This window comes from Mycobacterium sp. WMMD1722 (assembly GCF_049315205.1).
Taxonomy (GTDB): domain Bacteria; phylum Actinomycetota; class Actinomycetes; order Mycobacteriales; family Mycobacteriaceae; genus Mycobacterium.
The window spans coordinates 3,762,911-3,820,581 of sequence record NZ_CP186056.1 but is presented as its reverse complement, the minus strand read 5'-3'; the positions used below and the strand labels follow the sequence as shown (position 1 = coordinate 3,820,581).

Sequence of the window (57,671 nt, the reverse complement as noted above, 5' to 3'; positions counted from 1 at the left end):
TTGCCGTTGCGGTCCAGCCCGGCCTGGTCCAGCAGCCAGGTCTCCGGAGCGATCCGGTCGAGCCGGTCGGCCGGAACTCCGTGGGTGTACTGCCACTTGGTGGTGGCCAGGGTGAAGTACTCCCGCACCCCGTCCTCGTTGGCGGCGCGATCCTTGGCGTGCGCGAACAGGATGTCCCAGAACGGGGTGAACCCCTCGAGGTAGGCGTTGCCGCTCTGACTGATGATCGCGGTGACGCGGTCCGGTTGACTACTCGCGATCCGCAACCCGATGGGGGCGCCATAGTCGTGGATGTAAATGGCGAAGCGGTCCAGCCCCAAGTGGTCGACCAGTTTCTCGGTGATCTCGGTCAGCCGGTCGAAACTGTAGGTGAACTGGTTGACCGACGGCATGGCCGAGCGGCCGAACCCGATGTGGTCCGGCGCCACCAGGTGATAATCGTCGGCCAGCGCGGCCATGAGGTTGCGGAACATGTGCGAGCTGGACGGGAAACCGTGCAGGAGAAGAACAGTCGGCCGTGACAGGTCACCGGCCTCCCGGTAGAAGACGTCGAGGCCGTCGATCTGGACGGTGTGGAATCGGGTGCTGAACGCAGTCACGCATCAAGACTGCGGGCGATCGGGGCGGAGAAAAAGTGGCGATTGCGGAGTGCATTGATCGGCAGAGCCGATCAATCTAGAGCCGGACCCAGCCGTCGGGCACCGATGCGGTACGGGCCAGCCGGACGAAGCGCGCGACGGCGGGATTCGGCACCGTGCCCGGCACCCAGTGCACCATGAAGCGGATCAACCGGGGCGGCGCGATCGGCCGCAGCACCGCATGCATATCGGGCGCGGCCACCGAGGCAGTGGTCATGATCCAGTCGACGTCGGCCTGCTCGGCCCACCGGCGCGAGGTCAGATCGGTGTCGGCGAGTTCGACGACGGGCGGGGTCACCCCCGCCTCCCGCAACGCATCCTGGTGGGCGATCGCCCACGCCGGGAAGAGCGCCTCGCTGGGCATGCCGAAGGTATCGCCGGCCAGCTCGGTCAACGACACCGCCTCACGACCGGCCAGGGAGTGATCGGGCCGCAGCCCGACGAGCAGCTGCTCGCCGCAGAGCAGTTCGCTGACCGCGCCGTGCGATCCCGGCACCGGACTGCAGGTGATCGCCACGTCGACCTCGGAGTCCAGCAGGGCACGCTCGAGGTCGCGTAACCACATCCGGCTGACGGTGATTTCCACATCTGGGGTTTCCGCGCGTAGAGCGGCCGCGAGGTGCGGCGCGAGCACCGGAGCGACCGGCGGTGTGACGCCGACGCGGACGGTTCCCGCCTCGCCGGCGGCCGCGCGCTGCACGGCGGCGGCGGCATCGGTCACCTCCGCGAGGATGGCATCGGCGCGCCGCCGCATCTCGATCCCGGCCGGCGTCAGGGCAACCCGCCGGGTGGTGCGGGTGAACAGCAGAGTGCCGAGTTCCCGCTCCAGCCGGCGGATCAGATCGCTGAGGGTGGGTTGGCTGAGGTGCAGTTGCTCGGCGGCGCGCCCGAAATGCAACTCGGTGGCGACGGCGACGAACGCCTCCAACTGGCGCAGCTCCACGCGGATCAATCTACGGTGTGGAGCCTAGGAGATTCGAACTCCTGACATCTGCCTTGCAAAGGCAGCGCTCTACCAACTGAGCTAAGGCCCCTCGGTGGTCAGGCTGACTGCTCGTCGAGCTCGTGCCACACTTCGGGCCCGCGCCGTGACCGCCACACCAGCACCGACGCTCCCGCCGCGGCGAGCACCACGAGCCATTTCATGGTGCCCCCTTCGTCGGGCCGGCCGGTGTGACCAGCCTGTCCAGTGGGCCTAGGAGGACTCGAACCTCCGACCTCTTCGTTATCAGCGAAGCGCTCTAACCGCCTGAGCTATAGGCCCGTGTTCGGCACACGGCCGAGCGACGAGATTACCGTAACCGCCCCTGTAGCCCCAAATTCCGTGGGTTCAGTCCCGGTCTGCCAGCGTCACCTCGACGCCGCCGACGAGGTCGGTGGTGAGGTTGTAGATGAACGCGCCGGCGGTGGCCATCGCCGTCATGATCACGATGTTGACCAACCCGATCAGGGCGGCGCCCCCGAAGATCGTTCCGCTGGACACCAATTCGCCGCCGCTCGCCCCGCTGGTGCTGGTCAGCAGATCACCGACATTGCTGTTGAGCTTGTCCCACACGCCCATCCCACCCAGCACCAGGTAGAGGAACGCGACGGCGATCATCCAGACGAAGAACAGCGCCACCGACAGCACCAGCGACACCTTCAGCGTGCTCCACGGGTCGACCCGGCGGATCTGCATGCTGGCGCGCACCGGTCCGCGCGGCGCCCGGCTGCTCACCTGAGTCCGGGGTGCCGGCCGGGCCGGCGGGTCGTTCGCCGGGCGGTCACTTCCGGTCTTGCGCTGCGGCGGCCTCGGCACCGGACCGGAGAGGTCCGGCAACTCGCTGGCGTAGGCCTCCGGTCGGTTCTCCGGCCGATTCTCTGGCCGGCTTTCCGGCCGGTTCTCCGGACGCGGGCTGTCGACACGTTCGGTGGTTCGCACCGGGGCGTGGATCTCCTCGGTCGACCCGGAACCGCCGGTCGCGAAGCGGGTGGTGGCACGGGCCTCCGCACCGGGCGTGTGCTGCGCAGTGCCGCCGCCACCGGCGGGGCGGTTCACGTCCTGACGGGCCGCATCCGGTCGGGTCGCATCCTGTCGGGTTGCGGTCTCCTGCGGACGGGCCGCACCCTGCGGCGGGCGGCTGGGGCGCCCCCGCTGCCAGGGCGGTACATCGGCGCCCTCGGAGGCGTGGCCGGTGGCCGACGAGGAACGCCCGGGAGAACCGTTTCCGCCTCCCGAGCTCTCGCCCGAGCGCGGGTATCCCGGCTCGTTGGGTGCACTCACCTACGGCTCCTCACTGATCAGGGCGCTTCCGGGTCGGTGTTGACCTCGTCTGTGCTGTCGCCCGCCTCAGCGTTGCGCGCGATGGCAATCAGTGTGTCGCCCTCACCCAGGTTCATCAACCGAACGCCCTTGGTCTGCCGTCCGGCCCGACGGACCTGACGGGCCGCGGTCCGGATGACACCGCCGCCGGAGGTGATGGCGTACAGCTCTGTGTCGTCATCGACGATCAACGCTCCGACAAGATTGCCACGGCGGCGGTCGTACTGAATCGTCAGGATGCCCTTGCCGCCGCGACCCTGTGCGGTGTACTCGTCGATCGGGGTGCGCTTGGCATAGCCGCCGGCCGTCGCCACCAGCAGGTAGGTGTCCGGCCGGACCACGTTCAACGACAGCAGCTGGTCGTCGGTGTTGAACCGCATACCCTGCACACCCGAGGTGGCCCGCCCCATCGGCCGCAACGCCTCGTCGGTTGCCGAGAACCGGATCGACTGGCCGTTGGCCGACACCAGCAGCAGGTCGTCGTCCGAGGAGCACAGCACCGCGCCCACCAGTTCGTCACCGTCGCGCAGGTTCACCGCGACGATGCCGCCGGAGCGGTTGGAGTCGAACTCCACCAGACGCGACTTCTTCACCAGACCGTTGCGGGTGGCCAACACCAGATACGGCGCATCCTCGTAGCCCTTGATCTGGATGACCTGGGCGATGCGCTCGTTGGGCTGGAAGGCGAGGAGGTTGGCCACATGCTGGCCGCGTGCCGTGCGAGACGCCTCGGGCAGTTCGTAGGCCTTCGCCCGGTACACCCGGCCCTGCGTGGTGAAGAACAGGATCCAGTCGTGGGTGGAGCAGACGAAGAAGTGGTTGACGATGTCGTCCTGTTTGAGACCGGCGCCCTGGACGCCCTTGCCGCCGCGCTTCTGGCTGCGGTACAGGTCGGTCTTGGTCCGCTTGGCGTAGCCGGTCTCGGTGATGGTGACCACCACGTCCTCGCGGGCGATCAGATCCTCGTCGCTGACCTCGCCGTCGGCCGGCACGATTCGGGTGCGCCGGTCGTCACCGTGCTTGTCGGCGATCTCCTTGAGCTCGTCGCGCACGATGGCGCGCTGGCGCTCCGGCTTGGCCAAGATGTCTTCGAGGTCGGCGATCTCGGCTTCGATCTTGGCCAGATCGTCGACGATCCGCTGACGCTCCAGGGCGGCCAGGCGGCGCAGCTGCATGTCCAGGATCGCCTGGGCCTGGATCTCGTCGACGTCGAGGAGTTCCATCAACCCGCTGCGCGCCACGTCAGCATTGGCTGACGCACGGATCAACGCGATGACCTCGTCGAGCGCATCGAGTGCCTTGACCAGACCGCGCAGGATGTGGGCCCGTTCGTTGGCTTTGCGCAGCCGGTACCGGGTCCGCCGGACGATGACGTCGAGTTGGTGGTCGACGTACAGCCGGATCAGCTGGTCCAGGCGCAGGGTGCGCGGCACCCCGTCGACGATCGAGAGCATGTTGGCGCCGAAGCTGGTCTGCAGCTGGGTGTGCTTGTAGAGGTTGTTGAGCACCACCTTGGCCACGGCGTCGCGTTTGAGCTCCACGACGATGCGCAGGCCGACCCGGTCGCTGGACTGGTCCTCGATGTTGGAGATGCCGGCCAGCTTGCCGTCGCGCACCTGCTCGGCGATCGAGGTGATGAAGTTGTCGTGGTTGACCTGGTAGGGCAGCTCGGTGATGACGATGCCGGTGCGGCCGCGGCTGTCCTCTTCGATCTCCACGACGCCACGCATCCGGATCGATCCGCGGCCGGTCTTGTAGGTGTCCTCGATGCCCTGGCTACCGACGATCAAGCCGTGGGTGGGGAAGTCGGGACCCTTCACCCGCTCCATCACCGCGGCGCACGTCGACTCTTCGTCGGCCTCGAAGTTGTCCAGGCACCAGTAGACGGCTTCGGCGAGCTCGCGCAGGTTGTGCGGCGGGATGTTGGTCGCCATCCCGACCGCGATACCGCCCGAACCGTTGGCCAGCAGATTCGGGAACCGGCTGGGCAGTACCGTCGGCTCCTGCACCCGGCCGTCGTAGTTCGGGATGAAATCGACTGTCTCCTCGTCGATTTCGCGCAGCATCTCCATCGCCAGGGGAGTGAGCCGCGCCTCGGTGTACCGCATGGCGGCCGGCGGGTCGTTACCCGGCGAACCGAAGTTGCCCTGTCCGTCGACCAGCGGGTAGCGCAGCGACCACGGCTGGGCCATGCGCACCAGGGTGTCGTAGATCGACGCGTCGCCGTGCGGGTGATAGTTACCCATCGTCTCGGCCACCGAGCGGGCGGATTTGGCGTGTCCGCGGTCCGGGCGGAATCCGGAGTCGTACATCGCGTAGAGCACGCGGCGGTGTACCGGCTTGAGGCCGTCACGCACCTCGGGCAGAGCGCGGCCGACGATCACGCTCATCGCGTAGTCGATGTAGCTGCGCTGCATCTCCTGCTGAATGTCGACCGGTTCGATCCGGTCGCCGGCGTCGTCGCCGGTCGGGGGCAGGGTGGTGTCAGTCATGGGTGATCAGCCTTCGCTCGAATCAGACGTCGCCGGGTTAAACATCAAGGAAGCGAACGTCTTTGGCGTTGCGGGTGATGAAGCTGCGGCGGGCCTCGACGTCTTCGCCCATCAGGATGGAGAACAACTCGTCGGCCGCGGCGGCGTCGTCGAGGGTGATCTGGCGCAGCACCCGCACCGACGGATCCATCGTGGTCTCCCACAATTCCTTGGCGTCCATCTCACCGAGGCCTTTGTACCGCTGGATGCCGTCCTCGGCGTTGATCCGCTTACCGGCCGCGCGCCCGGCTTCCAGCAGACCGTCGCGTTCCCGGTCGGAGTAGGCGAATTCCGGTTCGCTGCGTTGCCATTTCAGCTTGTACAGCGGGGGCTGGGCGAGGAAGACGTGTCCGTTCTCGATCAGCGGCTTCATGAAGCGGAACAGCAGCGTCAGCAACAGCGTGGAGATGTGCTGACCGTCGACGTCGGCGTCGGCCATCAACACGATCTTGTGATAACGCAGCTTGGAGATGTCGAATTCGTCGTGGATACCGGTGCCCAGCGCGGTGATGATGGCCTGCACTTCGGTGTTCTTCAGGACGCGGTCGATGCGGGCCTTCTCGACGTTGATGATCTTGCCGCGCAGCGGCAGGATCGCCTGGAACATCGAGTCACGGCCGCTCTTGGCCGAGCCGCCGGCCGAATCACCCTCCACCACATACAGTTCGGACTTGCTGGGGTCGGTCGAGCGGCAGTCGGCGAGCTTGCCGGGTAGACCGCCGATGTCGGTCGCGCTCTTGCGCCGCACCAGCTCTCGCGCCTTGCGGGCGGCCAGCCGGGCCTGCGCCGAGGACACCGCCTTGTTGACCACCGTCTTGGCTTCGGCCGGGTTGGCCTCGAACCAGTGGGTCAGCTGTTCGTTGCAGACCCGCTGCACGAACGACTTCACCTCGGTATTGCCGAGTTTGGTCTTGGTCTGCCCCTCGAACTGCGGCTGCCGGACCTTGACGGAGATGACCGCGGCCAGCCCCTCGCGGATGTCGTCGCCGGTGAGGTTCGGGTCCTTGTCCTTGAGCAGCTTCTTGTCTTTGGCGTATTTGTTCACCACCGAGGTGAGCGCCGCGCGGAAACCCTCTTCGTGGGTGCCGCCCTCGTGGGTGTTGATGGTGTTGGCGAAGGTGTGCACCGATTCGGAATAGCCGGCGTTCCACTGCATCGCGATCTCGAGCTCGGCGCCCTCACCTTTGCCGCCGAAGTCCACGATGCTCGGGTGGATCGCGGTCTTGGTGCGGTTGATGTGCTTGATGTAGTCGACCAGGCCCTGCGGATAGTGGAAGGTGCGGTGCTTGACCTTCTGGGTCTGGGCTTTCTCCGCCGCCTTCTCCTCGGCACTCTTGGGCGCCTCGGCCGTCTCGCTGACCACCTCGTCGACGATCTCGTCGGCGCTGACCCGCTCGTCGGTGAGCTCGATGGTCAGACCCTTGTTCAGGAACGCCATCTCCTGCAGGCGACGCGCGATGGTCTCGAAGTCGTAGACCGTGGTCTCGAAGATGTTCGGATCGGCCCAGAACCGGATCGTCGTGCCGGTCTTCTTGGTCTTCTCACCCTGCTTCAGGGTGCCCGGCACCGACCGGTCATATGTCTGGAACCACTCGTAGCCGTCCTTGCGGACATCGGCCTCCAGCCGGGTGGACAGCGCGTTGACCACCGAGACGCCGACCCCGTGCAGACCGCCGGACACCTGATAGGCGCCCTCTTCGAACTTGCCGCCGGCGTGCAGCACCGTCATGACCACATCGATGGTGGGGATGCCGGTGGCATGCATCGCCACCGGGATGCCGCGGCCGTCGTCGGTGACCTGGACACCGCCGTCCTCGAGGATGCGCACGTCGACCTTGGTGGCGAAGCCGGCCATCGCCTCGTCGACCGCGTTGTCGACCACCTCCCAGATCAGGTGGTGCAGGCCGCGCTCACCGGTGGAACCGATGTACATACCGGGACGCTTGCGCACCGCTTCGAGGCCTTCGAGAACCTTGATGGCGTCGGCACCGTACTCGCTCGGCGCAGACTTCTTCTGGGCAGCCACGTTGAGGGCGTCTCCTTGATCTTTGGCAGTGATGCCGGCCGGGGGTGAGCCCCCGCACAGGTCTTCGTCCCAGTCTACCGCCAACGGCCGACTGGACCGACTCTGTGACGGCGTTTCCACCTATCTGAATGCGCCGTGCGCGGAATTTCTCGATCCTCGGTGCGTGGCGACGCTACAGACCGGCGAATCCGACCCTGAGACGGCTCTCAGGCAATCACCCGTAGGTATCGCGCGGCCCGCGGCCCGGAACGTGGTAGCGGCCTTTGCGCCAGGACGGCGCGGTCGGCCCGGTGATCTTCAAGGTGCTGACGACCCCATCGCCGACGGCCGCGGCAATCTTGGCCAGCAGCTGTGCCTGCACCATCCGCAGCTGAGTGGCCCACGCGGTGGATTCCGCCGCCACGGTCAGCACACCCTCGCGCAGCACCACCGGGGTGGCGTGCGCGGCGATCTGCTCGCCGACCACCGTCTCCCACTGGCCGAACACCGCACCCTCGGCGACCCGCGGTGACCAGCCGCGCCGCTGGGTGAGATCGCGGGCCGCCGCGCCGAAGGGCTGGGGATCCCGCGAGTCCGGGCCGGGACCCGACCAGGTGCGGCGACGGCCGCTGCCCGCCACCCGCCGGGTCGGGGCCATCCGCCCACGACCGACGTCCTTACCCTGGCTGCGGGCGGCACCGCGAGCCTCCTCGAGCGTGCGGCGCACCAGATCCATCCCGGACAGGCCGGCCAGCCGGTCCGGCGGTCCGCCGGGGGTGTCCTCGTCGTCGGTCACTGCACCACCACCGATATCCGTGCGCCGTCGTCGGCATCCTCCATCCGGATGCCGACGCGCTGAGCATCCCATCCGGTGGGGACATCTTCGCCCACCGCCGCGGTCACCAACACCTGTTCGGCGTCGGCAGCCACCGCGGCCAACGCAGTGCGCCGGGCGGTGTCGAGTTCGGCGAACACGTCGTCGAGCAGCAGAACCGGGTCGCTGCCCTCGGTGCGGAGCAACTCATAGGAGGCCAGTCGCAGCGACAGCGCCATCGACCATGACTCACCGTGGCTGGCATAGCCTTTCGCCAACTGGTCGCCGAGTCGCAATTCGAGGTCATCGCGGTGCGGTCCGACCAGACACACGCCGCGATCCAGCTCGGCGTCCCGGCGGCGCGACATCGCGTCGAGCAGCGCAGCCTCGTAGTACTCCACCGTGTCGTCCTCATCGACGTCGACACTGGTGCGATATCGGATGGCCGCCGGACGCGAACCGGGTGCCAGCAGTTGGTAGGCCTTTTCCACCTCCGGCGCCAGCAGGTCGACCAGCGCCGCCCGCGCCGCCATCAGCTGGGCACCGTGCCTGGCCAGGTGACCATCCCAGACGTCCAGGGTCTCCAGCGCCCCGCGGTCCCCACGGTAACGAGCGCCCGCCGCGGTCTTGAGGAGCGCGGTGCGCTGGCGCACGACCTTGTCGTAGTCCGCCCGCACCCCCGCCAGGCTGGGCCGGCGCGTGGTTGCGAGTTCGTCCAGAAAGCGACGGCGCTCGCCGGGATCCCCGCGCACCAGCGCGAGATCCTCGGGGGCGAACAGAACCGCCCGCAGCACACCGAGCACCTCACGCGGACTCCGGACGGGGGAGCGGTTCAGCCGCGCCTTGTTGGCCCGGCCGGCGGTGATCTCGAGGTCGACGGCCAGTTCGCGGCCGTCGTTGACGACGATGGTGGACACCACCGCGCGCGTCGCACCCGCGCGGATCAGCGGGGCATCCGAGGCCACCCGGTGCGAGCCCAGCGTCGCCGAATACCACAGCGCCTCAACGAGATTGGTTTTACCGAAGCCGTTGGACCCGACGAACACCGTCCGGCCCGGTCCCAGCTCGAGGTCCGCGCGGGCCCAGGAACGGAAATCGGTCAGCGTCACGTGCCGGACATACACCTGTTCAACCGGATTCGCTGATCCTCTTGACGGCATGGCCGCCGAACTGGTTGCGCAGCGCGGAGACCGCCTTCATGGTGGGGGAGTCCTCCTGGCGCGAGAGGAATCGCGCGAACAGCGACGCCGCAATCCCCGGCACCGGCACCCGCAGTCGGATCGCTTCTTCGACGGTCCACCGGCCCTCACCGGAATCCTCGGTGTAGCCCGAGATCTCGGCGAGCTCCGGATCCTCCTTGAGCGCTTTGGCCAGCAGCTGCTGCAGCCACGACCGCACCACGGTGCCGTTGCTCCAGGCCTGGTACACCGCCTGTGGGTTGGTGATCAGGTCCTCGGCGGCGAGCATCTCGTATCCCTCGCCGTAGGCCGTCATCAGCGCGTATTCCACGCCGTTGTGCACCATTTTCGCGAAGTGCCCGGCCCCGACCGGGCCGGCGTGGACGAATCCGTCGGCCAACTCACCCGGCGGCCGGAGGGTGTCGAAGATCGGCATGACCCGTTCCACGTCGGCGTCCGACCCACCCACCATCAGTCCGTATCCCTCACGCAGCCCCCAGACACCACCGGACACGCCCGCGTCGATGAAGCCGATTCCCTTGGCGTGCAACAGTTCTGCGTGTGGACCATCTTCGGTGTAACGGGAATTGCCGCCGTCGATGACCAGGTCGCCCTCGCTGAGCACCTCGGCCAGCGACACGATCGTGTCGTGGGTGACCGGGCCGGACGGCACCATCACCCAGACCACCCGGGGGGTCGGTAGCGCCTCGGCGAGCGCGGCCAACGACGGCACATCGCTGACCTCGGGCCGCGGGTCGTAGCCGGTCACCTCGTGGCCGCCCTCGCGCAGGCGCTCACGCATGTTGAAGCCCATCTTGCCCAGGCCGATCAAACCGAGTTGCATTGCGCCTCTCTTCGTCGCTAGGTCGGTTAGCCCGGGAGGCGCACCGGCATCAACAGATACACATAGTCGGTCTGCAGCGCCGGGAACGGCCCGGCCGACCCGACACCTTGGTCATCATCGCCCGCCGGGCGCAACACCGCCGGTCTGCTGGGTGTCGTGAATCCGAACGTGACCCGATCGGAGTGCAGCGATCCGAGGCCGTCGGTGAGATAGGTCGGGTTGAAGGCGATGGTCAGAGGCTCCCCGGAGAACGCCACGGGAAGGTCCTCCTCGGCCCGGCCCACGTCGTCGGCGCCGGCCGACAGCCGCAGCGCGTCCTCGGAGAACTCCATCCGCACCTGTGCGCCGCGGTCGGCCACCAGGGCGACGCGTTTGATCGCCTCGGTGAGTTCGGCCACGCCGATGGTGGCCACCGCGGTGTGTTCACTGGGCAGCAACTGCCGAAATTTCGGGAATTCGGCGTCGAGCAGGCGCGTCGTACTGCGCTTGCCGGCGCTGCGGATGCCCAGCAGACCCTCTTTGCCCACCGAGGCGCCGGCACCGAGGGCCAGATGCACGTCGGTACCGTCGGTGCCCGCCTTGGCGGCCTCGGCCAGTGTCTTGGCCGGAACGAGGACGGCGGCCTCGATATCGGGCGTCGCGGTGGACCAGGTCAGTTCCCGCACGGCCAGCCGGAAGCGGTCGGTGGCCGCCAAAACGACACTCTCTCCGGTGATCTCGACCCTGATGCCGGTGAGCATCGGCAAGGTGTCGTCCCGGCCGGCCGCCACCGCGACCTGGCCGATCGCCTCGGCGAACACGTCGGCGCCCACCACACCGGTCTCGTCCGGGAGGGCCGGGAGCGTCGGGTAGTCCTCGACGGCCATGGTCGGCAGCGAGAATCGGGCGCTACCGCAGGTCAGCGACACACGGGTGCCTTCGACGCTGACGTCGACGGGTTTGGCGGGGAGGGCGCGGGTGATGTCGCTCAACAGCCGGCCCGATACCAAAACGCTTCCCGGAGAGGCGATTTCGGCAGAGACTCGAACCTCGGCCGACACCTCGTAGTCGAATCCCGAGATGGTCAGCCCGTCGTCGTCACCGGTCAGCAGCACGCCGGCCAGGACGGGGACGGTCGGGCGAGAGGGCAGGCTTCGGGCCACCCAGGCCACTGCGTCAGCGAAGTCCTCCCGCACCAGGCGGAACTTCAGGTCGTTCAGACCCGTCGTCGTCGTCGCCACGTCCATAGCGTCCCTTCGAATAACACCACAATGAGTTCTACCAGCGGTTGTCTCGGTGTCCGAAGAACGCCTAGTCCAGCTGCGCCTCGACGACCATAACGGCTGCCGATGAACCACCGTAGAGCTTTCCGCCCGAACTTGAAAGCTAATCGATCGGGGTGACATGGGCACTGGATCGCGTGTCCGGGCCCGGTCGATCCGGTGTTGTGAATGGGGTGTCCCCAGCGCGCTTCTTCTAGAAGAAATCTAGAGAGATAGATGAGTAACAGTAATAGGGGCTGTGGAGACTGGGGATGCACGCGCGACGGTGCAGGTCGGCCCGCGTGTCGGCGTGTGGGTGCCGTGGGGACGCAGCCGACCCGGGGCAGCGCAGGGTGTGGACCGCCGAAAGCGTTGTGTAACACGGGCGCTCTTGTGCCGGGTTCGATCACCAGGTTGTGCACACGGTATCCACAGTGCAGCTGTGTGACGTCTGTGACGAGCGGTACGGAAGTTTTTCGGCCGCAGCGGCGATCCGGCGTGATTCGACACGTGACGAATTGAAGGGCGTGCGGTTCACCCGGTGCAAAAAGCGAAGAAAAAGGTCAGCGCTTGGAGCGCTGACGGATTCTGGTGGTGAGTTCCTTGACGTGATCGAACACCTCGCGACGTTCCGCCATCTCGCCACGGATCTTCTTCTCGGCGTACATCACCGTGGTGTGGTCGCGACCGAAGGCCTGTCCGATCTTCGGCAGCGACAGATCCGTCAGCTCGCGGCACAGGTACATGGCGATCTGCCGGGATTGGGCCAACGCGCGGGTCTTCCCCGGGCCCCGGAGTTCTTCGATGGTGGTCTCGAAGTACTCGGCGGTGGCCGCCATGATCGCTGCGGTCGAGATCTGCATGGTGTTGGCATCGGAGATCAGGTCCCGCAGGACGATCTCGGCCAGGGACTTGTCGATCGCGGTCTTGTTCAGCGATGCGAACGCGGTCACCCGGATCAGCGCACCCTCGAGTTCGCGAATGTTGCGCTCGATGCTGCCGGCGATGAGCTCGAGGACGTCGTCAGGGACGTCGAGGCGGTCCATCTGGGCCTTCTTGCGCAGGATCGCGATCCGGGTCTCCAACTCGGGAGGTTGGACATCGGTGATCAGACCCCATTCGAACCGGGTCCGCAGCCGGTCCTCCAGGGTGGCCAGCTGTTTGGGCGGCCGGTCGGAGGAGATGACGATCTGCTTGTTGGCGTTGTGCAGCGTGTTGAAGGTGTGGAAGAACTCCTCCTGGATGCCTTCCTTGCCCTCGATGAACTGGATGTCGTCCACCAGCAAGACGTCGATGTCGCGGTAACTGCGTTTGAACGAGGCCTTGCGATCGTCGCGCAGCGAGTTGATGAAATCGTTGGTGAATTCCTCGGTCGAGACGTACTTGACCCGCATCCCGGGGAAGAGGCGCTGGGCGTAGTTGCCCGCGGCATGCAACAGATGGGTCTTGCCCAGACCGGATTCACCCCAGATGAACAGCGGGTTGTAGGCGCGGGCCGGGGCCTCGGCGATCGCGAGCGTCGCCGCGTGGGCGAATCGGTTGGAGGCGCCGATGACGAACGTGTCGAAGGTGTAGCGGCGGTTGAGGCTGACCTCGTTGGGATCCTCGGGCACCGGAGGCTGGGGGGTCCGGCTGAAGTACCTCGGCCAGGTCTCGGCCGCGCTGGCGCGTGCCTCGGTGTCCTCGTCGACCTCGTCGTGATCCAGCGGGGCCGGGGTGTCGTCGTCCTCGTCCGAGGCGGGGGTCGCGATCCGCACGCCGAGCTCGACGCGGTGACCGAGGTGCCGGCTGAGCGCGGTGATGATCGGCTCGCGCAGGTGTCGCTCGATCTCGTTCTGCACGAAGGGGGTGGGTACCGAGAGCAGAGCAAACCCCTCGGTGATCACCAATGGTTTGACGAGCCGAAGCCAGGCCCTTTGCTGGGCGGTCAGGGCGGGTCCGGCATCGGTCCCATTGCGCCCGGCGGATGCCGCGTCGCCATTGAGCTCGCCGAGCACGGTGTTCCACACCGCTACGAAAGGGGGGTCGGGGTCAGCTGTCAATGACGAGCACCCCCTTGCGTGGACGTCGGAGCGACGACCAATGGAACGAAGACCAACTGTCCACAAAGTTATCCACAGGTTGTGGAGTATGGGCAGGTCGTCGCTTAAGTTGTCTACCGGTGTGGGAACGCCGCGGAACGGGGCTCGGCACAGCTGTTCGAAGCAGCTGTGGGCTCGCGGTCGGACGTCCTCATTTCGTTGTCGGCGGCCGTTCCAGTCGAAACGGCATTGCCAGAAGCTAACAGTTTTCTCTCGGAGTGCCAACCGTTCGACAACATTGCGCGGCTACTTCTTCGGGTCGCCCGACCGATGGTGAATGATGTGACGGATGTCAACGATTCGAGCCGGTGACTAGCGAGGTTTGACCCAGGGAAATCTCGTCAGTACCCTCGAACAGTCGCCCGCACGTGGCGATACGGCTGCGATCCGGGCCACTGGAGTCAGCGCCGGCTAGCAAGCAAGATGCATGAGCTTAACAACGGCGAGCGCGTCCACCCATGAACGACATGTGTGTGGCATGCGGGCGCCACACAACGAGGAGAGATTGCCGTGGCCAAGGGCAAGCGGACGTTCCAGCCCAACAACCGCCGTCGTGCGCGCGTGCACGGTTTCCGGTTGCGTATGCGGACCCGCGCCGGTCGCGCGATCGTGTCGGCTCGCCGTAGCAAGGGCCGTCGTTCCCTCACCGCCTGACGCGACGCGGGAACGCGCGCGGTGCTTCCGGCCCGGTACCGGATGAGCCGGTCGGCAGAATTCAGTGCCACGGTTGGTCGGGGCGTGCGGTGCGCGCAGCCCGATCTCGTCGTCCACCTGGGGTGTGACCGCGAGGATGCGTCCGGGCCGAGAGTCGGGTTGGTGGTGGCCAGATCAGTGGGCAATGCCGTCGTGAGACATCGCGTCTCCCGGCGGCTGCGTCATGTCGCCGTCGCCTTCGTCGATCAGCTCGATCCGCACCAGCGGCTCGTCATCCGCGCCCTACCCGGTGCTGCCACGGCGTCTTCGGCCCGGCTGCAGGATCAGCTCGGTCGCGCCGTGCAGCGCGCGCAGTCGAGGGCCGGAGTGTGTCCATGACCCGGCGGTGGGGAAGGCATACCCCGGCGCGCGCGGTGATCTTCGCCATCGATCTCTACCGGAACATGGTGTCGCCGTTGCGGCTGCCGTCCTGCCGGTTCACTCCCACCTGCAGTCAGTACGCGGTGGATGCGCTGACCGAATACGGGCTGATCCGCGGAAGCTGGCTCGCCCTGGTACGGCTCGCCAAATGTGGCCCGTGGCACCCGGGTGGCTGGGATCCGATCCCGGACCGGCATGGTGGGGCCGAGGAGTCATCCTCAGACCGAAGCGGTGCAGCATCGTCGGCCGCCGATCTCGTCAGGAGCACAACGAGTGTTTAACTGGTTCAGCCTCGACATCATCTACTACCCGGTGTCGGCGATCATGTGGGTCTGGTTCAAGGCCTTCAGCTTCCTGCTGGGACCGGACAACTTCTTCGCATGGGCGTTGTCGGTGATGTTCCTGGTGTTCACTCTGCGCGCGATCCTCTACAAGCCGTTCGTCCGGCAGATCCGCACCACCCGCCAGATGCAGGAACTGCAGCCCCAGATCAAGGCGCTGCAGAAGAAGTACGGCAAAGACCGCCAGCGGATGGCGCTGGAGATGCAGAAGCTGCAGAAGGAGCACGGGTTCAACCCGATTCTCGGCTGTCTGCCGATGCTCGCGCAGATCCCGGTGTTCCTGGGTCTCTATCACGTGCTGATGTCCTTCAACCGGACCCAGACCGGCATCGGCCGGTTGGGGCTGTCGGTGGAGGAGAACCGCAGTCTGCCCAACTACGTGTTCAGCGCGACCGATGTCGGGCACTTCCTGGACGCGAATCTGTTCGGCGCACCACTGGGCGCCACCATGATCCAGCAGCACGGCCTCGAGGCCTTCACCGAATTCCACCGGGTCGCGGTGATCGCTGTCGGCGTGCCGATCATGATCCTGGCCGGCATCGCGACGCACTTCAACAGCCGCGCGTCGGTGGCTCGTCAGACCCCGGAGGCGGCAGCCAATCCGCAGACCGCGCTGATGAACAAGCTGGCCTTGTACGTCTTCCCCCTGGGTGTGGTGGTCGGCGGTCCGTTCCTGCCGCTGGCGGTGATCATGTACTGGCTGGCCAACAACATCTGGACCTACGGCCAGCAGCACTATGTGTTCGGCAAGATCGAAAAAGAGGAAGAGGCCAAGAAGGTCGCTGCGCAGGAGCGCCGATCGGCCAACGCCCCGGCCCCGGGTAAGAAGCCCAACCGTGCGCGCAAGGCGGCTGCCGGCAACGGGTTGGAGGACGGGTCCGACGAGGCCGTCGACCCGGTGGTCGAGTCCGTCCCGGAGGGCTCGACCGATGCTGCCGGGACATCGAATGGGTCGACCGGCGGGAACGCCCCGAAGCCTGGCGGTGCGTCGGCCAAGGCTGCGGGGAACAGGCCGCCGGGCAATCGATCGCCGCGGCCGGGAGCCCGGCCCAAGAAGCGCAAGCGTTGACCAGTCCTGCACTGGTGGAGGAGAGAGGGACGACTATGACGGATGCGGACACCACAGAGCGCACCGAAGAGACCGAGGAGACGACCGCAGCGACGACGTCGGGCACCGAGGACGATCTCGAGGAGCGTCTGGTCGCCGAGGGGGAGATCGCCGGGGACTACCTGGAGGAGCTGCTCGATCTGCTGGACTTCGACGGCGATATCGATCTGGACGTCGAAGGCGACCGCGCAGTGGTCAGCATCGACGGCGGCACCGACCTGAACAAGTTGGTCGGCCGTAAAGGCGAGGTGCTCGACGCGCTCCAGGAACTGACCCGGCTGGCCGTGCATCAGAAGACCGGCGAGCGCAGCCGGCTGATGCTCGACATCGCGCGCTGGCGCCGTCGTCGTCGCGACGAGCTGGCAGCGCTGGGCGACCAGGTGGCTCAGCGTGTGCTCGAGAGCGGTGAACGGGAATCGCTGGCGCCGATGACGCCGTTCGAACGCAAGATCGTGCACGACGCGGTGGCCGCGGTGTCTGGCGTCCACAGCGAGAGCGAGGGCGCGGAGCCGTCCCGGCGGGTCGTCGTCCTTCCGGACTGACCTTGCTCTACCCCTTACTTACACGGATGTAGTTCACTCGACGGCGCGGCGGGGGCGGAGAATGTTTCACGTGAAACCCGATTCTCCGGAGGCGGCGGCGGCCGTGTTCGGCGATCGACTGGAGACCGCCCGCCGGTACGCCGAATTACTGTGCACCGCGGGGGTGGAGCGCGGCCTGATCGGACCGCGCGAGACCGAGCGGATCTGGGACCGGCACATCCTCAACAGCGCGGCGATCGGCGAGCTGGTCGAACCGGGGGAGCGCGTTGTCGACATCGGAAGCGGCGCCGGTTTGCCGGGCATACCGCTGGCGCTGGCTCGCTCCGACGTGGCCGTCGTTCTGGTCGAGCCGCTGTTGCGCCGCAGTGACTTCCTCGCCGAGGTGGTGGCGACCCTCGGCCTGGACGTCGAGGTGCTTCGCGGCCGCGCCGAAGAGCCGGGGGTGCGTGACACGCTCGGCGAGGTCGACGTGGTGACCTCGCGTGCGGTGGCCTCCCTGGACAAGTTGAGCCGCTGGAGCCTGCCGTTGTTGCGGCCCGGCGGCCGAATGCTCGCGCTCAAGGGTGAACGGGCGGACAGTGAAGTCGACGAACACCGGCGGGCGATGGAACGGGCTGGCGCCGACGAGGTTCGGGTGGTGAGATGTGGCGCGGGGTTCTTGAATCCTCCTGCCACCGTGGTCGTCGCAAGGCGTCGGGCGCAGGCACGCGGATCGGGCCGATCGCAACGAGCGGGCAGGAGATGAGCATGGATCGAGTGCCGGACGGCACCGGCGGCGCGTCGGTTTCACGTGAAACATGGGGCGACGCCATCGCTGCGGATACGCCGATCGGCGCCGAGGCGGAGCGCGCCGTGCGCCTGCTGCACTCCGCGACACAGGGCGGTCTGCCCCGCCCGAGCCGGCAGCGGGTGTTCACGATTGCCAACCAGAAGGGCGGCGTGGGCAAGACGACGACCGCGGTGAACATCGCAGCGGCCCTGTCCCTGCAGGGCCTGAAGGTGTTGGTCATCGACCTCGACCCGCAGGGCAATGCGAGCACCGCGCTCGGTATCGAGCACCGGCCCGGAACCCCGTCGTCCTACGAGGTGCTCATCGGCGATATCCCGGTGAACGAGGCTCTGCAACAGAGCCCGCACAACGAGCGCCTGTTCTGCGTGCCGGCGACCATTGACCTGGCCGGCGCGGAGATCGAGTTGGTGAGCATGGTCGCCCGCGAAGGGCGGTTGCGCACCGCCCTGGCCGAACTCAAACACCACGACTTCGACTACGTCTTCATCGACTGCCCGCCGTCGCTGGGGCTGTTGACCATCAACGCATTGGTTGCCGCACCCGAGGTCCTGATACCGATTCAGTGTGAGTACTACGCACTCGAAGGTGTGGGGCAGCTGTTGCGGAACATCGAGATGGTCAAAGCCCACCTCAATCCGGAACTCACCGTGTCCACGGTCATCCTCACCATGTACGACGGCCGCACGAAACTCGCCGACCAGGTGGCATCCGATGTGCGGGAGCATTTCGGCGACATCGTGTTGCGCACGGTCATCCCACGCAGCGTGAAGGTGTCCGAGGCGCCCGGATACGGAATGACGATCCTGGGCTACGACCCCGGGTCGAGGGGTGCGATGAGCTATCTCGATGCCAGCCGGGAACTGGCGCAGCGCGGGGCACCCAACGACGGTGCCCGGCAATGACGGCGTGTGCGCGATTGAAGGAGACGACACGATGACCCAGCCCACCCGCAAGCGCAGCGGACTCGGCCGCGGATTGGCCTCGCTGATCCCCACCGGACCCGGTGAGGACGGTAGCGCTGCCGGCCTCGGCGGCCCACGCATGGGGTCCGCCGCGGCCGATGTGGTCATCGGCGGCGGTCCCGCGGCGATTCCGCCCGCGGCCGAAGTGGGTGCGGTCTACCGGGAGATCGACCCGGCCGCGATCGAACCGAATCCCCGACAGCCGCGCCAGGTGTTCGACGACGAGGCGCTGTCCGAACTGGTGCATTCGATCCGCGAATTCGGGCTCATGCAGCCGATCGTCGTGCGGGCGCTCGGGGACGACGGTGGATCGGCGCGCTACCAACTGGTGATGGGGGAGCGACGTTGGCGGGCGGCCCAGGAGGCCGGCCTCGCGGCCATCCCCGCGATCGTCCGTGAGACGGCCGACGACAATCTTCTTCGCGACGCTCTCCTCGAGAACATCCACCGCGTGCAGTTGAATCCACTGGAAGAGGCGGCGGCCTATCAACAGCTGCTCGACGAGTTCGGGGTCACCCACGATGAACTCGCCAGCCGGATCGGCCGGTCGCGCCCACTCATCACGAACATGATCCGACTGTTGCGCCTGCCGATCGCCGTCCAGCGGCGGGTCGCCGCCGGTGTGCTGTCCGCCGGCCACGCTCGCGCACTGCTGGCACTCGAAGGCGGACCGGAGCGGCAGGAGGAACTCGCCGCCCGCATCGTCGCCGAGGGTCTGTCGGTGCGGGCGACCGAGGAGGCGGTGACGCTGGCCAACCGCAACGAGCCGGCGGCCCCCACCGCTCCACGTCGCAAGCCGATTCATATGCCGGGCCTGCAGGACGTTGCTGAACAGCTCTCCACAGCATTCGACACCCGCGTCACCGTCAGTCTCGGCAAACGCAAGGGCAAGATCGTGGTCGAATTCGGGTCGGTCGACGATCTGCAACGCATCGTCGACCTGATGAACTCGACGAACCACTGACCAACCACCCATGGTCGTTACGTCACTGTGACAGCATCAGTCTCCGGTCAGCTCGGCGCCGCGCCCGCGAGCACCGGATGCGTTGCGGCGCAAACCCTTACGGATTCGCAACCGGCGCCGGCCGGTATTGCTCCTATTGTGGAGAGTCGGGCGCAGCTGCGCACCGCGGACGGGAACCGGGGAACCTGAGTGTCGGCACGTATTTCACCCTTACGGCTCGAAGGATTCGACCAGCTGCCCAAGCACGCACGGCGCTGTGTGTTCTGGGAGGTCGACCCCGCCACCCTGAACCGCGACGACCACCTCTCGGATCCGGAGTTCGAGAAGGAAGCCTGGTTGTCGATGGTGATGCTGGAGTGGGGATCCTGCGGCCAGGTTGCCGTGCGGAGCCGCGCCCGGCGCGGCGACGAGTCCGATGCTGATGGGGGCCTGGGGGAGGAACCGTGTCTGGGCTACGCCTTCTATGCGCCGCCGCGCGCGGTGCCGCGGGCCCGGCTGTTCCCCAGCGGCCCGGTCAGCGCCGACGCCATACTGCTCACGTCGGTGGGTGTGGAACCGGGACCGGACAGCGATGCGCTACCGCAAGGGCTGCTGACGTCGGTGGTCAGCGATCTGGTCCGGCGTGGTGTGCGGGCGCTCGAGGCGTTCGGCCGTACCGAGGCGACCGAGCACCTCAGCGATCCGCGCGTCGTTCCCGGCGACTGCCACGCCGCGGTCACGGTATTGGGGGATTGCTCGGTACAGCGCTGCATCGTCGGCGCCGACGTGCTCGAAGCGGTCGGGTTCACCGTGGTGTCACCGCATCCGTACTTTCCCCGGCTGCGCCTGGAGTTGGAGCAGGGTCTGGGGTGGAAGGCCGACGTGGAGGCGGCGCTGGAACGGTTGCTGGAGTCGGCGCAGCTGCAGCAGCCCGTCGGGGCGGGCGCCGGCCGCTACGCGCAGGCTAGGGGCTGAGCCGACCGGCCTGTTCGACCGACAGTTCGTGGGCCAGTAGCTCGGCGAAGGTGAAGGTGCCTGTGGGCCGGTCGTTCTTGCCGAGAAGGTAGAGGCGCTTGACGGCGGCCAGGATGCCTTCGGCCAGTGCGTCGCGAGTATGACTCTGCACCAACAGATCCCGATCGTGCGGGTTGGTGATGTAGCCCGCGTCGACCTGCACGGTGGGCATCCGCGTCAGCCGCAACAGATCCCACGTGCGGCCGTGCGTGCGGCAGTCACGTAACCCCGTGCGCGCCACCACCTCTCGCTGGATGAAGTCGGCGAGATTGCGGCCGATCGTGGAGACGGAACCGTGCGAATTACCGAAATAGAACGATGCGACGCCGTTGGCGGCGGGGGTGGGCTGAGCGGCGCAGCGCAGGCTGATCATCAGATCGGCGCCAACCGTGTTGGCCGTCGCGGCCCGCTCGGCGTCGGACGGGCTGCGGTCGGCGGGGCGGGACAGGAACGTCTCCATGCCGATCGCGGTCATCCGACCCTCGAGGCGGCTGGCCAGATCCCACAGCATGTCGGCCTCGCTGATCGGGCCGTCGGGACCGTTGACGATCGGGCCCCGGTCGCTGCCGCCGCGGCCCGGATCGATGATGACGCGCTTACCCGACAGCCGCGGTCCGGACCGACGGACGAGTTCCTCTTCACGGATCGCATGCGGGGAGCCGCCGGTGACGCGGGAACCGAGAAAATACAGGGAGCGCAACGTCTCCGGGCCGCAGATGCCGTCCGGATACAGACCGTACTCACGCTGATAGGACGACAGGCTGTGGTGGGTCTGCAGACCGAAGTGACCGTCCACCAGTCCGGTGTAAAAGCCCAGATCCTGCAGACGCGCCTGCAGCGTCGCCACGTCGTCGCCGTACATCGGGGCACCGAACTGGTGCATGAGCGTGCGAGCGCCGAGGCGGTAGGACGCCTCCTTCAGGGCGCGGTAGGTCGCTTCTCCCACCACGCCGTCGACGAGCAGCCCACGATTCTGCTGGAACGCCCGCACGGCATGGTCCAACTCGGCGTCGAACACGTCGGCCGCTACATGCCGGCCGGTACTCAAATCCTCATCGGGGCTGTCGAGCAGGCCGAGAGCGGCCAGCGCTCCGCGGATCTCGGCGACCGCGGCGTCGCGGTCACCTCGACGCAGAATCGACATATTCGCCCCTTCAGGCCGGCCTGGGAATTCGGCTGTGGGTAGCCCCCGGCGCGGGCCGAAATCGGCTGCGCCTCGGCGGCAATTGTCTCAGACGCCTCCCAATATCGGGAAAACGCCAGGCGGACGCCGCCGGGACCGAATTCGGCTAGAGGTGCTCGGCCAGCTCGCGCAGCAGGGCGGCCTTCCCTTTCGCACCGACAATCCGCTTGACCGGTTCACCGCCCTTGAACAGGATCATCGTGGGAATCGACACCACCTGGAAGTCGCGGGCGGTCGTCGGATTCTCGTCGACGTCGAGTTTGGCGACGGTGAGATCGCCGGCCTTCTCGCTGGCGATCTCCTCGAGCACCGGGGCGACCATCTTGCACGGCCCGCACCAGGTGGCCCAGAAGTCGACCAGGACGGGGGTGTCACTGGCCAGCACATCGTTGGAGAACGTGTCGTCGGTGACGGCGACGGTGGCATGTCCGGCAGCCATGTCAGCTCCTATCGGGAAGTAGTTGGGTACAGGCCCGGCGACCCGCCTAGATGGGGGCCGAGATCTCTTCGTCGCTGGGCGCGGCGCCGATCTCGGCGAGCCACCGCTCGGCGTCGATGGCGGCGGCACACCCGCTGCCCGCGGCGGTGATCGCCTGCCGGTAGGTCCGGTCGACGAGATCACCCGCGGCGAAGACGCCTTCGACCGAGGTGTTGGTGGTCCGGCCCTCGACCAGGACGTAGCCGTCCTCGTCGACGTCGACGTGACCGCGCACGATGTCCGATCGCGGCACGTGGCCGATCGCGACGAACACCCCGGTCACCGCGAGCTTGGACTCCTCACCGGTGTTCACATCGCGCAGCCGCACACCGGTGACCTTGGGGCTGCCCTCGATCTCGGTGACCGCAGTGTCGGTCAGGAAGGTGATCTTCTCGTTCGCGCGGGCCCGCTCGAGCATGATGCGCGAGGCGCGGAACTCCGAGCGACGGTGGATGACGGTCACACTGCGCGCGAAACGGGTGAGGAACGTCGCCTCCTCCATGGCCGAGTCGCCACCGCCGACCACGGCGATGTCCTGATCGCGGAAGAAGAACCCGTCACAGGTCGCACAGGTGCTCACGCCCATGCCGAGCAGCGTGTCCTCACCGGGAACGCCCAGATGCCGCGCGGCCGCGCCCATCGCGAGGATCACCGCCCGGGCCCGGAACGTCTCGTCCCCGACGATGACGGTCTTCACCGGCCCGTCCAGGGACACCTCGTCGACGTCCTCCATGCGCAGGTCGGCGCCGAACCGCAACGCCTGTTCGCGCATCTCGTCCATCAGTTCGGGTCCGGTGATGCCGTTGCGGAATCCGGGATAGTTCTCCACCTCGGTGGTGGTCATCAGCGCACCGCCGAACTGTGATCCCTCGAACACCAGCGGCTCGAGCTGGGCGCGGGCGGCGTACACGGCCGCGGTGTAACCCGCCGGGCCGGAGCCGATGATGATCACGTCGTGAACCGTGGAAGAGGTGGTCATATGTGCCTTTCTGCCGTGTCACGCCGGCACGGGTTTCAACACCAGCCTAAGTCGGGGTGTTCCCCGGCGTGGGCAGGGGCATGCGCGCCGGGGTCACGCGCGATCGATCACATGACTGGCCGACGGTACGCCGCAGACCTGCTCCGCCGGCGCGGCGCTGCCGGGGTGTGCCGCCGGTGTCGCTCAGCGCGACGGCCAGCTTCGCCCGGCCCCGGCTGCACCGGCTTTTCACCGTGCCCTCGGCGATGCCCAGCAGGGCGGCGGTCTCGGCCACGGTGTAGCCCTGCATGTCGACCGCGACCACGGCCGCGCGCTGCTCGACCGGCAGGCGCATCAGCGCCTGCCGGACCGCGAGGCTGGCGTCGACGTGCCCGGTGGGGTCGCCAGCGGGGTGGTCCCGATCGAGCAGCGGCGTCGTCGGCTGCGTCTTCGCGCGGCGCATGCGGTCGAGGCAGGCGTTGACCACGATGCGGTACAGCCAGCTACCGACGGCGCAGTCGTAGCGGAAGGTCGCTGCACAGCGGTGCGCCGAGAGCATCGCTTCCTGCACCGCCTCCTCGGCATCCTCGGGGTGGCGGGTCATCGTCTGGGCCAGCCGGGCAAGCTGGGCGCGGTGCCGCCGGTAGAGCTCGTCGAAGGCGTAGCGTTCCCCGGCGACATGCGCGGCGAGCAGCTGGGCATCGGAGCGGGCGATCGCGTCGAAGGTCCCCACAGATGAACACTAAGCGCGCGGGCGGGTGCCGGCCGACACGAGTTGCGGGCCTGTGGACAGCCGCTAGCTGGAACCCCGCAGGGTGATCTCCGCGATGTCGGTGCGGCTCTCACCGTTCACCGAGCCCAGCGTGTCGATCCACACCAGCACGTTCGAGGTGGGGGAGGCGTCGCTGATGTCGATGGTGTTGTTACCGGGCTTGAGCGGGGTGGAGGGGGTCAGCTCGGTGGTGGCCGACAGCGTCGACGGTGTGGGCGTCTGAGCCGAGCGGATCTGCACCGACGTCCCGGTGCTGTCGAGATTGATGTCGACCGAATCCAGCGTCGTGGGCTGGGGCAGCTCGAGGATCAGCCCGACGCCGCTCTTGAAGTTCGGGAACGGGGTCGGGTCGGAATAGATGTCGGTCGGCCACACCGTCGACGGATTGCCGTCGATCGCCTTCCCGGCATCCGCGGGGTTGTCGGCGCCGCCGTCCGGGGAGAACACGGTGGCCCGGACGGGGCGGATCACATTGCCCGCGCCCGGTGAGGCACTGTCCTCGGTCGAACTCGACGGCGCGTTCAGGCCGAGGTCGTCGCCGTTGAAGCCGCCGCCCACGTCGCCGAAGATGCGGCTGAGCACCGTCGCCAGCACGACCAGCGCCACCACGACGATGACCCCACCGACGGTCAGCCCGACCATCAACCCCTTGCGTCGGCGCACCTGGGCCTCGGGGTCGTCGCCGTCGCGGACCGGCCGGCGGGGTGGCGGGGCATCCGGCCGGTCGACCGGAGAGATCAGCTCGGTACGGTCGGCGATCGCGGTGGCCTGCTGAAGCAGGTTGAGCAGTGTGGGCGCGCTGCGGATGCCGCCGTCGGCCTGAACGGCGCGGGCCGCCGCCGCGGAGATCTGGAACGGGACGTCGCGGTCCACGGCCTTGGGCTCGACCGGCTGACCGGCGGCGTCCAGATCGGCGGCCGCCAGACCGCTCGGTACGCCCTTCTCGGGCAGCGGCCACCGGTTGACCAGCAACGCGTACAGCGCTGCGCCGATACCGCGGATGTCGTCTTCGGGGGTGGCGTCGGGCAGCGTCGCCGGGAAGGCGAGCGCCACGTCGCCATCGATGCTGACCCGCACGCGGCTCGGATGGTCGATGGACAGCGCCACCCCGGCGCGGTGGGCCGCCTCGGCGGCCGCGGCCAGCGACTGCATCGCCCTGGCGCCGCCGATCGCCGACGGGGCGGTCTGGGCCACTTCGGTCAGCGACCCGCCCCGGATCCACTCCGAGACGATCAGGCCGCCCGAGCCGGTGTTCGCGACATCGAGCACCCGCGCGACGCCGGGCATGTCGATGCGGCTCAGTTTGAGAGTGCGCGACAGGATCTCCTGGAGCTGCTGGTCGGGCAGCTCGTTGTCCGGATCGACGAAGGTCAGCGCCACCTGCCGGTCCAGCGCGGTGTCGAGGGCCTGCCAGAACTGCAGATGGGGCGGACCGCCGTGGAAGACGAGCAGCCGGTAGCGGCCGGCGCCGATGGTCGCTCCGGGGATGAGGTGGACGTCCTCGTCGGCCGTGGCGGCCTCGATCGCCGGCTCCCGGGGGGCGTCGAACGGCAGCGATTCGCGGGTCGGGTCGCCGCCGTAGTCCGCCGGTGGCCGGCCGGACACCGCGAATTCGGTCGTCTCGCCGGCTCGGGTGTCCTGGTCGTCGTCAGGGACGTCGGGCTGGAAGTCGTCGGCGGTGGGCCTGCTGATCCGCGTGGTCACCGAACTGTCGCGGCCGGTGCTGTCGCGCCCAGTACTGTCGGGCCCGGTCTTCTCGCGCGGCGCGCCGTCGGGCACCCCCGCAGAATTGTCCGCGGAGTCGTCGGTCACCGCTGGTCCTTTCCACATCCCCACCTCGGCGCCGCGCGCCGAAGCCCCGCTCCCACCGATGACGGGGCCCCGACTCCGCCGCACCGCAGGTGCATTCCTGTGCTCAGGGTACGGGACAGCGGCGGTGGGGCGCCGTTGGTCGGGCGGACTTATTGACGGGGTGGACGTGGCCCGGCGGCTGCCGAGCCGGCGGCGCACGACAGCCAGCGCGGCGCCGGCCTCGGGCACCTTGGCCGCCAGCAGCACCCCGATGACCACCGGACCCATGATCAGCCCCAGGACTGCGAGGCGGATCAGCGAACCGCCCGCTCCGAAGCGCTCGGTCAGGGTCTCCAGACCGAGCACCTGATCGGCGATCTGCGCGAGCAACGCGGCCAACAGCGAGGCGGTCAGGGTGACCAGGATGGTGCGGACGACGGTGACGTCGAGCATTCGGCCGCGCCGGGGGGTGAGATTGGACCGCAACAGGATGTGTCCCACGACGGCGCCGGCGACGAATCCGATTCCGTTGGCGGTGCCGAGCAGCCCGGCGACAAGATCCGGGTCGTCGGTCAGCGCCGGTGCGGCCAGCGAGGCGATCACCTTGACGGTGGTGACCACGACGATGACGGCGATCGGGGTCCACGGCTGCTCGCGGGCGTAGAACACGCGCAGCTGCAGCAACACCAGCGCATAGGGGATCAGGGTGAACGCCGAGAGCGTGATCGCGAGGCCGAGGTAGCCGGCGTCGGTCTCGCCGAAGTTCCCGTAGGCGAACAAGGCGCTGCCGATCGCGGGACCGCCGACGGTCATGATCGCCACGATCGGGATGAGGGTGACCATGGTCAGGCGGGTGGCCAGCGAGAGGTCGCCGAGCACGGCGGGGATGTCGTCGGCGGCGGCGTTGCGCGACAACCGTGGCATGACGACCGTCAGCACCGTCACGCCGATGATGCCGAACGGCAATTGCAGCACCAGCCAGGTGTAGGTGTAGATCGCGGGCCCGGACGCCGCGGCGGTGCTGGCGATCTGGTTGGTGACCACCAGTCCGGCCTGGCTGATCAGCACGTAGAGCACCATCGCCGCGGCCATCGCACCGAACTTCTTGAGCCGGTCGTCGAGCCCCCACAGCGGCCGCAGACTGATCCGCTCGCGGCGGATCGCGACGAGCAGCACCGCGGCTTGGGCGACCACCCCCAGGGTGGTGCCGATACCCAGGACGAGCAGTTTGGCGTTGCCCATCTCGACGGGGTCGAGCGAGAGCTCGCCGGGCACCAGCACGTAGACGCCCAGGGTGGCGATGGCCACCACGTTGTTGACCACCGGCGCCCAGGCCGGTGGCCCGAACACGTTGCGGGTGTTCAGGATGGCCATGAACACCGACGTCAACCCGTAGAACACCACCTGGGGTAGCAGCAGATAGGCGAACGCGGTGGTGAGTGGTTGGTCGACCTGCGGAGCGTCGCCGAGCATCAGACGAACCAGCAGCGGTGCGGCCGCGACGGACAGCACGGTGGCGATCAGCAGCAGGGTGGTGGCGAGGGTGACCAGGCGGCGAACGAATGCCGTCCCGCCGTCCGGATCATCGCGTTCGGCGCGGGCGAGCACCGGGACGAAGATCGCCGTGAATGTCGCTTCGAGGACGAGCGCCGCCACCAGGTTGGGCAGCTGGTTGGCCACGGTGAACGAACTCGACAGCGCGGCGCCGAGGATCGCGGCGAGCAACACGATGCGCAGGAATCCGGTGATCCGGCTGACCAGCGTGGCCACCGCCATCCCCCAGGATCGTTTGACCACCGCGGCGTCGGACAGTTCCGGCCGGCCGGCGCGGCGCCGAGGAGCGGGACCGCGCGGGATGCGCTGCCGCGGCGGGGCGGGTGGCATCCGGCGCTGCGGCGCGGCGGGTCCGGACGGTGCGTCGCGGTCCGGTGGAATCCGGCGGGGCGGGGGATAGGCCGACGGCTGCGGATCGGTGGGCGGGCCCGGCCACTGCCCGGTGGTGCTCACCGGTGGCCGCCAGTGCTGTGCGGTCTGTCGGAGGGGGCGTGGCGGATCGCGGTCTCCAGCGGATCGGAGCGCAGATGCGTCTCGGCGTAGGCCCGCGTGGGGCGGTCGAGGTCCGCACGGTCCGGCTGGCCGCGGAAGCGGTGCCACAGCCGTCGGCCCACCAGCAGGACCAGCACGGCGCCACCGGTGAGCGTGATGATGAACAGCACCTTGCCGTAGGCGTTGGAGTGCACCGAGAGCCGCACCGGTTCGCCCAGGGGCAGACCGTCCGCGGTGCGCAGTGAGACGTCGACGGCCACGCGCTGGGTGAAGTGCACCTCGATGGGCACCCGCAGCGGCAGGAAACCGGGCGGCAGGACGATCTCGCCCATGTCGTCGACGGTCATACCCGGTGGCGCGTCGACGTGCAGCCGGACCCGGATGGGGACGGGCAGGTCGTTGCGCAACGCCAACGGCAGCGGGCTGCGTTCGGTGGCCAGCGTGTAGGCCCCACCCGGATTGACGATGGTGACCGCGCCGAACAGATCGTCGACGGTGCCGGCGACGACCGACAGCCGCTGCTGCGCGAGCCCGTTACGGGCGTCCGGCGGGACCGACTGGCTCAGTGCGCGCAGCATGTCCTCGCGCAGCGGAGCCGTGTACTGGGTGCCGGTGAGCCCGGTGCGTTCGTCGACGCCCAGCGCCGCAGTCAGTTCCCAGAGCCGCCTGGAGGTGGCGGCGACGCCGGCGGTGACCGCGTCGTCGAATCGACCGCGGGGGTTTCCCGCCGCGGCCGGCGGCCAGGCGACCCCGGGGGTGGGCGCCAGGGTGGCGTTCTCGGCCACGACCGCGGGCAGGGGTCGGGGCACCGCCAGACCCGCGCGGATCGCCGAGCCCACCGCGGTGAGCATCGCCTGGGCGTCGTCGGGTCCGGGGTTCCACGCCAGCGGCGGAACCACGATCTCGGTGCGCGGCTGTGCGTCGGGCTGTAGACCACGCCACAGCAGGGAACCCAGCGCGTCCTGCCGGCGGGCCACGGCGGAGTCGTGGCTCAGCGGGAACGCCAACGACGGGTCCAGATAGCTCGGGGTGGCCGGATCGGTGCCGCTGGCGGCGAGTGCGGCGCCGACCGTCGGATCGAAGGGCACCGACACCACCTGCGGGGTGTAGCGCACCGGAAGCAGTTCGGCCGATGCGCCGAGCCCGGTCGCCGCGTCCTGCGCCACCAGTGGTGCGGCGCCGATGGCGACCGTCGGCGCCTGGGCCGAGAGCAGTTGCAGGGCGGGTCCGGTGAGCGGGCCGTCGCCGAGCAGGGTGACGCCGCGGACCGCGGGCACCCCGAGGATGCGGTCGATGATGTCGGCGGTGGCGGTGGTCGCGATCGCGCTCAGACCCGGGTCGCCGATGCGTTGCAGTGCGTCGAGGTCGGCCTGCGCGTAGGTCGTCGGCGTCACGCACATGCGCGGGGCGAGCGCCTTGAGCCGGCTCAGCCAGGCGATCGCGGCGTCGCGTCCGGTACCGGGCCGGGTCGGCGTGGTCGGCCCGGCATCGGGTCCGTCGTTGACCACGTAGCCGGCCGTCATCGCGTTGACGGTGACCAGCAGGTCGGGATCCACGGCCAAGCAGAGGGTGCGGGTGACCTCACCCATCGGGTCGACGGTGGGGCTGGTGGCGAAGTCGACCGCACCGAGCAGTGTGTCGAGCCGGCCACCCGGGGCCAGCGACTGGGCGAGTTCGTCGTCGATCAGCCGTACCGGCGTCGTACCGCCCGGCAGACCGGAGGCCAACCGGGGACGGTCGGCCAGGGGCCAGAACATCGTCAGACCGACCGGATTGGACGTATCCGGAGGCACCGCGGAGCCGAGCGCCTCCGGGGCGGGCGCGGCTCCGTTCTCGGGGGGCACGCCGAGCACCGGGAGGAGGAAGCGTGCATCGTCGAGCCGCGCGGGCGCTCCGTAGTCGGGGGTGCCGTTGACGTTGACCAGGAGGGGATAGACGCCGGGCTGCCGGATGTCCAGCGATGGCCCGGCCGGCGCGCGCAGCGGATAGGTGAACGAGAAGGGCACCTGGGCACCGCGCTCGAGTTGCGTTGCGGCCGTCACGAATTCGGCGGCCGGGCGGAACTGATCGATGTTGCCGGTGAGATTGGTCCGCAATCCGGAAGAGGTGTCGACCGCGGGGGCGTGTTCCAGCCGGAGCACCACGTCGCGCACAGTCCGGTCGCCGACGTTACGGACCACCCCGGCGACGGTGACCGTCGGCTCGCTGGTGGTGGTGACGATCTCGGGCGTCACCTGGTCGACGCGCAACTGCAGGAACACGGCGTCGCCGGCCTCGCCCGCGGCGGCTTGGGGGAGGGCGGCGGGGACGGCGAAGAGGACCAGCAGGACGATGGCGGCGCACAGGCGCGGGAGCACCGACGGCGAATGCGCGCCGGCGGCCGCCACGGCCCTCACGGGCCTTGTCCGCATCCGTTCGTCCGCCGGCCCTGAGAACTCTGGCCCGACTCGTCACGACGCCGGTTGCGGGTGTGCGAGTGAGTCTGGGGGCGCCGCCGTGGTGCGGTGCGCGGCAGCGGCGGCAGGGCGGCGGGCCCGTCGGCGTGCAATTTGTCGATCAGCTCGTCGGCGACTTCGGCCAAGCGGCGTTCGTCGGCGTAGGCCAGGCGTTTGGGCAGCTCGGTCAGCGGTACCCAGGCCACCTCGGTGACCTCGACGTCCTCGTCGGACAGCTCGCCGCCCAGAAAACGCATCAGATAGTGATGCACGGTCTTGTGTACTCGGCGGCCCTCGGTGACGAACCAGTAGTCGATGCTGCCGAGCGCGGCGAGTACGTCGCCGCGCACCCCGGTCTCCTCGGCGACCTCGCGGACGGCGGTCTGCTCGGCGGTCTCACCCATCTCGATGTGGCCTTTGGGCAGCGACCACAGCATGCGTCCGCGCCGGTCGATGCGGCCGATCAGCGCGGCGACCTGGTTGTCCTTCGGCCCGTCGAGGCCGTCGATGACCAGACCGCCCGCGGAGGTCTCGTGGACGGTGCGCAGCCGTTCCGGCGGTCGGCGGGGACGGTCCTTGCGGAGCCGGTCGGAGGGTTTGGCGCGCTGGCGGGGACGTTCGCCCTCGTCGGGCGGTGCCGGGCCCGGTGCGGGAGTGTCGGCGGTACCCTGCGGGGGTCCGGCCGCGCGTCGGCCACGACGTCGCCCGCGGCGGCGTCGTGGTTTGGGCTGATCGCCTTCCGACACCCAAGCGATAGTAGCTGCCACGTGGTTACCCTCCGGCGGCACTCGCCGGTCGCCACCGGACCGTTACCCTCTACGAACGTGCCTGACGAGATCGCCGACGATGAGCTGCTCGCCCGTGCCGCGGTGGCGCTGAACCGGCACGGCGACATCCTGCGGGATCTGGGTTCGGTGTTCGCGGCGGCGGGTCACGAGCTGTATCTGGTCGGCGGCAGCGTCCGCGATGCGTTGCTGGGCCGGCTGGGCACCGACCTCGACTTCACCACCGACGCGCGGCCCGAACAGATGCAGAGGTTCCTGCGCTCGTGGGCCGATGCGATGTGGGACACCGGCATCGAGTTCGGCACGGTGGGGGTCGCCAAGGGCTCCCCGGGCCATCAGGACCGGCTGGAGATCACCACCTTCCGCGCCGACACCTACGACCAGGTCTCGCGAAATCCGCAGGTACGTTTCGGTGACCGACTCGACGACGATCTGGTGCGGCGCGATTTCACCGTCAACGCCATGGCCGTGCGGGTGGACCCCGAGAAGCCGGGTGGGCTGGGCGATTTCCACGACCCGCTCGGTGGGCTGACCGCGCTGGGAGACCGGCTGCTGGACACGCCGGCGGCGCCCGAGGTGTCGTTCGGTGACGACCCGCTGCGGATGCTGCGCGCCGCACGCTTCGCCTCGCAGCTGCGCTTCACCGTCGCGCCCCGGGTCCGGACCGCGATGACGGAGATGGCACCGCAGCTGGGCCGGATCACCGCCGAACGGGTGGCCGCCGAACTGGACAAGATGCTGCTGGGCGCCGATCCGGTCGCCGGGATCGAGCTGTTGGTCGAGACCGGGCTCGGCGACGTGGTGCTGCCCGAGGTGGGGGCGATGCGGATGGCGATCGACGAGCACCACCAGCACAAGGACGTCTACCAGCATTCACTGACGGTGTTGCAGCAGGCCATGGACCTGGAAGGGGCACCTCGGGGGGACTCGGGGGAAGACCGGGGCGGGCCCGATCTGGTGCTGCGCTGGGCTGCGCTGCTGCACGACATCGGCAAGCCCCCGACCCGGCGGCATGAGCCCGACGGCGGGGTGAGTTTCCACCACCACGAGGTGGTGGGAGCGAAGATGACGCGCAAACGGCTGCGGGCGCTGAAGTACTCCAAACAGATGGTCGACGACGTCTCGCAGCTGGTGTATCTGCATCTGCGCTTCCACGGCTACGGGGACGGCAAGTGGACCGACTCGGCGGTGCGCCGGTACGTGACCGACGCCGGACCGCTGCTGGGCCGGCTGCACAAGCTGGTGCGCGCGGACTGCACCACCCGCAACAAGCGGCGGGCCGCGCGGCTGCAGGCCAATTACGACGATCTCGAACAGCGCATCGCCGATCTGGCCGCCAAGGAGGATCTGCAGCGGGTCCGGCCCGATCTCGACGGCAACGAGATCATGCAGATCCTGGGCATCCCGGCCGGTCCGCAGGTGGGCCAGGCCTGGCAATACCTCAAAGAGCTGCGCCTGGACCGTGGACCGCTGTCACACGATGAGGCGGTCGCCGAATTGCTGGCGTGGTGGAACGCGAGAGGGTAGCGCCGCGTCTGATCGGCTATGGAGTACTGCCTGGGCGACGGTGACGGTTCGGCAACCCTGTGGCCGGCCGAGCCGGATGTGGACATCGACGGTGACGGCGTATTCGACGCGGTCGGACTCGATGTCGACGGTGACGGCCGCATCGACGACGCGTTGGCCGATCTCGACGGCGACGGGCTGGCCGACCACGCCGTCCTCGACCTGGACGACGACGACGTCGCGGAGGCCTATTTCACCGACGACGGCGCGGGCACCTGGCTGGTGCGCGCCGATCACGGCGGTCAGCTGCGCTGGTTCGGGCTCGACGGTGCCGAACAGACCGGCACCTCACCGGTCGACTTCGACGCCGACGGGCAGGTCGCCGAGCAGCTGGTGGACACCGACGATGACGGGGTGGCCGACCGGGTGGACGGCGAGGACACCGTGTGGGTGGACACCGATGGCGACGGGCACTGGGACGTGCGCCTGTCCGATGCCGACGGCGACGGTCGCGCCGATGCGGCTGCGGGGCTGTAGCGCGTTCGGCCGACCGTCAGTCGCGTCCGGCGCCGGGCGGCCCGGCGAACGCCTGGGCGATCGTCAGCCACTTCTCGGCGTCCGCGCCGTCGGCGGTCACGTCGAGCTCTGCACGCGGCCGCCGCTGGGTCACCAGGTAGCAGAAGTCCTCAGCCGATCCGGTGACCCGCTGCCCGGCATCCTCAGGGCCCCACGACCAGGTCGAACCGTCCGGAGCGGACAGTTCCACGTGAAACGGCTCCGCCGGCGGGGTCAGTCCGTGTACCGCGAAGGCGAAGTCGCGGGTGCGCACCCCGATGTGGGCGATCGACTTCAGCCGGGCGGTCGCGGGGCGGCGCACCGCCAGCGCGTCGGCGACGTCGAGCCCGTGCGCCCAGGTCTCCATCAGGCGTGCGGTGGCCATCGACGCCGCGCTCATCGGCGGTCCGAACCACGGCAGTTTGCGGCCGTCGGGCACGTCGAGCAGGGCGTCGTGCAACCGGGTCCGGGTGCGGCGCCAGTCCTCGAGCAGCTCGGCGGGTGGGGTGGTCGCCAGGTCGTCCGCCGCGCGGTCGACGAATCCGGCGGGGTCCTGCGCGGCCTCGCCGAGCACCAGATTGAATCCATCCGCATCGGTCGCCGACAGCACCGCAACCCGATCGGTCCACAGCAGGTGCGCGATCTGGTGGGCGATCGTCCAACCCGGCGCCGGGGTGGGGATCGACCATTGCGCGGCGTCGAGACCGGCGACCAGTGCGTCGAGGTCGTCGCTCTCGGCCTTGAGGTCGGCGACCAGATGCTCGGCTGCGGCCATGGCCGACAGATTAACCCTGCCGCTGGGCGCGGCGGCCGATCGTGCCCGCCCCCAGCAGGCCGAGCAGGTAGACGACCGCGCCTGCGGCGGCGAGCGCAGGCGCGTGTCCGTCGGCGGGGATGACGCTGGCCGCCACCGCGATCGCCCCGATGAACGTGATCCAGAACAGTGAATCCTGCACGGTGAAGACATGACCGCGCAGCGCGTCGTCGACGTCGATCTGCATGGCGGTGTCGGCGCAGAGCTTGACGATCTGACCCGCGGCGCCCAGCAGGAAGCCGCACACCATCAGCACCGGCAGGTGCAGCCCGAGCCCGGCGAGCTGGAACACCACCGCGGCCCCGAGCGCCCCGCTCACGGTGCGGTAGCGGCCCCAGCGGGCGATCACCGCCGGGGTCGCGATGGTCGCCAGGAATGATCCGGTACCGGTCGCGGCGACGAACAGCACCGCGGTGCCGAGTCCGGCGACGGCCTGCGTGTCGCTGTGCCGCACCATCACCAGCACCAGCAGGGTGTTGATGCCGAAGGCGATACGGTGCGCCGCCAGACCGGACAGGGTGGCCGCGACGGTCGGCACCGAACGCACCGTCCGGGCACCGTGCACCCAGCCGGTCGCCACGGCGTAGGCGACCGAACCGTGGATCGCGCGAACGCTGTCGTCGGGTCCGAGTACGTGCCGTCCGAAGCGGATCGCCAGCCACAGCGCCAGCGCGACCGGCAGCGCGGCGATCAGGATGATCGCCGAGGCGCCGGCGTCGTCGGCACCGAACAGCCAGCGGGGTAGCAGCATGAAGTTCGCCCCGAGGAAGGTGGCGGCCGCACCGGTGGCCGTCGCCACCGAGTTCATGGCGACCACCTGCTCGCGGGGCACGACGTGCGGCAGCGCCGCGGACAGTCCGGAGGACACGAAGCGGGTGAACCCGTTGACGATCAGCGCGCCCGACAACAGCAGCAGATCGCCCGCGCGCAGCGCGAGCAGCCCGGCCACCGCGAGTACCAGCAGGAGCCGGCCGAGGTTGGCGCCGACCAGAACCAGCCGCCGGTCCCAGCGGTCCAGCAGCGCGCCGGCGAACGGCCCCAGCAGCGAGTACGGCAGGAACAGGACGGCGAACGCACCCGCGATGGCCCACGGTTCGGCCGCGCGGTCGGGATTGAACAGGATCGCCCCGGCCAGGCCGCCCTGGAACAGGCCATCCCCGAACTGGCTGACGGCCCGCAGTTCGAGCAGGCGGCGGAATTCGGGCAGGCTACGCACCGATCGCCACAGGGCGCGGGAAGCGGAGGCGTCAGGCACCGGAAATCACCCGGTCCACAGTACAAATATCGAATCGGCGCCCGCCTGTTCGCTACGCCTGCGGTGCGCTGGTGACATGATGGTCGCTGTGGCGCAGTCAGAGGATCCGGAGGATTTCATCGCCCCCGCGGCCCACCGCGTACGGGCGGGGACGCTGCTGCTGGCCAACACCGATCTGATGGAGCCGACGTTCCGGCGCAGCGTCATCTACGTCGTCGAGCACAACGACGGCGGCACTCTCGGGGTGGTGCTCAACCGGCCGAGCGAAACGGCCGTGTACAACGTGCTGCCGCAGTGGGCGAAGCTGACCACGAAACCCAAGACCATGTTCGTCGGCGGTCCGGTCAAACGCGACGCGGCGCTGTGTCTGGCGACGCTGCGCGTCGGCATGGAGGCCACCGGCGTGCCGGGGCTGCGCCACGTCGCAGGACGGATGGCGATGGTCGATCTCGACGCCGATCCGGATTCGCTGGCCCCGGTGGTCGAGGGGATCCGCATCTTCGCCGGTTACAGCGGCTGGACCATCGGGCAGCTGGAGGGCGAGATCGAACGCGACGACTGGATCGTGCTGTCGGCGCTGCCGTCGGATGTGCTGGTCGAGCCGAGGGTCGATCTGTGGGCGCGGATCCTGCGCCGCCAGCCGTTGCCGCTGTCGTTGCTCGCGACACATCCGATCGACGTCAGCCGCAACTAGTTCACCGGCAGGACAGCACGCAGCTGGCGCAGCTGCCCGCGCAGCCCTCGGCGTCCGCGGCGTCGGCCGCGTCGGCGAGCTGGCCGGCCCGGGTGATGGCCTTGGCGCTCTGCCAGCAGCCGGCCGCGACGGTGCCCACCGCGCCGATCACGCAGGCGATCACGGCGAGCATCCCCGTCACCGGGGGCGCCGCCAGCCCGACGATCCCGCCGGCGGCCAGCATCACCGCGGCGGCGAATTGGGTCGGGGCCACCGCGCGCAGACTCAGCCGGAGCGGGTCGCCGCCGTGCGGGCGGGTCAGCAGCCACCCGCCGGTGCCACCGATCGCGAGGGCCGCGATCAGACACAGCGCAGCGGCGATCACCATGCCGATCAGGATACGAGGGGCGGCGCGCCCGGTGTCAGGGCATCCCCAGCGGGGTCGGCAGCGCGGCGACGCCCGGTGCGGTGGGAAGCGCCGGCACGGCGGCCGGCGGTGCCGCAGCCGGTGGTGCCGCAGCCGGGGGCGCCGCGGTCGGCGAGCTCACCTTGAACCCGTTCGCGATGGCGTCGGTGGCGTCGGCCGCGGCGACCGCCTGCTCGACGGTGGTCGTCACCCCGAGCGATACCAGATATCGGTCCGCGCCCGAGGTGGCGATGACGTGGCGACGGGAGGTGTTCAGCGTCATGTTGTTCTCGCGGTAGGTGCCCTCGATCAGCGACGACGGCATGCCGTTGAACTGCGCCAGCGAGGCCCTGGTGGTGCGCCAGGCCGGCAGCATCTGGCTGTCGATGAAGCCGTGTCCGATCGCCTCGTCCGGATTGAACTCGCCGACCAGCTTGTAGACCCGGATCTGGGCGTTGGACGAGTACAGCCCGTCACCGCCGACCCGGTCCGCGATCACGGCATACGCGTCGGGCACGTTCGGATCGGGGATGTAGGCCCATCCCGCCGGCATCGGCAGCGTGATGTTGAGTGCCTTGAAGTCGCGCGGCGCCTGCGGCTGCATCGCGACGCCCTTGCTGGCGAAGAACTCCGCGAGCGTGCCTGACGTGGCCGGCAGAACGGTCGGCGCGGGTGGGGCGACGGGAGCAGGTGCGGCGGTCGCCGGCGCAGTGGCCAGGGCCCCCGGGGCGGTGGCTGCGGCTCCGGTGACCGGCGCGGCCGTGGGTGCGACCGCCACGGTGCCGGGACGGGGAACCGGTGGCTGCGGGTAGAGCGGCTGCGCCCACGCGCTCGCTGCGCACGCGAGGCCGATCGCACCGGCCACCCCCAGGGCTGCGCCGCCCGTCAGAGCCCGCCGTCCGCGGGCGATACCGATCTTCCCGGTCATCGAGCCGTCCTCCCCTCCTGTGCCAGGCGCCGAATGTATCCACGCCCGGGTGCCGCCCGACAGGCCCGGAACCGACCTGGGATCAAGCCCTGACCTCTCCGCGACGCAACCGATACCAAGACGTGGCCGATCCCGGTCCTCCGTGGTCGCCGAGAGGCGTAGAGAGCGCATCGATACCCTGATGAGGTGACAGAAGCCCCGACCACGCAGCCCGACCCGGCCGCAGATGCCGACGTGCCGCAGCACCGCTACACCGCGGATCTGGCGGGGCGTATCGAGCAGACATGGCAGCAGACGTGGGCCGAACGGGGCACGTTCAACGTCCCCAACCCGGTCGGTGATCTCGCGCCGGCCGACGGCTCGGTGCCCGCGGACAAGATGTTCGTCCAGGACATGTTCCCCTACCCGTCGGGGGAGGGGCTGCACGTCGGGCATCCGCTGGGTTACATCGCCACCGATGTCTACGCCCGCTACTACCGCATGACCGGTCGCAACGTGTTGCACGCGCTGGGATTCGACGCGTTCGGGCTGCCGGCCGAGCAGTACGCCGTGCAGACCGGCACCCATCCGCGCACCCGCACCGAGGCCAACATCGTCAACTTCCGCCGGCAGCTCGGGCGGCTGGGGCTCGGGCACGACACCCGGCGCAGCTTCTCCACCACCGACGTCGACTTCTATCGTTGGACGCAGTGGATCTTCCTGCAGATCTACAACGCCTGGTTCGACCGGGACGTGCAGAAGGCCAGACCGATCACCGAGCTGGTCGCCGAATTCGACAGCGGCGCACGGAAGTTGGACGGCGGCGGCGACTGGTCCGCGCTGTCGCCCGGGGAGCGCGCCGATGTGATCGACTCCTACCGGCTGGTGTACCGCGCGGACTCGATGGTCAACTGGTGTCCCGGGCTGGGCACCGTGCTGGCCAACGAAGAGGTCACCGCGGACGGTCGCAGCGATCGCGGCAACTTCCCGGTGTTCCGTAAGCGCTTGCGGCAGTGGATGATGCGCATCACCGCCTACTCCGACCGGCTGCTCGAAGACCTCGACGGGCTGGACTGGCCGGAGAAGGTCAAGACGATGCAGCGCAACTGGATCGGCCGCTCGACCGGTGCCAGTGTGTTGTTCGGTACCGATGTCGGTGACATCGAGGTGTTCACGACGCGCCCCGACACCCTGTTCGGCGCCACGTATCTGGTGCTGGCACCGGAGCATCCGCTCGTCGAGGAGTTGACGGCCGGGCAGTGGCCCGACGGGGTCGACGAGCGGTGGACCTACGGGGCGGGTAGCCCAGCCGAGGCGGTGTCGGCCTACCGTGCGGCGATCGCCGCGAAGTCCGATGTGGAGCGCCAGGAGAACAAGACCAAGACCGGCGCGTTCCTCGGCGCCTATGCGACCAATCCCGCCGACGGTCGCCGAGTTCCGATCTTCATCGCCGACTACGTGCTGATCGGCTACGGCACCGGAGCGATCATGGCGGTCCCCGGTCACGACCAGCGCGACTGGGAGTTCGCCCGCGAGTTCGGGCTGCCGGTGGTCGAGGTGATCTCCGGTGGCGATATCGACGAGTCCGCCTACGCCGGCGACGGCCGGCTGGTGAACTCCGATTATCTCGACGGAATGGACGTAGCCGCAGCCAAGGCGGCGATCACCGAACGGCTGGTCGGACAGGGACGCGGTCAGGTCCGCATCGAGTACAAGCTGCGCGATTGGCTGTTCGCCCGTCAGCGGTACTGGGGTGAACCTTTCCCCATCGTCTACGCCAGCGACGGTGGCGCTCACGCGCTGCCGGAATCCGCGCTCCCGGTGGAACTTCCCGACATCCCGGACTATTCGCCGGTGTTGTTCGACCCGGATGACGCCGACAGCGAGCCGAACCCACCGCTCAACAAAGCCACCGAATGGGTCACCGTCGAATTGGATCTCGGCGACGGACTGCAGACCTACACCCGTGACACCAACGTCATGCCGCAGTGGGCGGGCAGCTCCTGGTACGAGCTGCGCTACACCGACCCCCATAACTCAGAAGCGTTGTGCGCCAAGGAGAACGAGGCGTATTGGATGGGTCCGCGCCCCGACGAGCACGGGCCAGGGGATCCCGGTGGCGTCGACATGTACGTCGGGGGCGTCGAGCATGCCGTGCTGCACCTGTTGTACTGCCGGTTCTGGCACAAGGTGCTGCACGACCTGGGGCATGTCAGTTCGCGGGAGCCCTACCGCCGCCTGGTGAATCAGGGTTACATCCAGGCGTTCGCCTACACCGATTCGCGCGGCTCCTATGTGCCCGCCGCCGAGGTCGTCGAACGCGACGGGAAGTTCTGGTACCCGGCCGCGGACGGTGAGATCGAGGTGTTCCAGGAGTTCGGCAAGATCGGTAAGAGCCTGAAGAATTCCGTTTCGCCGGACGAGATCTGCGACAGCTACGGCGCGGACACCCTGCGGGTCTACGAGATGTCGATGGGCCCGCTGGAGGCTTCGCGCCCCTGGGCGACCAAGGACGTCGTCGGCGCGCACCGGTTCCTGCAGCGGGTGTGGCGGCTGGTGGTCGACGAGCAGACGGGTGCGGTGCGGGTCGCCGCCCACGAGGCGCTGGATACCGAGACCCTGCGGTCGCTGCACCGGACGATCGCCGGGGTCGCGGAAGACTATGCGGCGCTGCGCAACAACACCGCGGCGGCGAAGCTGATCGAGTACACCAACCACCTGACGAAGGCCGGAGTGTCGGCGCGGGCGGCGATCGAGCCACTGGTGCTGATGGTCGCTCCGCTGGCCCCGCATCTGGCCGAGGAGTTGTGGCGGCGGCTCGGACACGACGCCTCGCTGGCGCACGGGCCGTTCCCGCAGGCCGACCCGCAGTATCTGGTCACCGACACCGCCGAGTACCCGGTTCAGGTCAACGGCAAGGTCCGCAGCCGGATCACCGTCGCCGCCGACGCGGACCGCGATGCCCTGCAGGCGGCCGCTCTGGCCGACGACAAGGTGCAGGCGTTCCTCGACGGCGCAACGCCCAAGAAGGTGATCGTGGTGCCGGGCAAACTGGTCAACATCGTCGCCTAGATCAGTTGCGCCGGGGCGGCTCGTAGCCGTCGACCAACGGCTCGGGCAACGGCGAGATGATGCCGGACAGGAAGTCGGTCCCCAGCTCGGCGACGGCATCGAAGGTGTAGTGCTGCGGGAAGAGCACCGAGTACGCCGACACCCCGTCGATGAAGGCCATCAAGCCGTGCTGCGGGTCGAGGTGCAGCACACCGTCCGGCTCCCCGCGTCCGGCGCCATCCTCTTTCTGATCCGTACCCAGATGTGCACCCTCGGCGAGATCGCCGCAGTCCTTGCCTGGCTTGCGCAGCTGACTGCGGTGGTGACCGAACTGCCCGACGACCTCGCCCATGACAAGGGCTACGCCGCGATCCGCGAGGAACTCACAGCGTGGCTGCGACGGGCAGCGACAGATCGGGCGCGTCGGTGAGGGTGATCTGAGCCGGGCTCGCACCGAGCTGGAACAGCGTCCCCTCGTGCCCGACGGCGGCGGCCGCCCATTGCAGCGCCGCGGCCAACTGCTGCTCACGCGGCCGCCGCGCGGCCGATAGATAGCCGGCAAGCAGCGCATCTCCGGCCCCGACGGTGCTGACCACGCGGTTCACCACGGCCCGTCCGTGCAGAACACCGTCGGCGTCGACCAGCACGGCCCCCTCGGCGCCGAGGCTGGCAAGCACGGCGCCGGCCCCGCGCCGCCGCACCTCCTCCGCCGCCGCGAGCACCTCACCGAGCGTGCCGGGCGATGTCCCGGTCAGCTGCGCCAGTTCACCCGTATTCGGTTTGATCACAGTGGGTTCGGCGGCCAGACAGCTGGCCAGCGGAGCACCCGAACTGTCGACGGCGACAGCGACGGCGTGGCGGTGGGCATGCTCGCAGAGGCGCGCGTACAGATTGTCGGGCGCGCCGGCCGGAAGGCTGCCCGCGCAGACCAGCCACTGCGCGCCGTCGAGGTGCGCCACCACCGCATCGATCAGGGCGTCGATCTCCGCGGCGTGCAGCTGCGGGCCGGTCTCGTTGATCTTGGTGACGACGCCGTCGGCCTGAGCCAGGCTGATGTTGCTGCGAATGGAGCCTTCGATCGGGACATAGGTGACCGGCAGCCCCGCCGCGGCAAGCATCTGCCGCAGCTGCGCACCGCTGGCCCCGCCGGCCGGTAAAACAGCATGCGACGCAGTTCCGTTGCTGGACAGCGCGAGTGACACGTTGACACCCTTACCGCTGGGCTCGCTCCAACTTCGGGTCGATCGGTTGACCGCACCGGGGATCAGTCGGTCCAGCAGCACGGTGCGGTCGACGCTCGGATTCGGCGTGACGGTCAGGATCATGCCCGGTGCACCGCCGTCATCTCGCCGATCACGTCTTGCCACTGCGGAGACAGGCCGGTGTCGGTGATCAACAGGTCCACGTCGGTCAGATCGGCGTACTGCACACCACGCACCTGTCCCACCTTGCTGTGGTCGGCCAACAGGATCCGGCGGCGCGCGCAGGCCAGCATGCGTCGTTTGACCGCGGCCTCTGCGGGGTCGGGGGTGGTCAGTCCGCGGTCGGGGCTGATGCCGTTGGCGCCGAGAAACGCGACGTCGACGTTGATCTCGGCCAACGCCCGGCATGCCCAGTCGTCCACCTCGGCAGAGGTGGGTCGGCGCACCCGTCCGCCGAGGGTGAACACGGTGAGCAGCGGACGCTGCACCAGCTCGATCGCGAAGGGAAGGGTGTTGGTGTACACGGTCAGCTCGCGATCACCGGGGAAGCGGTCGACCAGTTGGCGGGTCGTCGACCCCGCGTCGAGGAGCACCGACCCTCGCCGCGGCACATGGGCCAGCGCCGCGAGCGCAATCCGGGTCTTCTCGGCCGTGTTCTCCGTGCGCGTGTCGACGGCGGGTTCGTAGGACAGACTCGTGACGGGCATCGCGCCGCCATGGACGCGTCGGAGCAATCCCCGACGCTCGAGGACTATGAGATCCTTGCGGATCGTCTCGCGGGTGACGTCGAGTTCCCGGGCGATGCCGAGGGCGTCGACACGGCCGGTCCGGCGCAACGTCTCCATCACGTGAAGGCGGCGCTGTTCGGCATAGCGCACCTGCTCTGGGTTCGTCACGAATCGAGCACCGTCCCAGCGGCTTTCGCTGCCAGCATGGCGGCACCGAGCGCACCGGGCTGTTCGACCGCCGCGCGGGTGACGGCGCCGAAGCGCTGCCGCTTGACCTCCATGAGAGCCGGGCTGGTCGACCATCCGCCGGTCACCACGAAGCGGGCGTGCGGACCGGTGGCGGCGGTCATGGCGTCGTGCAGATCGGCGACCTGATCGGTGACCGTCTCAATGGCCGCACGCCAGACCTGGCCCGGGGTGACGTCGTCGCCGATGTCGGAGATCGTCGCGAGTGCGAACGCGGGCGCCGTCACCCGCACGGGTGCGGACGGCTCTGCGAGGGCGGCTCGGTCGAGTTCGGCGCGCGGATGGCCGAGCATGTGCAGGATCCGACCCAGGGCGAGGCCGCCCTGGGTCCCCCCGAGCAGGCACCAGTGCTCGGCGGCGGCGTGCCATCCGACGGTGATCCCGCGGCCGGTCAGTTCGATCACCTGCGCCGCGGTCAGACCCGGAGCGACGCTGCGTACCAATGCCTCGGCGGTGCCGCAGGAATCGAGTTCATCGCCCCGACCGGCGGCCCCGGCTCCGATGGCGGCGACCTGATGATCGTGTCCGGCGACGGTGAGCGTCGCGCCCGTCAGCCGACCCAGACCGGCCTCGGAACTGACCGTCCCCAGGGGTGTGCCGGCGGTGACGATCGGCGGCATCAGGGATTCGGCGGTGTGGGACCAGGCAAGTGCTTCGGGCCACCATTGCCGCCGCCGCATGTCCAGCCACCCGGTCCGGGAGGCGAGGGACTGTTCGGTGGCCTCTTCCCCGCCCAGTGCGCGCACCAGCCATTCGGCCACGTTGAAGCGCCGTACTGCGGTCCGGCTGTGCGGCGAGTGACGCTGTAGCCAGCGATGTTTGGTGATCGACCACTGCTGCCGCAGGGGTAGGCCCGTGACGGCCGAGAATTCGTCACCATCGCCGAACGCCTGCCGCAGCTCGGCGATTTCGGTGTCGTCGCGGGTGTCATGCCAGGCGATCACCGGTGCCACCGGCTCACCGGATCGGTCGACGAGGACACCCGATTCGGCGATACCCGTCACGCCGAGCGCCACCATCGGACCGGCCGGGCAGGCCGCGGACAGTTCCGCCAGTGCCCGGCCGGCGGAGCTCAGCAGATCCCGGGCGGCCACCTCGGCGCCGGCCGGCGTGATCGTCCAGGGGGTGCCGGCCTGCCCGGAGGCGACCGGCCGGCCAGCCCCGTCGAACGCCACCGCCTTGACGGCGGTGGTGCCGACGTCCAGGCCGACGAACAACTCCACGGACACCGGCACTCCTCGCCGTCGGGTGTTGGTGTTTGATGGATATCGTTGCGTTTCGTTGGCAGCTGGTCAAGCCCGGGAGGAATCTCATGCCGCTCGTCACCACCGCTGAACTCGTCGGCGTCGCGCACGAGCATGGCTCGGGCCTGGCCGCCTTCAACGTGATCACCCTCGAGCATGCGGAGGCGATCGCCACCGCGGCCGAGCGCGTCGGACAACCGGTCATCCTGCAAGTCAGCGAAAATGCGGTGCGCTTTCATCACGGCCAGGTGAAACCGATCCTGGCCGCGGCGCACGCGGTCGCCGCGCTCGCCGCCGTCCCGGTAGCTGTCCATCTGGATCACGTCGAGCAGTCCGACCTGTTGCACGCCGCCGCTGATGCCGGAGCGAGCTCGGTCATGTTCGACGCATCGAAACTCGACTACGACGCGAATGTGGCGGCCACCCGGGCCGCTGCCGACTGGGCGCACCGCCACGGACTCTTCCTCGAGGCGGAACTGGGCGAGGTCGGCGGCAAAGACGGGGCGCACGCGCCCGGCGTGCGCACCGACCCGGGCGAGGCGGCCGCCTTCGTCGCGGCAACCGGGGTCGACGCCCTGGCCGTCGCCGTGGGCAGCTCACATGCGATGACGACCAGGGGTGCCCGCCTGGACTTCGACCTGATCGGGCGGCTGCAGGCCGCTGTCCCGGTGCCGTTGGTGCTCCACGGCTCCTCGGGTGTCCCCGACGACGATCTGCGGCACGCGGTCCGATCCGGTATCACCAAGATCAACGTCGGCACGATCCTCAATGTGGCGTTCACCGATGCGGTGCGAAAGCACCTGTCGCACAACGACGGCGTCGACCCGCGCGCCTACCTGGCCCCGGCGCGGGAGGCGACGGCCGACACGGTCGCCGCGATCATCTCGGCGATCACCCGCGGGGACGGATGATCACCTCGTGCACATGCGCGTCGGCCGGTGCGTCGATCGCCTCGGCCGTCAGGCGTGCGACGGTCTCGGCGCTCAGATAGTTCGCCGGGTCGTACTCGCGGCCCTCGTAGGCGTTGAGATCCTGCTGCATGTCGGTGGCGATCCGGCCCGGGTGCACCGACGTCACCCGCAGCGCGGGCTCGTCGTTGCGCAGTGAATCGGCGAACCCGCGCAGCGCGAACTTGCTGGCCGAATACGACGCCAGCCCGGGCGAGGCGTTGATGCCCGACCCGGAGTTGATGAAGACCACCTGACCTCCGGCCGCCCGCAACGCGGGCAGCAGGGCCAGCGTCAGCGCCACCGGCCCAACGACATTCACCGCCAGCGTGGATTGCCACTGCTCGACGGTGGATTCGGCGACCCGGGCCGGATACGCGACACCTGCGTTGTGCACCAACACGTCGAGTTCGACGATCGGCTCGACCGCCGCCGGGATCGCGTCCGGATCGGCGAAGTCGATCCCCCAGGTGGTGGCGCCGAGTCCATGGGCCACCTCGTCGAGCGCGGGCGACGGACGGCCGGCCAGGAACAGCGTGTGGGTCGGGGCCAGTGCCGTCGCCAGGGCGGCTCCGAGGCCGCGGCTGGCTCCGGTGATCATCGCGGTCGGCATACCGCCAACCTACCGACCTGCAGAACCGCCCCGCGCGTCGCATCATGGAACGGATGCCCCACGATCCCAGCTTCGCGCCCACGCAGCTCGCGGCCCGAGCCGCCTACCTGTTGCGCGGCAACGACCTGGGTGTGATGACCACCGCCGCCCCGCTGCTCTATCCGCACATGTGGAGCTGGGACGCCGCGTTCGTCGCGATCGGGCTGGCACCACTGAGTGTCGAACGGGCGGTCGTCGAGCTGGACACGCTGCTCTCCGCGCAGTGGCGCAACGGCATGATCCCGCACATCGTTTTCGCCAACGGCGTGGACGGCTACTTTCCCGGCCCCGCGCGGTGGGCCTGCTCGGCGCTGGCCGCCGATGCGCCCCGCAGCCGCCACACATCCGGAATCACCCAGCCACCGGTGCATGCCATCGCCGTTCAGCGCATCCTCGACCACGCCCGCACCCGGGGCCGTTCCACCCGCGCGGTGGCCGCCTCGTTCCTCGACCGCCGGTGGGACGATCTGGTGCGGTGGCACCGCTGGTTGGCTGAATCCCGCGATCAGAACGGTCGCGGACGCATCACGCTGTATCACGGCTGGGAATCCGGTATGGACAATTCTCCGCGCTGGGATGCCGCCTACGCCAAGGTCGTTCCGGGCGCGGTGCCCGAATACCAGCGCGAGGACAACGCGATCATCACCGATTCGAGCCAACGGCCCTCCGACCTCGAGTATGACCGCTATCTGTGGCTGCTCGAGGAGATGAAGTCCGTGCGCTACGAGGACGACCTGCTGCCGAAGGTGATGAGTTTCGCCGTCGAGGACGTCTTCGTCTCGGCGATCTTCTCGGTCGCCTGTCAGGTGCTCGCCGAGATCGGGGAGGACTACAAGCGCCCGCACGCCGACGTCCGCGACCTGTTCGGCTGGGCCGACCGCTTCCGCGCCGGCGTCATCGAGACGACCGACGAAAGAACCGGTGCGGCAAGGGATTACGATGTGCGCGCCGAGAGCTGGGTAGCCACTGAGACGGTGGCCCAGTTCGCACCGCTACTGTGCGGCGGGTTGGCGCACGACCGTGAGCGGGCGCTGCTGCGCCTGCTGGAGGGGCCACGGTTCTGCGGGCACCCCGATCTGAAGTATGCCTGTATCCCGTCGACGTCACCGGTGTCGCGGGACTTCCGCTCCCGGGAGTACTGGCGCGGGCCGGTATGGCCGGTGATGACCTGGCTGTTCGCGTGGTGCTTCGCCCGGCGTGGTTGGGCGGAGCGGGCCCGGGTGCTGCGGCACGAGGGTCTGCGCCAGGCCAGCGACGGGACGTTCGCCGAATACTACGAACCGTTCACCGGTGAGCCGTTGGGCAGTATGCAGCAGTCGTGGACCGCGGCCGCGGTGCTGGACTGGCTGGGTTAGCCGGGCGGGTCGACGTGCTGGTCGGCCAGCCGCTCGAGGGGGGCGAGCGCCTTGGCCAGCGTGTCGAGGTCGCTCTCGGTGAGCTGGGCGAGCAGCGACGCCAACTGCGCGCGACGGGTGGCCAGCGCCTCCCGATGCTGGACTAGCCCTTCCGGCGTCACCTCGACCAGTACCGCCCGCAGATCAGACGGATCGCGGGAGCGCTTCACCAGGCCGAGCTTCTCGAGGCGGCGGATCGCCACGGTGGTGGTGGGGGTACGGACGCGTTCGTGGGCGGCCAGCTCCGTCATCCGCATCGGTCCGCATTCGAGCAGGGTGAGCAGGATCGAGAGTTGAGCCAGCGTCAGATCGCCGCCGGCGCCACGGTTGGCGTCACCGCGCCGCAACACCGAGAACACCTTGGAAAGAACTCGCTGCAGTTCCTCCGCGAGCTCGGTGACCTGCGTCTCGGTCTCCACCATAGTTCGCCAGTCTAACCTGTCTGACCCGGACGGCACGCTGATGCGCAGTGATTCTTAGAGCACCTGTGACAGGAAGCGTTGCAGCCGATCGGTCTGGGCGCCGTCGAAGATCTGCTGCGGCGGTCCGGCCTCCACCACCTGGCCGTGGTCCATGAACACCACGGTGTCGGCCGTGGAACGGGCGAAGCCCATCTCGTGGGTGACCACCACCATCGTCATCCCGTCGGCGGCCAGGTCGGCCATCAACGCCAGGATGCCCTTGACCAGTTCGGGATCCAGCGCCGATGTCGCCTCGTCGAAGAACATCACCTGTGGGGCCATCGCCAAGGCCCGTGCGATCGCGACCCGCTGCTGCTGGCCGCCCGACAGCGTGCCCGGCCGTACGTCGGCCTTCTGCCGCAGGCCGACCCGGTCGAGTTGCGCCAGGCCCAGTTCCCGTGCGGCGTCCGCGTCCAGCTTCTTGAGCTTGCGTGGGCCCAGCGTCACGTTGTCGAGCACGCTGCGATGCGGGAACAGATTGAACTGCTGGAAGACCATGCCGATCCGCTGGCGCAGCTGATCGGGGTTGTCCCGTAGCACCGATCGTCCGTCGAGCAGGATGTCGCCGCGGTCGGGTTCGTAGAGTCGGTTCAGGGTCCGCAGCAGCGTCGACTTACCGGATCCGGAGGGGCCGATGACGGCCGCCGTGCTGCCCGCCGCGACGTCCAGGTCGATACCCGCAAGCACCTTGTTGGGGCCGAATGCCAGGTGGATATCACTGGCGCGCAACGACACCGACTCGACATCCGGCATCAGATCATCTCCTGGGTGGTGGCCGGGTTCGGTGTCTCCTCGGTGGGTCGCCGCCCGCGTCGCAAGCGGGCGTCGACGAAATTCACCAGATGGGTCAGCGGGATGGTCAGCATGAGGTAGAAGAGCCCGGCGGCCACCAGCGGGGACAGATTGCCGGTCTGCGCGTTGAGATCTCGGCCGACCTGGAACAGCTCACGCTGATCGGCGATCAACCCGAGGAAGTAGACCAGCGATGACGCTTTGAGCAGCGAGATGAACTGGTTCATCAGCGCGGGCAGCACCCGCCGCACCCCCTGCGGGATGACGATCAGCCGCATCGACGACGAATAGCTGAACCCCAGCGCGCGGGAGGCCTCCAGCTGACCGGCCTCCACGCTCTGGATGCCGGAACGGAAGATCTCGCCGATGTAGGCGGCGGCCATGAGACCGAGCGCGGCGATGCCCAGCGGGAACGGGTTGTTCCCGGTCAGCCCACCGACGACCGGCCCGACTCCGAGACCGATCAGCAGGATGATCACCACCTCGGGCAGACCGCGGAAGATGTCGGTGTACACGCGGGCCGGCCAGCGCAGCAGCCGGGAGCCGGAGATGCCGGCGACGGCCAGCGCCATCCCGAGCACGAGCCCGATGACGCTCGCGCTGATCGTCAGGATCAGGGTGTTGGGCAGCCCGGTCTTGAGCAGGTCGGGGATGGCCTGTTTGTACAGGTTCCAGTCGAGGAACGAGTCCTTCAACTGCGCCAGAGTCGATTTCGGCCCGGTCGAGGTGACGGGCTGGTCCTGGCGTTCGGCGGCGATCGCGGCGAAGTCGGGCAGTTGCGGTTCCGGCGCGGCCTTCGACCCGGGTTTCCATCCCGGTGGGATCACGCGGGGCACCCAGTCGGTGTACAGCTCCGCCCAGGTGCCGTCGGCGATGACGGCGTCCAGGCCGGAGTTCAGCGCGTCGATCAGCGGCTGGTTGTCCTTGGCGACGGCGTAGGCGATGAAGTTGTCGAGGCTGAACGTGTTCTCGACGATCTGGGCAGGGTCGCCCGGCTGAACGGTTCCCTGCGCCTGCTGTGACGGCGCCACCCACGCGTCGATCTGCCGGGTCTTGAGGCTGGCGTAGACGGTGTTGTAGTCGGGGTACTTCACCGGTTCCAGGCCCAGGGTGTTGACGACGTACTCCTCCTGCACGGTGCCCTGGACCACACCGATCCGGTCGCCGGCCTTGAGTTGACCGAATCCGGTGATCGACGAGCCGCTGGGGACGACGAGGGAGAAGTAACCGAAGTCGTAGCCGTTGGTGAACCCGACGGTCTGCCGGCGCGCGTCGGTGGTGGTGATCGAGGAGGAGGCGACGTCGAAACGCCGGGCCGCGGTCTGGGCGAGCAGACCGGAGAATTCGGTTCCCACGAAGTTGACCCGCACACCGAGCTTTTCGGCGATCGCCCGCAGCAGCTCGTTGTCGAATCCGGTGAACTGGCCGGTCGAGTCGATGCAGATACTCGGGGGCGCGTCGGACAGTGTGCCGACGGTGATGGTGCCCGGCTGGGCGAGGCCGAGTGCGTTCACGTCGATGCTGTCCAGCGGACGGACGTCAGGGGTGGTGTACCGGTCGGCGTCCGGGCCCTGCGCCGCCGCGGCGAGATTGGCGGGCAGGGCGCTGGCGCTCTGGGGGCCGGGCGGCGCGCACTGGTCGACTTGGGCGCCGACCGGCGCGGCGCTGCCGAGGGCCAGCACCATCAGGAGCGTCGCGAGTAACGCCGCGAGCCGTCCGAATTTCATGCGAGCAACCTAGCGGTCGCGCCTGCGCGGACCAACGGTTCGGCTCACCCCGATGGCCGTCAGCCTGTGCGGCCGTCGCGCCACCGGCACAGCGCCTCGGCGCGCGTGAGGTCGTAATCGGGTCCGTTGACCCCGATGGTGAGCAGGGTGACGCCGAGATCCACCAGCGCGTCCGCCTCGGCGAGCATCTTCTCCTCGGTGTCCTCCGGCACGCCCGAGGACCGTTCGACGGCGCCGGGATCCCGCCCGACGTCCGCGCAGTGCCGGTCGAGCACTTCGGCCTTGCCGGGGTAGGTGCTTCGATCGGTGAAGCCGTGCCAGATGTCGGCGTGTTCGGCGACCAGCCGCAGCGTCTTCTTCTCGCCCTGCCCGCCGATCAGGATGGGGATCTTGCGGGTCGGCGCCGGATTGAGTTTGGCCAGCCGGGATTCGATCCGTGGTAGTGCCTGGGCCAGATCGTCGAGGCGGCTGCCCGCGGTGCCGAATTCGTAGCCGTATTCGTCGTAGTCCTTCTGCTTCCAGCCCGAGCCGATGCCCAGGATCAGCCGGCCGTCGCTGATGTGGTCGACGGTGCGGGCCATGTCGGCGAGCAGTTCGGGGTTGCGATAGCTGTTGCAGGTGACCAGCGCGCCGAACTCGATGCGCGAGGTCTGCTCGGCCCACGCCGCCAGCATGGTCCAGCATTCGTAGTGGGCGCCGTCCGGATCGCCGTACAGCGGAAAGAAGTGGTCCCAGTTGAAGGCGACGTCGACGCCGATGTCTTCACAGCGGCGGACGGCGTCACGGATGTGGCGGTATTCGGGAGAGTGCTGCGGCTGGAGCTGCACGCCGATGCGAACGGGATTGGTCCCTGAGGTCATGGGTGCGTTTATCCACTCGCGGCGAGGATTACACCCCGATCTGCCCGTCGGTCTTCCACACCGCCACCACCGACGGCCGCGCGGTGCCGTTCCCGCCCTCCGGCCAGCGTGACTGCGGGTCGTCGATGCTGTTCTCGTCGTTCTCGCCGGGATGCTGGACGCAGACGGTGACGAGGTCGTCGGTGACGACCGGTCCGCAGGTCTCCGCGCCGAGCGGCACGGTGAGGAACTGTTTGGTCTCGCCACGGTTGGGGCCGTCGAGCGCGACGGCGAACAGACCGTCGTTGGAGTCCAGCGCGTTGCCGTCGGTGGAGATCCACAGATTCCCGTGGCTGTCGAACGCCAGATTGTCCGGGCAGGAGATCGGACTGACCTTCGCCTTGTCGAAGCCCGCGTAATAGGTGTCGGCCGCCGCCGGGTCACCGCAGACCAGCAGCAGATCCCAGGTGAAATCGGTGCCGGTGTGGTTGTCGGTGATCTCGAGGATCTGCCCGCTCTTGTTGTCGTTGCGGGGGTTGGCCGCATCGGCGGGCGCCTCACCGGCCGCTCCGCGTTCGTCGTTGTTGGTCAGCGCGACGTAGAGCTTGCCGGACTTGGGGTTGGCCTCGAAGTCCTCGGGCCGGTCCATCTTGGTGGCGCCGGCCTTGTCGGCGGCCATCCGGGTGAAGACCGCGACCTCTTGCGGCGAGATACCCGGCACCAGGGATTCAGCCTGCCCGTCGGGTCCGGAGCGCAGCAGCGGCAGCCACGTCCCGGTGCCGCTGAAGGAGCCTTTGGCCGGCAGGGTGCCCGAGCCGTCGATCTCACTGGGCGGGATGTCGCTGGAGAGCTTGGCGACATAGAGGGTGCCCTCGTCGAGGATCGCCATGTTGTTCGCCATGGCGGCCGGGTCGGAACCGTTCGGGCTGCCGGGCGCCATCTTGCGGCTGGACACGAACTTGTACATGTAGTCGAAACGTTCGTCGTCGCCGCTGTAGGCCACCACGGTGCCGTCGTCGGCGACGTGGATGTTGGCGGCCTCGTGTTTGAAGCGACCCAGTGCACTGTGCTTGACCGGTGTCGAGTTGGGGTCCCACGGGTTGAGTTCGACGACGTAGCCGAACCGGTTCACCTCGTTCGGCGTCTTGGCGAGGTCCCAGCGCGGATCGAACGTCTCCCACAGCAGTTCGGACGGTTCTAGTTTGACGCCGTAGCGATCCAGCCGATCGGCGTCGACCGGGTTCGGGCCGGGGGTCCCGTCGGGCGCTCCGAAGTAGGTGTGGAAGTTCTCTTCGCCGGAAAGCACTGTGCCCCATGGCGTGACGCCACCGGAACAGTTGGCGATGGTGCCCAGCACGGTACGTCCGTCGGGGTCGGCAGCGGTTTTGACGAAGTCGGTGCCCGCACCCGGTCCGGTCAGTGCGAACGGGGTGTCGGCCGTGATTCGCCGGTTGAAGCGCCCCATCACCGGGCGCAGACCGCCCTCGGGTGTGCGTTCCACCTCGACCACACCCATGCCCATCGACGCGATCTCGACGTCGAACTGTTCACGCGTCGGGGCCTTGGGGTCGAACCCGGGGAACATGAATTGCGGGGTGGCGTATTCGAAGTTCGTGACGAGCAGGAAGTGGCCGGGCTGGTCCGGGATGGGCAGCAGACCGGCGAAGTCGTTGTTGAAGCCGAACTGGCCGCGCTGCGCGGCCCCGGTCTGGTTGGTGACGTCGAACGCGGGCGCGCCCGGCAGCACCGGGTCCCCCCAGCTGATCACCACGGACTGCTGATAGCCCTGCGGAACCACCACGGCGTCGTCGCTGTTGGGGGCGACGGCGTCGAATCGCATGCCGGGCAGCGGCTCCGGGGCGGCTGCGGTGGAACTGCTCGACGCCGGGGCCGCGGAGTCCTTCCCGCCGCACGCCGCCAGGACCGAACCGGCGCCGACGGCCAGCACCGTGACGCCGGTCGCCTGCAGGACCGAGCGGCGCGACACGGTCTTGACGATGTCGCCGAAGTACTCGTTGTCGCTGCGGTTGGGCACCGGCTTGGAGCATGCGTCGCCGCATTTGTAGCGGCAGGTGATGTGTTGACGCTTCGATCGGCCGTCGTGAGAGACAAGAAGATTCAGGGGTACCAGCGTCATGGCGCGGAAATTACGGTAGGGAGACGAGCGGCCGGCAAGCACCAGGTGAACAGCCGGTGACGGGGCGGTCGACCTCCTATCGATCCAACACCGCACGCAGGATGTCGACCAGCGCCTGGGGTTGATCGCCCTGCACCGAATGTCCGGCGTCCGGCACCACCACCGTCTCGCGGAACCCCGGTGCGCCGTCGGCGAAGGCCTGCGCGTCCTCGTCGTTGACGAAGAACGATTTGGCGCCGCGCACCAACGTCGTCGGCATCGTGATCGTCGGGACGTCGTCCCACAGACCCTCGAACCCGTCGCCCTTGCGGAACGAGTCGTAGCGCCACGTCCACGTCCCGTCGTCGAGACGCTTGGAATTGTGGAACACCCCGCGCCGCAGCGAGTTGCGGTCGCGGTGCGGGGAGGCGGCGACGGTCTTGTCGAGCATCGCCTCGAAGGACGGGAACTCCCGGTCGCCGCGTACCAGCGCGACCGCGCCGAGTTGGGCCTGCGTCATCTGCTCGTGCCGCTCGGGTGCCGACGGCGTCACGTCGACGAGCACCAGTTCCGGCACCAGCGCAGGGTCGGTGGCGGCGATGCGCAGCGCGGTCAGCCCGCCGAGCGACATCCCCACCATCAACCGCGGCTGCGGGGCCCATTCCCGCAGCACCGGGCGCAGCGTTTCGGCGTTGAGCTTCGGTCCATAGTCGCCGTCCTCGCGCCAGGCGGACCGCCCGTGGCCGGGCAGGTCGATCGCCAACGCCGGCAGACCCAGGCCGAGGATGACGGTGTCCCAGGTGTGCGCGTTCTGGCCGCCGCCGTGCAGGAACACCAGCTGCGGGGGTTGCGATCCCCACCGCAGTGCGCTGACCGGCCCGCTGTCGATCCGCTCGACCGGCGGCAGCGCGCCGGTCGCTCCGATCTGCGCGGCGTTCTCCTCGAGCAGCGCGAACTCGTCGAGGCCGGTCAACTCGTCGTCGGAGATCATCGGTCCATCTAATCGCGTCGCCGGGATCGACGACATGGTGGCCCGCACTCGCAAAAGCCCGCCCAAACGTTCGTCTGGGCGGGCTTCCGGCGACAGGTTGGGGGTCAGCCCTCGATGAAGGTCTCCAGCTGCGCGCGGGCGACGTCGTCGGCCAGCTGCTTGGGTGGGCTCTTCATGAGGTAGGCCGAGGCCGCCTCGACGGGGCCGCCGATACCGCGGTCCTTGGCGATCTTGGCCGCACGCACGGCGTCGATGATGACGCCGGCCGAGTTCGGCGAGTCCCACACCTCGAGCTTGTACTCGAGATTCAGCGGCACGTCGCCGAACGCCCGGCCTTCGAGCCGCACGTAGGCCCACTTGCGGTCGTCGAGCCAGCCGACGTGATCCGACGGGCCGATGTGCACGTCCTTGGTGTTGAACTCGCGCTGCAGGTTGCTGGTGACGGCCTGGGTCTTGGAGATCTTTTTCGACTCCAGCCGCGAGCGCTCGAGCATGTTGAGGAAGTCCATGTTGCCGCCCACGTTGAGCTGCATGGTGCGGTCGAGCTGAACGCCGCGGTCCTCGAAGAGTTTGGCCATCACGCGGTGGGTGATGGTCGCGCCGACCTGGCTCTTGATGTCGTCGCCGACGATCGGCACACCGGCGTCGGCGAACTTCTTCGCCCACACCGGATCGGAGGCGATGAAGACGGGCAGGGCGTTGACGAAGGCGACACCCGCGTCGATGGCGCACTGGGCGTAGAACTTGTCGGCTTCTTCCGAGCCGACGGGCAGGTAGGACACCAGGACGTCGACCTCGGCGTCCTTGAGCGCCTTGACCACGTCGACGGCCTCGACGTCGGACACCTCGATGGTGTCGGCGTAGTACTTGCCGATGCCGTCGAGCGTCGGGCCGCGCTGGACGATGACGTCGCTGGGCGGCACGTCGGCGATCTTGATGGTGTTGTTCTCCGATGCGAAGATCGCCTCGGACAGGTCGAAGCCGACCTTTTTGGCGTCGACGTCGAACGCGGCGACGAACTTGACGTCGCGCACGTGGTACTGGCCGAACTTCACGTGCATCAGACCGGGCACGGTCGCGTTCTCGTCCGCGTCCTTGTAGTACTGCACGCCCTGTACCAGCGAGGACGCGCAGTTGCCGACGCCGACAATCGCGACCCGGATGTCTCCGTGCTCAGTCATTGGAAGATCTCCCTCTCCTACTGTCATTCAGTCGTTCTCGGCCTTGATCGCTATCGCAAGGCTGATCTCACGCATTCTCTGAGCGCCCCTGGCTCAGACGTTCCGCCGCAATCAACTCGTTGAGCCACTTCACTTCGCGCTCGCTCGACTCCAGACCCAGCTGATGCAGCTGCCGGGTGTAGCGGTCGAGTGAGGTGCTGGCCCGCGCCACTGCTTCGCGCAGACCTTCACGACGTTCCTCCACCTGTCGACGACGGCCTTCGAGGATGCGCATCCTGGCCTCGGCCGGGGTGCGGTTGAAGAAGGCCAGGTGCACACCGAACCCGTCGTCGGAGTAGTTCTGTGGCCCGGTGTCGGCCACGAGTTCGGTGAAGCGCTGTTTCCCGGCGTCGGTCAGCCGGTAGACCCGGCGGGCGCGGCGCATCTTGGGAACGCCGTCCGGGGCGGCGTCCTCGGCGATCAACCCGTCGGTCTGCATGCGACGCAGTGCCGGGTAGAGCGAACCGTAGGAGAAAGCGCGAAAGGCCCCGAGTAATCCGGTCAGGCGTTTGCGCAGCTCGTAGCCGTGCATCGGGGATTCGAGCAGCAGGCCGAGTACGGCGAGTTCCAGCACCGGGCCACCTCCTCGAATCGACGTGTTTGCCGCTACGACGCTGCGACACCTCGGCTCACTGTATCGAACCGATATATACGGCGCTACTTCTGTTCACCCCTCGTTTCCGCGAGCGTGCGCGTCTGTACGCCGACACGCCGCAATCGGTGGGCATCGCGCGCACGCTCGCGCCCGCCGAGAGTGACCGAACGGTCAGCTGGGGTAGTTGATGCGCTTGACGGCGCCGTCGGGCGCCAGGTCGATGTAGCCGCTGCCGAAATCGCTGGTGACGTAGATCATGATGTTGACCGCGTCGGGGGTGAGCGGATCTTTCGACGGGCTGATGTCGACCCAGGTGTCGTCGACGTCGGCCCGCTGCATGTTGAGCGTCTCCGGGGCGCCGCGCAGCACGCCGAGGATCGCTTCGAAGTCGAACTTGGCCAGGTCGACGACGCGATCGTCAGCGCCGACCGTGCTCTGACTGTTCGGGTCGCCCCAGCCGCCGCGGTAGTCGTACATGACCTTGCGCCGCGCGTCCTGCGGGTCGGGGCGGTACAGCGTGGCGTAGTCCGGCCGGATATTCATCTCGTAACCGGTGGTGTCGCCGAACTTCTTGCGCATCTGCTCGAACAGCCCGTTGAATCCGCCGAGCGACTGCAGCTGCCGCGGCGGGGTCAGCACCCGGGCGGGAATGCCGTCGGATTTGGCGCCCGGGTCGGTCTCGAAACTCAGCGGTGAACTGGTGTTGCCGTACAGCCCCCAGCCGATCGCGATTCCCAGCAGGACCAGGACGCCGGCAACGGCGAGCCGCAGCCCGAGGCCACGCCGGGCCACCGAGCGTGCCGATTTGGGCTTGCTCAGGTCGGGCAGTTCGACGGGGGCGTTGCCGGTCTGCAGATCGGAGATCAGCGCCTGCAACTCGCCGAGCGTCGCAGCGCTGGTCGCGGCCTTGACGCGTTCGCCGTGTTCGGCCATCGACAGCTGACCCTCGCCGAGCGCGGTGTCGAGCACCTTGCAGATGTCGTTGCGGTCGCTGTCCTTCGCGCGCGTCCCGGTTGTCCGTCGCGCGGAGTTGCTCACTGCCACGACCGTGATCGTAGGAGTTCTGCGCACCCCCGGGCGACGGTATGTCGCAGGCCACACGCGGAATCCGGAGGTCGCGATGGGGCGTCTGACAGCCGGCCGTCGGCACGCCGACGTACTCTGGTCCCCGTGCGATTGCAGAGACAGGTGGTGGACTACGCGCTGCGGCGGCGGTCCCTGCTGGCCGAGGTCTATTCGGGGCGCACCGGCGTCTCGGAGGTCTGCGACGCCAATCCCTACCTGTTACGGGCGGCCAAATTCCACGGCAAACAGAGTTCGGTGATGTGCCCGATCTGCCGCAAGGAACAGCTCACGCTGGTGTCGTGGGTGTTCGGGGACCATCTCGGGCCGGTATCGGGTTCGGCCCGCACGGCTGAGGAGCTGGTCCTGCTCGCCACCAAGTTCGATGAGTTCTCCGTCCACGTGGTGGAGGTATGCCGGACCTGCGAATGGAATCACCTGGTGAAGTCATATGTGCTCGGCGCGGTGCGGCCCCCCAGGGACAAGGGGGCCCCGCGCAGCACCCGGACGGCGCGCAAGAACGCGCGCACGGCCAGTGAATAGCGACGGGCGCCACGACCGGTCAGCCAGCGATGCCCGCAGCGGGCGGGCGGCTGACGGTGCGCCACCCCCACCAACGACCGGCGGCCACCGCGGGCGCCACGCAGAACCGCGGCACGCCGATCGCGGCCGTTCGCCGCGTGCGGAGTCCGGGCCGGGAAACCGGCCCCCGGCCCCGCCGCCGGACCGGCGCACCGCCGTGCTGCCGGCGGTGCCCGTCGAGCGACCGGCGCACCTGCGTGATCCCATCGACGTCGTCAAAGCTGCGCTCGACGGCACCCCGCCGCAGAAACCGCCGCCACCCGGCCGAGGTGGCGGAGGCGGCGGTGACGGCCGCGGTGACGGCGGGGGCGTGCCGCCCGGGCGACGTCCGCACTGGCGCGAACAGATCAACTGGAAGTGGGTCCGGCGCGGGCTGATCGCGGCGGCGGCCGTCCTCATCGTGCTGCCGCTGGTCACCTTTGGGATGGCCTACATGATCGTGGACGTGCCCAAGCCGGGCGACATCCGGACCAATCAGGTGTCGACGATCCTGGCCAGCGACGGCAGTGAGATCGCCAAGATCGTCCCGCCGGAAGGCAACCGGGTCGACGTCAAGATCGACCAGATCCCGGTGCATGTGCGCGACGCGGTGATGGCCGCCGAGGACCGGGACTTCTACTCGAACCCCGGATTCTCCTTCACCGGCTTCGCCCGCGCCTTCAAGAACAACATCTTCGGCGGTGACCTGCAGGGCGGGTCGACGATCACGCAGCAGTACGTCAAGAACGCACTGGTCGGCTCCGAACGCGGCGGCCTCGGCGGCATCACCCGTAAAGCCAAGGAACTGGTCATCTCGACGAAGATGTCCAGCGAGTGGTCCAAGGACCAGGTGCTGGAGTCCTACCTCAAC

53 protein-coding genes and 2 tRNA genes (2 of these 55 running past the window's edge) are annotated in these 57,671 nt (G+C 68.7%); 18 read left to right on the top strand and 37 right to left on the bottom strand.

Annotation, left to right across the window (positions count from 1 at the left end; translation table 11 throughout):
* From ACN27E_RS18230 to dnaA, 12 genes are all read right to left on the bottom strand, one after another.
* Positions 1–599: the 5' portion of an alpha/beta fold hydrolase gene (locus ACN27E_RS18230; RefSeq protein ID WP_422743568.1), read on the bottom strand. The gene continues 268 nt to the left of window position 1, outside the view; only the first 599 of its 867 coding nucleotides appear in the window; its start codon is at positions 597–599; its stop codon lies off the left edge, out of view.
* Between the two features lie 76 nt (positions 600–675).
* Positions 676–1,581 carry a LysR family transcriptional regulator gene (locus tag ACN27E_RS18225; RefSeq protein WP_422743566.1) on the bottom strand — a complete coding sequence of 302 codons (906 nt, stop codon included), beginning with the start codon at positions 1,579–1,581 and terminating at the stop codon, positions 676–678.
* An 18-nt stretch (positions 1,582–1,599) separates the two neighbouring features.
* Positions 1,600–1,672 (bottom strand) — tRNA-Ala (locus tag ACN27E_RS18220).
* A 156-nt stretch (positions 1,673–1,828) separates the two neighbouring features.
* Positions 1,829–1,902: transfer RNA gene (locus tag ACN27E_RS18215), tRNA-Ile, on the bottom strand.
* Positions 1,903–1,968: 66 nt separating this feature from the next.
* Positions 1,969–2,901 carry a DUF3566 domain-containing protein gene (locus tag ACN27E_RS18210; RefSeq protein WP_422743565.1) on the bottom strand — a complete coding sequence of 311 codons (933 nt, stop codon included), beginning with the start codon at positions 2,899–2,901 and terminating at the stop codon, positions 1,969–1,971.
* 17 nt (positions 2,902–2,918) lie between these two features.
* On the bottom strand, positions 2,919–5,432 hold the full coding sequence (gene gyrA / locus ACN27E_RS18205) for a DNA gyrase subunit A (protein WP_422743563.1): 2,514 nt from the start codon (positions 5,430–5,432) through the stop codon (positions 2,919–2,921).
* Between the two features lie 37 nt (positions 5,433–5,469).
* Positions 5,470–7,497, bottom strand: a complete 2,028-nt coding sequence (gene gyrB, locus ACN27E_RS18200; RefSeq protein WP_422743561.1) for a DNA topoisomerase (ATP-hydrolyzing) subunit B — start codon at positions 7,495–7,497, stop codon at positions 5,470–5,472.
* 214 nt (positions 7,498–7,711) lie between these two features.
* On the bottom strand, positions 7,712–8,272 hold the full coding sequence (locus ACN27E_RS18195; RefSeq protein ID WP_422743559.1) for a DUF721 family protein: 561 nt from the start codon (positions 8,270–8,272) through the stop codon (positions 7,712–7,714).
* Entirely contained in the window at positions 8,269–9,414 is a 1,146-nt protein-coding gene (gene recF, locus ACN27E_RS18190; RefSeq protein WP_422743557.1) for a DNA replication/repair protein RecF, read from the bottom strand. The genes ACN27E_RS18195 and recF overlap by 4 nt, the downstream gene beginning before the upstream one ends.
* A 4-nt stretch (positions 9,415–9,418) precedes the next feature.
* Complete coding sequence (gene gnd / locus ACN27E_RS18185) at positions 9,419–10,312, bottom strand: phosphogluconate dehydrogenase (NAD(+)-dependent, decarboxylating) (protein ID WP_422743555.1); 894 nt, start codon at positions 10,310–10,312, stop codon at positions 9,419–9,421.
* A 26-nt stretch (positions 10,313–10,338) separates the two neighbouring features.
* Positions 10,339–11,538 (bottom strand): DNA polymerase III subunit beta, encoded by a 1,200-nt coding sequence (dnaN, locus tag ACN27E_RS18180; protein ID WP_422743553.1) that lies wholly within the window; start codon positions 11,536–11,538, stop codon positions 10,339–10,341.
* Positions 11,539–12,116: 578 nt separating this feature from the next.
* The gene (dnaA, locus tag ACN27E_RS18175; protein ID WP_422743551.1) at positions 12,117–13,595 is read right to left on the bottom strand and encodes a chromosomal replication initiator protein DnaA; all 1,479 of its coding nucleotides are present in this window, start codon (positions 13,593–13,595) and stop codon (positions 12,117–12,119) included.
* 549 nt (positions 13,596–14,144) lie between these two features.
* Between dnaA and rpmH the strand changes: the two genes are divergently transcribed.
* The 9 genes from rpmH (at position 14,145) to ACN27E_RS18130 (ending at position 20,369) form a co-directional block, all read left to right on the top strand.
* Positions 14,145–14,288 (top strand): 50S ribosomal protein L34, encoded by a 144-nt coding sequence (rpmH, locus tag ACN27E_RS18170; protein WP_087028634.1) that lies wholly within the window; start codon positions 14,145–14,147, stop codon positions 14,286–14,288.
* 21 nt (positions 14,289–14,309) lie between these two features.
* On the top strand, positions 14,310–14,666 hold the full coding sequence (gene rnpA / locus ACN27E_RS18165) for a ribonuclease P protein component (protein ID WP_422743548.1): 357 nt from the start codon (positions 14,310–14,312) through the stop codon (positions 14,664–14,666).
* Positions 14,663–14,989 carry a membrane protein insertion efficiency factor YidD gene (gene yidD, locus ACN27E_RS18160; RefSeq protein WP_422743547.1) on the top strand — a complete coding sequence of 109 codons (327 nt, stop codon included), beginning with the start codon at positions 14,663–14,665 and terminating at the stop codon, positions 14,987–14,989. The genes rnpA and yidD overlap by 4 nt, the downstream gene beginning before the upstream one ends.
* A gap of 43 nt (positions 14,990–15,032) precedes the next feature.
* Positions 15,033–16,118, top strand: coding sequence for a membrane protein insertase YidC (yidC, locus tag ACN27E_RS18155; protein WP_422749966.1), 1,086 nt, complete (start codon positions 15,033–15,035; stop codon positions 16,116–16,118).
* A 35-nt stretch (positions 16,119–16,153) separates the two neighbouring features.
* A complete protein-coding gene (locus ACN27E_RS18150; RefSeq protein WP_422743545.1) occupies positions 16,154–16,699 on the top strand; it encodes a protein jag in 546 nt (181 codons plus the stop codon).
* 61 nt (positions 16,700–16,760) lie between these two features.
* Positions 16,761–17,444, top strand: coding sequence for a 16S rRNA (guanine(527)-N(7))-methyltransferase RsmG (gene rsmG / locus ACN27E_RS18145; protein ID WP_422743543.1), 684 nt, complete (start codon positions 16,761–16,763; stop codon positions 17,442–17,444).
* On the top strand, positions 17,441–18,391 hold the full coding sequence (locus tag ACN27E_RS18140) for a ParA family protein (protein WP_422743541.1): 951 nt from the start codon (positions 17,441–17,443) through the stop codon (positions 18,389–18,391). The genes rsmG and ACN27E_RS18140 overlap by 4 nt, the downstream gene beginning before the upstream one ends.
* A gap of 31 nt (positions 18,392–18,422) precedes the next feature.
* Positions 18,423–19,415: a ParB/RepB/Spo0J family partition protein gene (locus tag ACN27E_RS18135; protein WP_422743539.1), complete on the top strand. Its 993-nt coding sequence runs from the start codon at positions 18,423–18,425 to the stop codon at positions 19,413–19,415.
* A 189-nt stretch (positions 19,416–19,604) separates the two neighbouring features.
* Entirely contained in the window at positions 19,605–20,369 is a 765-nt protein-coding gene (locus ACN27E_RS18130; RefSeq protein WP_422743538.1) for an acetyltransferase, read from the top strand.
* On the opposite strand, the gene ACN27E_RS18125 is transcribed toward ACN27E_RS18130, so the two are convergent.
* The 7 genes from ACN27E_RS18125 to ACN27E_RS18095 form a co-directional block, all read right to left on the bottom strand.
* Positions 20,359–21,552 (bottom strand): N-acetylmuramoyl-L-alanine amidase, encoded by a 1,194-nt coding sequence (locus tag ACN27E_RS18125; RefSeq protein WP_422743536.1) that lies wholly within the window; start codon positions 21,550–21,552, stop codon positions 20,359–20,361. The two genes, ACN27E_RS18130 and ACN27E_RS18125, sit on opposite strands and share 11 nt — an antisense overlap.
* A 145-nt stretch (positions 21,553–21,697) precedes the next feature.
* Positions 21,698–22,030: a thioredoxin gene (gene trxA / locus ACN27E_RS18120; RefSeq protein WP_422743534.1), complete on the bottom strand. Its 333-nt coding sequence runs from the start codon at positions 22,028–22,030 to the stop codon at positions 21,698–21,700.
* 46 nt (positions 22,031–22,076) lie between these two features.
* Positions 22,077–23,048, bottom strand: a complete 972-nt coding sequence (gene trxB, locus ACN27E_RS18115; RefSeq protein WP_422743532.1) for a thioredoxin-disulfide reductase — start codon at positions 23,046–23,048, stop codon at positions 22,077–22,079.
* A gap of 46 nt (positions 23,049–23,094) precedes the next feature.
* Positions 23,095–23,760 carry an RNA polymerase sigma factor SigM gene (gene sigM / locus ACN27E_RS18110; protein ID WP_422743530.1) on the bottom strand — a complete coding sequence of 222 codons (666 nt, stop codon included), beginning with the start codon at positions 23,758–23,760 and terminating at the stop codon, positions 23,095–23,097.
* Positions 23,761–23,823: 63 nt separating this feature from the next.
* A complete protein-coding gene (gene murJ / locus ACN27E_RS18105; RefSeq protein ID WP_422749964.1) occupies positions 23,824–27,474 on the bottom strand; it encodes a murein biosynthesis integral membrane protein MurJ in 3,651 nt (1,216 codons plus the stop codon).
* A gap of 119 nt (positions 27,475–27,593) precedes the next feature.
* Entirely contained in the window at positions 27,594–30,032 is a 2,439-nt protein-coding gene (locus ACN27E_RS18100; protein ID WP_422743528.1) for a DUF6049 family protein, read from the bottom strand.
* Positions 30,029–30,817, bottom strand: coding sequence for an NUDIX hydrolase (locus tag ACN27E_RS18095; RefSeq protein WP_422743527.1), 789 nt, complete (start codon positions 30,815–30,817; stop codon positions 30,029–30,031). The genes ACN27E_RS18100 and ACN27E_RS18095 overlap by 4 nt, the downstream gene beginning before the upstream one ends.
* A gap of 78 nt (positions 30,818–30,895) precedes the next feature.
* Here ACN27E_RS18095 and ACN27E_RS18090 point away from each other — a divergent pair, with 78 nt between their 5' ends.
* A complete protein-coding gene (locus ACN27E_RS18090; RefSeq protein ID WP_422743526.1) occupies positions 30,896–32,383 on the top strand; it encodes a CCA tRNA nucleotidyltransferase in 1,488 nt (495 codons plus the stop codon).
* Between the two features lie 18 nt (positions 32,384–32,401).
* Complete coding sequence (locus ACN27E_RS18085; RefSeq protein WP_422743525.1) at positions 32,402–32,899, top strand: pullulanase; 498 nt, start codon at positions 32,402–32,404, stop codon at positions 32,897–32,899.
* Positions 32,900–32,915: 16 nt separating this feature from the next.
* Here the strand turns inward: ACN27E_RS18085 and ACN27E_RS18080 are convergent, their stop codons facing one another.
* The gene (locus ACN27E_RS18080) at positions 32,916–33,692 is read right to left on the bottom strand and encodes a TIGR03084 family metal-binding protein (protein WP_422743523.1); all 777 of its coding nucleotides are present in this window, start codon (positions 33,690–33,692) and stop codon (positions 32,916–32,918) included.
* 10 nt (positions 33,693–33,702) lie between these two features.
* Positions 33,703–34,986: an MFS transporter gene (locus ACN27E_RS18075; RefSeq protein ID WP_422743522.1), complete on the bottom strand. Its 1,284-nt coding sequence runs from the start codon at positions 34,984–34,986 to the stop codon at positions 33,703–33,705.
* Positions 34,987–35,074: 88 nt separating this feature from the next.
* Between ACN27E_RS18075 and ACN27E_RS18070 the strand changes: the two genes are divergently transcribed.
* Positions 35,075–35,680 (top strand): YqgE/AlgH family protein, encoded by a 606-nt coding sequence (locus ACN27E_RS18070; protein WP_422743520.1) that lies wholly within the window; start codon positions 35,075–35,077, stop codon positions 35,678–35,680.
* Position 35,681: 1 nt separating this feature from the next.
* Here ACN27E_RS18070 and ACN27E_RS18065 read toward each other — a convergent pair whose 3' ends face one another.
* Together ACN27E_RS18065 and ACN27E_RS18060 are read right to left on the bottom strand one after the other, a co-directional pair.
* Complete coding sequence (locus ACN27E_RS18065; protein ID WP_422743519.1) at positions 35,682–36,047, bottom strand: hypothetical protein; 366 nt, start codon at positions 36,045–36,047, stop codon at positions 35,682–35,684.
* A gap of 34 nt (positions 36,048–36,081) precedes the next feature.
* Positions 36,082–36,993, bottom strand: coding sequence for an LpqN/LpqT family lipoprotein (locus ACN27E_RS18060; RefSeq protein ID WP_422743517.1), 912 nt, complete (start codon positions 36,991–36,993; stop codon positions 36,082–36,084).
* Between the two features lie 186 nt (positions 36,994–37,179).
* Here ACN27E_RS18060 and leuS point away from each other — a divergent pair, with 186 nt between their 5' ends.
* Positions 37,180–40,044, top strand: coding sequence for a leucine--tRNA ligase (gene leuS, locus ACN27E_RS18055; protein ID WP_422743515.1), 2,865 nt, complete (start codon positions 37,180–37,182; stop codon positions 40,042–40,044).
* Position 40,045: 1 nt separating this feature from the next.
* On the opposite strand, the gene ACN27E_RS18050 is transcribed toward leuS, so the two are convergent.
* Positions 40,046–40,171 (bottom strand): hypothetical protein, encoded by a 126-nt coding sequence (locus ACN27E_RS18050; RefSeq protein WP_422743514.1) that lies wholly within the window; start codon positions 40,169–40,171, stop codon positions 40,046–40,048.
* On the opposite strand from ACN27E_RS18050, the gene ACN27E_RS18045 reads away from it, so the two are divergent.
* A complete protein-coding gene (locus ACN27E_RS18045; RefSeq protein WP_422743512.1) occupies positions 40,154–40,453 on the top strand; it encodes a heme-dependent oxidative N-demethylase subunit alpha family protein in 300 nt (99 codons plus the stop codon). The genes ACN27E_RS18050 and ACN27E_RS18045 overlap by 18 nt on opposite strands.
* Here the strand turns inward: ACN27E_RS18045 and ACN27E_RS18040 are convergent.
* Genes ACN27E_RS18040 through ACN27E_RS18030 form a run of 3 tightly spaced genes read right to left on the bottom strand, consistent with a single transcriptional unit; the run spans position 40,407 to position 43,428 of the window.
* Positions 40,407–41,348: a 1-phosphofructokinase family hexose kinase gene (locus ACN27E_RS18040; protein WP_422743511.1), complete on the bottom strand. Its 942-nt coding sequence runs from the start codon at positions 41,346–41,348 to the stop codon at positions 40,407–40,409. The genes ACN27E_RS18045 and ACN27E_RS18040 overlap by 47 nt on opposite strands.
* A complete protein-coding gene (locus ACN27E_RS18035) occupies positions 41,345–42,121 on the bottom strand; it encodes a DeoR/GlpR family DNA-binding transcription regulator (protein ID WP_422743509.1) in 777 nt (258 codons plus the stop codon). Before ACN27E_RS18035 ends, ACN27E_RS18040 begins: the two co-directional genes overlap by 4 nt.
* Entirely contained in the window at positions 42,118–43,428 is a 1,311-nt protein-coding gene (locus tag ACN27E_RS18030) for an FGGY-family carbohydrate kinase (protein ID WP_422743507.1), read from the bottom strand. Before ACN27E_RS18030 ends, ACN27E_RS18035 begins: the two co-directional genes overlap by 4 nt.
* An 83-nt stretch (positions 43,429–43,511) precedes the next feature.
* Between ACN27E_RS18030 and ACN27E_RS18025 the strand changes: the two genes are divergently transcribed.
* A complete protein-coding gene (locus tag ACN27E_RS18025; protein WP_422743505.1) occupies positions 43,512–44,354 on the top strand; it encodes a class II fructose-bisphosphate aldolase in 843 nt (280 codons plus the stop codon).
* Here the strand turns inward: ACN27E_RS18025 and ACN27E_RS18020 are convergent.
* Complete coding sequence (locus ACN27E_RS18020) at positions 44,335–45,003, bottom strand: SDR family oxidoreductase (RefSeq protein ID WP_422743503.1); 669 nt, start codon at positions 45,001–45,003, stop codon at positions 44,335–44,337. The genes ACN27E_RS18025 and ACN27E_RS18020 overlap by 20 nt on opposite strands.
* Positions 45,004–45,056: 53 nt before the next feature.
* On the opposite strand from ACN27E_RS18020, the gene ggh reads away from it, so the two are divergent.
* Positions 45,057–46,397, top strand: coding sequence for a glucosylglycerate hydrolase (gene ggh / locus ACN27E_RS18015; protein WP_422743502.1), 1,341 nt, complete (start codon positions 45,057–45,059; stop codon positions 46,395–46,397).
* Here ggh and ACN27E_RS18010 read toward each other — a convergent pair.
* The 9 genes from ACN27E_RS18010 to ACN27E_RS17970 form a co-directional block, all read right to left on the bottom strand.
* A complete protein-coding gene (locus tag ACN27E_RS18010) occupies positions 46,394–46,858 on the bottom strand; it encodes a MarR family winged helix-turn-helix transcriptional regulator (RefSeq protein WP_422743501.1) in 465 nt (154 codons plus the stop codon). The two genes, ggh and ACN27E_RS18010, sit on opposite strands and share 4 nt — an antisense overlap.
* Positions 46,859–46,912: 54 nt before the next feature.
* Positions 46,913–47,650, bottom strand: a complete 738-nt coding sequence (locus ACN27E_RS18005) for an amino acid ABC transporter ATP-binding protein (protein ID WP_422743500.1) — start codon at positions 47,648–47,650, stop codon at positions 46,913–46,915.
* On the bottom strand, positions 47,650–49,416 hold the full coding sequence (locus tag ACN27E_RS18000; protein WP_422743498.1) for an ABC transporter substrate-binding protein/permease: 1,767 nt from the start codon (positions 49,414–49,416) through the stop codon (positions 47,650–47,652). The genes ACN27E_RS18005 and ACN27E_RS18000 overlap by 1 nt, the downstream gene beginning before the upstream one ends.
* Positions 49,417–49,475: 59 nt before the next feature.
* Entirely contained in the window at positions 49,476–50,276 is an 801-nt protein-coding gene (locus tag ACN27E_RS17995; protein ID WP_422743496.1) for an LLM class F420-dependent oxidoreductase, read from the bottom strand.
* Positions 50,277–50,304: 28 nt separating this feature from the next.
* Positions 50,305–52,392, bottom strand: coding sequence for a PhoX family protein (locus tag ACN27E_RS17990; RefSeq protein ID WP_422743494.1), 2,088 nt, complete (start codon positions 52,390–52,392; stop codon positions 50,305–50,307).
* 76 nt (positions 52,393–52,468) lie between these two features.
* Positions 52,469–53,362 carry an alpha/beta fold hydrolase gene (locus ACN27E_RS17985; RefSeq protein WP_422743493.1) on the bottom strand — a complete coding sequence of 298 codons (894 nt, stop codon included), beginning with the start codon at positions 53,360–53,362 and terminating at the stop codon, positions 52,469–52,471.
* Between the two features lie 104 nt (positions 53,363–53,466).
* A complete protein-coding gene (locus ACN27E_RS17980; RefSeq protein ID WP_422743491.1) occupies positions 53,467–54,570 on the bottom strand; it encodes an inositol-3-phosphate synthase in 1,104 nt (367 codons plus the stop codon).
* Between the two features lie 40 nt (positions 54,571–54,610).
* Complete coding sequence (locus ACN27E_RS17975) at positions 54,611–55,156, bottom strand: PadR family transcriptional regulator (RefSeq protein WP_422743490.1); 546 nt, start codon at positions 55,154–55,156, stop codon at positions 54,611–54,613.
* 192 nt (positions 55,157–55,348) lie between these two features.
* On the bottom strand, positions 55,349–56,221 hold the full coding sequence (locus ACN27E_RS17970) for a DUF1707 SHOCT-like domain-containing protein (protein ID WP_422743489.1): 873 nt from the start codon (positions 56,219–56,221) through the stop codon (positions 55,349–55,351).
* A 126-nt stretch (positions 56,222–56,347) separates the two neighbouring features.
* Here ACN27E_RS17970 and ACN27E_RS17965 point away from each other — a divergent pair, with 126 nt between their 5' ends.
* Together ACN27E_RS17965 and ACN27E_RS17960 are read left to right on the top strand one after the other, a co-directional pair.
* Positions 56,348–56,782, top strand: a complete 435-nt coding sequence (locus tag ACN27E_RS17965; RefSeq protein WP_422743487.1) for a DUF5318 domain-containing protein — start codon at positions 56,348–56,350, stop codon at positions 56,780–56,782.
* A gap of 199 nt (positions 56,783–56,981) precedes the next feature.
* Positions 56,982–57,671 carry the 5' portion of a transglycosylase domain-containing protein gene (locus ACN27E_RS17960; RefSeq protein ID WP_422749963.1) on the top strand. The gene runs 1,671 nt beyond the window's last position, so 690 of the gene's 2,361 nt are visible here — the first part of the coding sequence; its start codon is at positions 56,982–56,984; its stop codon lies beyond the right edge, outside the window.

What these genes read in the sequence shown, in the direction of transcription:
- ACN27E_RS18010 (WP_422743501.1), bottom strand. Translation starts at nt 46,858, where the DNA reads ATGGTGGAGACCGAGACGCAGGTCACCGAGCTCGCGGAGGAACTGCAG.
- murJ (WP_422749964.1), bottom strand. Translation starts at nt 27,474, where the DNA reads ATGCCACCCGCCCCGCCGCGGCAGCGCATCCCGCGCGGTCCCGCTCCT.
- ACN27E_RS18150 (WP_422743545.1), top strand. Translation starts at nt 16,154, where the DNA reads ATGACGGATGCGGACACCACAGAGCGCACCGAAGAGACCGAGGAGACG.
- ACN27E_RS17985 (WP_422743493.1), bottom strand. Translation starts at nt 53,362, where the DNA reads ATGATCTCCGACGACGAGTTGACCGGCCTCGACGAGTTCGCGCTGCTC.
- yidD (WP_422743547.1), top strand. Translation starts at nt 14,663, where the DNA reads ATGACCCGGCGGTGGGGAAGGCATACCCCGGCGCGCGCGGTGATCTTC.
- ACN27E_RS18140 (WP_422743541.1), top strand. Translation starts at nt 17,441, where the DNA reads ATGAGCATGGATCGAGTGCCGGACGGCACCGGCGGCGCGTCGGTTTCA.
- ACN27E_RS18135 (WP_422743539.1), top strand. Translation starts at nt 18,423, where the DNA reads ATGACCCAGCCCACCCGCAAGCGCAGCGGACTCGGCCGCGGATTGGCC.
- ACN27E_RS18020 (WP_422743503.1), bottom strand. Translation starts at nt 45,003, where the DNA reads ATGCCGACCGCGATGATCACCGGAGCCAGCCGCGGCCTCGGAGCCGCC.
- ACN27E_RS18125 (WP_422743536.1), bottom strand. Translation starts at nt 21,552, where the DNA reads ATGTCGATTCTGCGTCGAGGTGACCGCGACGCCGCGGTCGCCGAGATC.
- ACN27E_RS18025 (WP_422743505.1), top strand. Translation starts at nt 43,512, where the DNA reads ATGCCGCTCGTCACCACCGCTGAACTCGTCGGCGTCGCGCACGAGCAT.
- trxA (WP_422743534.1), bottom strand. Translation starts at nt 22,030, where the DNA reads ATGGCTGCCGGACATGCCACCGTCGCCGTCACCGACGACACGTTCTCC.
- rsmG (WP_422743543.1), top strand. Translation starts at nt 16,761, where the DNA reads ATGTTTCACGTGAAACCCGATTCTCCGGAGGCGGCGGCGGCCGTGTTC.
- gnd (WP_422743555.1), bottom strand. Translation starts at nt 10,312, where the DNA reads ATGCAACTCGGTTTGATCGGCCTGGGCAAGATGGGCTTCAACATGCGT.
- ACN27E_RS18080 (WP_422743523.1), bottom strand. Translation starts at nt 33,692, where the DNA reads ATGGCCGCAGCCGAGCATCTGGTCGCCGACCTCAAGGCCGAGAGCGAC.
- ACN27E_RS17980 (WP_422743491.1), bottom strand. Translation starts at nt 54,570, where the DNA reads ATGACAGTAGGAGAGGGAGATCTTCCAATGACTGAGCACGGAGACATC.
- trxB (WP_422743532.1), bottom strand. Translation starts at nt 23,048, where the DNA reads ATGACCACCTCTTCCACGGTTCACGACGTGATCATCATCGGCTCCGGC.
- ACN27E_RS18005 (WP_422743500.1), bottom strand. Translation starts at nt 47,650, where the DNA reads ATGCCGGATGTCGAGTCGGTGTCGTTGCGCGCCAGTGATATCCACCTG.
- ACN27E_RS18060 (WP_422743517.1), bottom strand. Translation starts at nt 36,993, where the DNA reads ATGACCGGGAAGATCGGTATCGCCCGCGGACGGCGGGCTCTGACGGGC.
- ACN27E_RS17995 (WP_422743496.1), bottom strand. Translation starts at nt 50,276, where the DNA reads ATGACCTCAGGGACCAATCCCGTTCGCATCGGCGTGCAGCTCCAGCCG.
- ACN27E_RS18085 (WP_422743525.1), top strand. Translation starts at nt 32,402, where the DNA reads ATGGAGTACTGCCTGGGCGACGGTGACGGTTCGGCAACCCTGTGGCCG.
- ggh (WP_422743502.1), top strand. Translation starts at nt 45,057, where the DNA reads ATGCCCCACGATCCCAGCTTCGCGCCCACGCAGCTCGCGGCCCGAGCC.
- ACN27E_RS17990 (WP_422743494.1), bottom strand. Translation starts at nt 52,392, where the DNA reads ATGACGCTGGTACCCCTGAATCTTCTTGTCTCTCACGACGGCCGATCG.
- ACN27E_RS18065 (WP_422743519.1), bottom strand. Translation starts at nt 36,047, where the DNA reads ATGGTGATCGCCGCTGCGCTGTGTCTGATCGCGGCCCTCGCGATCGGT.
- ACN27E_RS18000 (WP_422743498.1), bottom strand. Translation starts at nt 49,416, where the DNA reads ATGAAATTCGGACGGCTCGCGGCGTTACTCGCGACGCTCCTGATGGTG.
- yidC (WP_422749966.1), top strand. Translation starts at nt 15,033, where the DNA reads ATGTGGGTCTGGTTCAAGGCCTTCAGCTTCCTGCTGGGACCGGACAAC.
- dnaN (WP_422743553.1), bottom strand. Translation starts at nt 11,538, where the DNA reads ATGGACGTGGCGACGACGACGACGGGTCTGAACGACCTGAAGTTCCGC.
- ACN27E_RS18040 (WP_422743511.1), bottom strand. Translation starts at nt 41,348, where the DNA reads ATGATCCTGACCGTCACGCCGAATCCGAGCGTCGACCGCACCGTGCTG.
- gyrA (WP_422743563.1), bottom strand. Translation starts at nt 5,432, where the DNA reads ATGACTGACACCACCCTGCCCCCGACCGGCGACGACGCCGGCGACCGG.